General features: G+C 46.1%; 55 protein-coding genes (2 of these 55 cut by a window edge). 34 read left to right on the forward strand and 21 right to left on the reverse strand.

All coding sequences use genetic code 11. The features are described from left to right. Positions 1–1,126, forward strand: the 3' end of a protein-coding gene (locus OM978_RS15525) for an EAL domain-containing protein (RefSeq protein ID WP_319633877.1). It extends 3,296 nt beyond the left edge of the window; the window shows 1,126 of its 4,422 coding nt (coding positions 3,297–4,422); the start codon falls outside the window, past its left edge; the stop codon is at positions 1,124–1,126. A 70-nt stretch (positions 1,127–1,196) separates the two neighbouring features. Here the strand turns inward: OM978_RS15525 and OM978_RS15540 are convergent, their stop codons facing one another. The 4 genes from OM978_RS15540 to OM978_RS15555 form a co-directional block, all read right to left on the reverse strand. Then, on the reverse strand, positions 1,197–1,643 hold the full coding sequence (locus OM978_RS15540) for a hypothetical protein (protein ID WP_264343183.1): 447 nt from the start codon (positions 1,641–1,643) through the stop codon (positions 1,197–1,199). Between the two features lie 196 nt (positions 1,644–1,839). Further along, positions 1,840–2,130 (reverse strand): hypothetical protein, encoded by a 291-nt coding sequence (locus OM978_RS15545; RefSeq protein ID WP_264343184.1) that lies wholly within the window; start codon positions 2,128–2,130, stop codon positions 1,840–1,842. A 52-nt stretch (positions 2,131–2,182) separates the two neighbouring features. After that, complete coding sequence (locus OM978_RS15550; protein WP_264343185.1) at positions 2,183–2,878, reverse strand: hypothetical protein; 696 nt, start codon at positions 2,876–2,878, stop codon at positions 2,183–2,185. Positions 2,879–3,036: 158 nt separating this feature from the next. Next, on the reverse strand, positions 3,037–3,456 hold the full coding sequence (locus OM978_RS15555) for an immunity 41 family protein (RefSeq protein WP_264343186.1): 420 nt from the start codon (positions 3,454–3,456) through the stop codon (positions 3,037–3,039). Positions 3,457–3,805: 349 nt separating this feature from the next. On the opposite strand from OM978_RS15555, the gene OM978_RS15560 reads away from it, so the two are divergent. The 7 genes from OM978_RS15560 (at position 3,806) to OM978_RS15590 (ending at position 10,729) form a co-directional block, all read left to right on the forward strand. Next, positions 3,806–4,657 (forward strand): DMT family transporter, encoded by an 852-nt coding sequence (locus OM978_RS15560; protein WP_264343188.1) that lies wholly within the window; start codon positions 3,806–3,808, stop codon positions 4,655–4,657. A gap of 75 nt (positions 4,658–4,732) precedes the next feature. Continuing rightward, the gene (locus OM978_RS15565; protein ID WP_264343189.1) at positions 4,733–5,167 is read left to right on the forward strand and encodes a hypothetical protein; all 435 of its coding nucleotides are present in this window, start codon (positions 4,733–4,735) and stop codon (positions 5,165–5,167) included. Positions 5,168–5,441: 274 nt separating this feature from the next. Further along, a complete protein-coding gene (locus OM978_RS15570) occupies positions 5,442–5,960 on the forward strand; it encodes a Rid family hydrolase (protein ID WP_264343190.1) in 519 nt (172 codons plus the stop codon). A gap of 175 nt (positions 5,961–6,135) precedes the next feature. Next, positions 6,136–7,410: an efflux RND transporter periplasmic adaptor subunit gene (locus OM978_RS15575; RefSeq protein ID WP_264343191.1), complete on the forward strand. Its 1,275-nt coding sequence runs from the start codon at positions 6,136–6,138 to the stop codon at positions 7,408–7,410. A gap of 48 nt (positions 7,411–7,458) precedes the next feature. Further along, positions 7,459–8,163, forward strand: coding sequence for an ABC transporter ATP-binding protein (locus OM978_RS15580; protein WP_264343192.1), 705 nt, complete (start codon positions 7,459–7,461; stop codon positions 8,161–8,163). A 9-nt stretch (positions 8,164–8,172) separates the two neighbouring features. Beyond that, a complete protein-coding gene (locus OM978_RS15585; RefSeq protein ID WP_264343193.1) occupies positions 8,173–9,483 on the forward strand; it encodes an ABC transporter permease in 1,311 nt (436 codons plus the stop codon). Positions 9,484–9,493: 10 nt separating this feature from the next. Continuing rightward, complete coding sequence (locus OM978_RS15590) at positions 9,494–10,729, forward strand: ABC transporter permease (RefSeq protein ID WP_264343194.1); 1,236 nt, start codon at positions 9,494–9,496, stop codon at positions 10,727–10,729. A gap of 123 nt (positions 10,730–10,852) precedes the next feature. On the opposite strand, the gene OM978_RS15595 is transcribed toward OM978_RS15590, so the two are convergent. From OM978_RS15595 to leuE, 3 genes are all read right to left on the reverse strand, one after another. Continuing rightward, positions 10,853–11,470 carry a hypothetical protein gene (locus OM978_RS15595; RefSeq protein ID WP_264343195.1) on the reverse strand — a complete coding sequence of 206 codons (618 nt, stop codon included), beginning with the start codon at positions 11,468–11,470 and terminating at the stop codon, positions 10,853–10,855. A 618-nt stretch (positions 11,471–12,088) separates the two neighbouring features. Next, a complete protein-coding gene (locus tag OM978_RS15600; protein ID WP_264343196.1) occupies positions 12,089–13,126 on the reverse strand; it encodes an IS110 family transposase in 1,038 nt (345 codons plus the stop codon). A gap of 144 nt (positions 13,127–13,270) precedes the next feature. Then, a complete protein-coding gene (gene leuE / locus OM978_RS15605) occupies positions 13,271–13,918 on the reverse strand; it encodes a leucine efflux protein LeuE (RefSeq protein WP_264343197.1) in 648 nt (215 codons plus the stop codon). A gap of 304 nt (positions 13,919–14,222) precedes the next feature. Between leuE and miaB the strand changes: the two genes are divergently transcribed. From miaB to lnt, 5 genes are all read left to right on the forward strand, one after another. Then, positions 14,223–15,650: a tRNA (N6-isopentenyl adenosine(37)-C2)-methylthiotransferase MiaB gene (miaB, locus tag OM978_RS15610; RefSeq protein WP_233011172.1), complete on the forward strand. Its 1,428-nt coding sequence runs from the start codon at positions 14,223–14,225 to the stop codon at positions 15,648–15,650. A 66-nt stretch (positions 15,651–15,716) separates the two neighbouring features. Continuing rightward, positions 15,717–16,769, forward strand: a complete 1,053-nt coding sequence (locus tag OM978_RS15615; protein ID WP_264343200.1) for a PhoH family protein — start codon at positions 15,717–15,719, stop codon at positions 16,767–16,769. 3 nt (positions 16,770–16,772) lie between these two features. Beyond that, the gene (ybeY, locus tag OM978_RS15620; protein WP_264343201.1) at positions 16,773–17,234 is read left to right on the forward strand and encodes an rRNA maturation RNase YbeY; all 462 of its coding nucleotides are present in this window, start codon (positions 16,773–16,775) and stop codon (positions 17,232–17,234) included. Positions 17,235–17,351: 117 nt separating this feature from the next. Continuing rightward, a complete protein-coding gene (locus tag OM978_RS15625) occupies positions 17,352–18,230 on the forward strand; it encodes an HlyC/CorC family transporter (protein ID WP_127026567.1) in 879 nt (292 codons plus the stop codon). A gap of 3 nt (positions 18,231–18,233) precedes the next feature. Further along, positions 18,234–19,763 (forward strand): apolipoprotein N-acyltransferase, encoded by a 1,530-nt coding sequence (gene lnt, locus OM978_RS15630; protein WP_264343202.1) that lies wholly within the window; start codon positions 18,234–18,236, stop codon positions 19,761–19,763. Positions 19,764–19,819: 56 nt separating this feature from the next. On the opposite strand, the gene OM978_RS15635 is transcribed toward lnt, so the two are convergent. Beyond that, positions 19,820–21,535, reverse strand: a complete 1,716-nt coding sequence (locus OM978_RS15635) for an alkaline phosphatase D family protein (protein WP_264343203.1) — start codon at positions 21,533–21,535, stop codon at positions 19,820–19,822. A gap of 252 nt (positions 21,536–21,787) precedes the next feature. Here OM978_RS15635 and OM978_RS15640 point away from each other — a divergent pair, with 252 nt between their 5' ends. From OM978_RS15640 to OM978_RS15650, 3 genes are all read left to right on the forward strand, one after another. Continuing rightward, positions 21,788–23,275: a methyl-accepting chemotaxis protein gene (locus OM978_RS15640; protein ID WP_264343205.1), complete on the forward strand. Its 1,488-nt coding sequence runs from the start codon at positions 21,788–21,790 to the stop codon at positions 23,273–23,275. Between the two features lie 47 nt (positions 23,276–23,322). Next, positions 23,323–23,805, forward strand: coding sequence for a DUF6436 domain-containing protein (locus tag OM978_RS15645; RefSeq protein WP_264343207.1), 483 nt, complete (start codon positions 23,323–23,325; stop codon positions 23,803–23,805). Between the two features lie 230 nt (positions 23,806–24,035). Next, positions 24,036–26,954 (forward strand): putative Ig domain-containing protein, encoded by a 2,919-nt coding sequence (locus OM978_RS15650; protein ID WP_264343208.1) that lies wholly within the window; start codon positions 24,036–24,038, stop codon positions 26,952–26,954. Positions 26,955–27,027: 73 nt separating this feature from the next. Here the strand turns inward: OM978_RS15650 and OM978_RS15655 are convergent, their stop codons facing one another. From OM978_RS15655 to OM978_RS15665, 3 genes are read right to left on the reverse strand one after another with little or no spacing between them, the layout of a single operon-like run. Further along, on the reverse strand, positions 27,028–27,414 hold the full coding sequence (locus OM978_RS15655) for a DoxX family protein (RefSeq protein WP_264343209.1): 387 nt from the start codon (positions 27,412–27,414) through the stop codon (positions 27,028–27,030). 13 nt (positions 27,415–27,427) lie between these two features. Continuing rightward, entirely contained in the window at positions 27,428–27,841 is a 414-nt protein-coding gene (locus tag OM978_RS15660; protein WP_264343210.1) for an ACT domain-containing protein, read from the reverse strand. A gap of 3 nt (positions 27,842–27,844) precedes the next feature. Next, a complete protein-coding gene (locus OM978_RS15665) occupies positions 27,845–29,686 on the reverse strand; it encodes a glycoside hydrolase family 3 protein (RefSeq protein WP_264343211.1) in 1,842 nt (613 codons plus the stop codon). A gap of 218 nt (positions 29,687–29,904) precedes the next feature. On the opposite strand from OM978_RS15665, the gene OM978_RS15670 reads away from it, so the two are divergent. Beyond that, entirely contained in the window at positions 29,905–30,396 is a 492-nt protein-coding gene (locus OM978_RS15670) for a hypothetical protein (protein WP_264343213.1), read from the forward strand. Positions 30,397–30,420: 24 nt separating this feature from the next. Here the strand turns inward: OM978_RS15670 and OM978_RS15675 are convergent, their stop codons facing one another. Then, positions 30,421–31,062 (reverse strand): DUF2959 domain-containing protein, encoded by a 642-nt coding sequence (locus tag OM978_RS15675; protein WP_264343214.1) that lies wholly within the window; start codon positions 31,060–31,062, stop codon positions 30,421–30,423. A 341-nt stretch (positions 31,063–31,403) separates the two neighbouring features. Here OM978_RS15675 and OM978_RS15680 point away from each other — a divergent pair, with 341 nt between their 5' ends. Both OM978_RS15680 and OM978_RS15685 read left to right on the forward strand, forming a co-directional pair. Beyond that, positions 31,404–32,321 carry an EF-hand domain-containing protein gene (locus OM978_RS15680; RefSeq protein ID WP_264343215.1) on the forward strand — a complete coding sequence of 306 codons (918 nt, stop codon included), beginning with the start codon at positions 31,404–31,406 and terminating at the stop codon, positions 32,319–32,321. Between the two features lie 166 nt (positions 32,322–32,487). Further along, complete coding sequence (locus tag OM978_RS15685; protein ID WP_264343216.1) at positions 32,488–32,763, forward strand: hypothetical protein; 276 nt, start codon at positions 32,488–32,490, stop codon at positions 32,761–32,763. A gap of 16 nt (positions 32,764–32,779) precedes the next feature. Here OM978_RS15685 and yjjG read toward each other — a convergent pair whose 3' ends face one another. The 3 genes from yjjG to OM978_RS15700 form a co-directional block, all read right to left on the reverse strand. Next, complete coding sequence (yjjG, locus tag OM978_RS15690) at positions 32,780–33,463, reverse strand: pyrimidine 5'-nucleotidase (RefSeq protein WP_264343218.1); 684 nt, start codon at positions 33,461–33,463, stop codon at positions 32,780–32,782. Between the two features lie 75 nt (positions 33,464–33,538). Beyond that, positions 33,539–35,929, reverse strand: coding sequence for a Lon protease family protein (locus OM978_RS15695; RefSeq protein WP_264343220.1), 2,391 nt, complete (start codon positions 35,927–35,929; stop codon positions 33,539–33,541). A 75-nt stretch (positions 35,930–36,004) separates the two neighbouring features. After that, positions 36,005–36,460, reverse strand: a complete 456-nt coding sequence (locus OM978_RS15700; protein WP_264343221.1) for a zinc ribbon-containing protein — start codon at positions 36,458–36,460, stop codon at positions 36,005–36,007. Between the two features lie 149 nt (positions 36,461–36,609). Between OM978_RS15700 and OM978_RS15705 the strand changes: the two genes are divergently transcribed. Beyond that, entirely contained in the window at positions 36,610–37,767 is a 1,158-nt protein-coding gene (locus OM978_RS15705) for a serine hydrolase domain-containing protein (RefSeq protein WP_264343223.1), read from the forward strand. 104 nt (positions 37,768–37,871) lie between these two features. On the opposite strand, the gene OM978_RS15710 is transcribed toward OM978_RS15705, so the two are convergent. Further along, entirely contained in the window at positions 37,872–38,411 is a 540-nt protein-coding gene (locus OM978_RS15710; protein WP_264343224.1) for a LysE family translocator, read from the reverse strand. 207 nt (positions 38,412–38,618) lie between these two features. On the opposite strand from OM978_RS15710, the gene leuS reads away from it, so the two are divergent. From leuS to OM978_RS15785, 14 genes are all read left to right on the forward strand, one after another. Continuing rightward, complete coding sequence (gene leuS / locus OM978_RS15715) at positions 38,619–41,207, forward strand: leucine--tRNA ligase (RefSeq protein WP_264343226.1); 2,589 nt, start codon at positions 38,619–38,621, stop codon at positions 41,205–41,207. A 1-nt stretch (position 41,208) separates the two neighbouring features. Beyond that, entirely contained in the window at positions 41,209–41,694 is a 486-nt protein-coding gene (lptE, locus tag OM978_RS15720) for an LPS assembly lipoprotein LptE (RefSeq protein ID WP_264343228.1), read from the forward strand. Continuing rightward, a complete protein-coding gene (holA, locus tag OM978_RS15725) occupies positions 41,694–42,746 on the forward strand; it encodes a DNA polymerase III subunit delta (RefSeq protein WP_264343229.1) in 1,053 nt (350 codons plus the stop codon). The genes lptE and holA overlap by 1 nt, the downstream gene beginning before the upstream one ends. Continuing rightward, complete coding sequence (nadD, locus tag OM978_RS15730; RefSeq protein ID WP_264343230.1) at positions 42,727–43,389, forward strand: nicotinate-nucleotide adenylyltransferase; 663 nt, start codon at positions 42,727–42,729, stop codon at positions 43,387–43,389. The genes holA and nadD overlap by 20 nt, the downstream gene beginning before the upstream one ends. A 52-nt stretch (positions 43,390–43,441) precedes the next feature. Continuing rightward, entirely contained in the window at positions 43,442–43,762 is a 321-nt protein-coding gene (rsfS, locus tag OM978_RS15735; protein WP_127686933.1) for a ribosome silencing factor, read from the forward strand. 4 nt (positions 43,763–43,766) lie between these two features. Next, positions 43,767–44,237, forward strand: a complete 471-nt coding sequence (rlmH, locus tag OM978_RS15740; protein ID WP_008900365.1) for a 23S rRNA (pseudouridine(1915)-N(3))-methyltransferase RlmH — start codon at positions 43,767–43,769, stop codon at positions 44,235–44,237. Positions 44,238–44,384: 147 nt separating this feature from the next. After that, the gene (gene mrdA / locus OM978_RS15745; protein WP_264343232.1) at positions 44,385–46,259 is read left to right on the forward strand and encodes a penicillin-binding protein 2; all 1,875 of its coding nucleotides are present in this window, start codon (positions 44,385–44,387) and stop codon (positions 46,257–46,259) included. Positions 46,260–46,567: 308 nt separating this feature from the next. Beyond that, positions 46,568–47,683, forward strand: a complete 1,116-nt coding sequence (gene rodA, locus OM978_RS15750) for a rod shape-determining protein RodA (RefSeq protein ID WP_264343233.1) — start codon at positions 46,568–46,570, stop codon at positions 47,681–47,683. Between the two features lie 9 nt (positions 47,684–47,692). Continuing rightward, positions 47,693–48,694 (forward strand): septal ring lytic transglycosylase RlpA family protein, encoded by a 1,002-nt coding sequence (locus OM978_RS21465; RefSeq protein WP_319633878.1) that lies wholly within the window; start codon positions 47,693–47,695, stop codon positions 48,692–48,694. 57 nt (positions 48,695–48,751) lie between these two features. Beyond that, positions 48,752–49,924 carry a D-alanyl-D-alanine carboxypeptidase family protein gene (locus tag OM978_RS15765; protein ID WP_264343234.1) on the forward strand — a complete coding sequence of 391 codons (1,173 nt, stop codon included), beginning with the start codon at positions 48,752–48,754 and terminating at the stop codon, positions 49,922–49,924. Between the two features lie 210 nt (positions 49,925–50,134). Continuing rightward, entirely contained in the window at positions 50,135–50,416 is a 282-nt protein-coding gene (gene ybeD / locus OM978_RS15770; protein WP_008900370.1) for a DUF493 family protein YbeD, read from the forward strand. A gap of 140 nt (positions 50,417–50,556) precedes the next feature. Continuing rightward, a complete protein-coding gene (lipB, locus tag OM978_RS15775; protein ID WP_413691237.1) occupies positions 50,557–51,141 on the forward strand; it encodes a lipoyl(octanoyl) transferase LipB in 585 nt (194 codons plus the stop codon). Position 51,142: 1 nt separating this feature from the next. After that, positions 51,143–52,111 (forward strand): lipoyl synthase, encoded by a 969-nt coding sequence (lipA, locus tag OM978_RS15780; RefSeq protein WP_413690725.1) that lies wholly within the window; start codon positions 51,143–51,145, stop codon positions 52,109–52,111. Positions 52,112–52,207: 96 nt separating this feature from the next. Beyond that, complete coding sequence (locus OM978_RS15785) at positions 52,208–52,561, forward strand: PilZ domain-containing protein (protein WP_233011127.1); 354 nt, start codon at positions 52,208–52,210, stop codon at positions 52,559–52,561. On the opposite strand, the gene OM978_RS15790 is transcribed toward OM978_RS15785, so the two are convergent. The 5 genes from OM978_RS15790 to truB form a co-directional block, all read right to left on the reverse strand. Further along, positions 52,542–53,792: a hypothetical protein gene (locus tag OM978_RS15790; RefSeq protein WP_264343236.1), complete on the reverse strand. Its 1,251-nt coding sequence runs from the start codon at positions 53,790–53,792 to the stop codon at positions 52,542–52,544. The genes OM978_RS15785 and OM978_RS15790 overlap by 20 nt on opposite strands. Further along, a complete protein-coding gene (gene nlpI, locus OM978_RS15795; RefSeq protein ID WP_264343237.1) occupies positions 53,767–54,684 on the reverse strand; it encodes a lipoprotein NlpI in 918 nt (305 codons plus the stop codon). The genes OM978_RS15790 and nlpI overlap by 26 nt, the downstream gene beginning before the upstream one ends. Then, complete coding sequence (pnp, locus tag OM978_RS15800) at positions 54,665–56,797, reverse strand: polyribonucleotide nucleotidyltransferase (protein ID WP_264343238.1); 2,133 nt, start codon at positions 56,795–56,797, stop codon at positions 54,665–54,667. Before pnp ends, nlpI begins: the two co-directional genes overlap by 20 nt. 480 nt (positions 56,798–57,277) lie before the next feature. Beyond that, the gene (gene rpsO, locus OM978_RS15805) at positions 57,278–57,547 is read right to left on the reverse strand and encodes a 30S ribosomal protein S15 (protein WP_008900377.1); all 270 of its coding nucleotides are present in this window, start codon (positions 57,545–57,547) and stop codon (positions 57,278–57,280) included. Between the two features lie 100 nt (positions 57,548–57,647). Further along, positions 57,648–57,671: the 3' portion of a tRNA pseudouridine(55) synthase TruB gene (gene truB / locus OM978_RS15810; RefSeq protein WP_264343239.1), read on the reverse strand. Its footprint extends 918 nt past the window's final position; only the last 24 of its 942 coding nucleotides appear in the window; its start codon lies off the right edge, out of view; it ends in the stop codon at positions 57,648–57,650.

The following is a 57,671-nucleotide window of genomic DNA, read 5'->3' on the forward strand; positions in this document are numbered from 1 at the left end:
TGTTGGCGATCAATTACTGCAGGAAGTTGCCAGACGTTTGCGTACCACTTTAAGAGAAACAGACACTATAGCGCGCCTGGGCGGTGATGAATTTGTCGTGCTGCTGGAAAGCTATAAAAACGATGACAACATCAGCCATGTTGCACGCAAAATGCTGCAGTCTATTGGTGAACCTATGCAGTTGGGAATTCATACCGTCAGCGTATCACCCAGTATTGGTATCGCAGTTTATCCGGACGATGCGACAGACGCTAATTCGTTATTGAAACATGCTGACGTGGCCATGTATCACGCCAAAGATTTGGGCCGTAATAACTTCCAGTTTTTTATTGCTGAAATGAACGAAAAAGCCCATATGCAGCTGGCCAAAGAAACTCAGTTGCGCCAGGCCTTTAAAGATGGCGAATTTATTAACTACTACCAGCCTATTGTCGATTGTCGCAGTCAGTCGGTGATAGGTGTTGAAGTCTTAATGCGTTGGATCCACAAAGGCAGCTTCATTCCACCGACTGAATTTATTCCTATGGCAGAAGATTTACGTCTGATTATTCCTATGACGTTATCTTTGCTGGAACGGGCACTCGTTGATTTACAGCAATGGCGTCAGGCTGGATTAGATTTGTATTTGTCGGTGAACTTGTCCACCAGTCATTTAGAACAGCTTTCTTTGGCAGAACATACTGAAAAGCTGTTGGCGAAATATCAGTTGCCTCCTTCTTGCCTGCGTTTTGAGGTGACTGAAAGTGCTCTGATGCGGGATCACGAAAAAGCCATTACCACTATGCTGGCACTGAACCAACTGGGAATTCAGCTGGCTTTGGATGACTTTGGTACAGGGTATTCATCATTAAAATATTTAAAAGAATTACCTATAGATGCCATCAAAATTGACCGCAGTTTCGTCAAAGACATCGGCATAGATCCAGACGATGAAACTATTATCGAAGCAATTCTGTCGATGGCAGGCAGCTTAGGTATGAGTTGTGTCGCTGAAGGCGTAGAAACCGAACAACAACTGGCATTTTTCAGCAGCCGCCAGTGTTATCTGATCCAGGGTTATTTGTTTGCCAAACCAATGCCAGCTATTGAGCTGATTAACTGGCTGCATAGTGAACATTTGAATTAAGTGGTTGTGCATAACATTGACCTGAATGGCTAGCTACTCATTATGAGTTCAGCGCGGCAGGCAATAATGTTTAAGGTGTTTTTATGCACGTTTTTTTTAAAAGCCAACGTACCGGAACTCTCACTAACGCAAATGTTAAAAACCAAATCAGCACTAATCCCAAGCCAGCAGCATAAAATCCTGAGTCATGCAAAACTTTATCGTTTTCTTTTAACTCTATGATCAAACCATTAGATTTTAAGTACCTTGCAATTAATGGCTTACCTGCCATTTCAGCTATAAAATCGTCGCAAGAATTATATTTCTTCAAGGTATAATATTGTTCATTATCCAAGCGAAAATAACCTTGATAATTTGACCATTTTTCATCTTTTTTGCAGGTTAGAACACTCCCTGCCAGATCGACCTTACCGATATTTGAATCACTTCTGCTGTTTATAAACCATCCAATAAAAAGCAGAGCCAGTACCGTCGATATAAAAAAATCAACCTTAAATAAATGGCTAGCTTTAAGCATTATTGCGTCTCATCAATGGCATGGTCTTAAATTTGGGGGAAAGGTCAACCTGAAGATTCCATTTTGACATTGATGCAATCCTTTCCAACCTAACTATTTGCTAATGGGCTGCCGCAGCGCAGCGTAGGCAGTTCAGTGGAGGCCACGTTGTTTGTGGCCGGAACGGAATTCAGCAACTTGTTAGAAGTTTCTACCACTACCAGCCCTCCAAATGTGTGCCAAGTTCCCTACCTCTGACAGCTTCATCTTTGCTCAAGAAGGCTTCGAGAGCTTCCGGCTTTCTTAAACTAAGCCTATGAAATAACACGTTCGTCAGAAAGTATATAAGCCACAGAAAAACAAGAAAAAATGCAAACAAGCCCACTTTTTCGCTCAATTGAAGATCTTTGTCAAAGTAGAGCATTGGCACACCGATAATTGAGACAAGCCAAGTCATATGAATGAAAGAAACTCTAGCAGCAAGCAGCAATACTTTCGTTGAGTACATCGTGTTCCTCTGATCTTCAGTAGGTCTTCTAACGTCCCTCTCGACGGATTTGTTAGACCGATTTGACGTAGGAGCGTAATGCATCGGCTATGTTTCTTCGGTTCATGTAATGGTAATAGCCATCGGAATCAACAAGCTCGTAGTCCATGGCACCACACCAGTTGTTGATTCTTCCATACCCTGGAGCGCGTGGAATGACGCCATCTTTTCCCGGAGCACAGTGTTTCGCTAAGTTCATGCGGAACAACTCAACCATTCTGTAGATAGGCTCTAGCCCATCCCATGTTTTGTTGATCCTTTCCCGATACTCCTCGGAGTCTCGATACGTTTCGAGCTGCCTGCGTCTTACATCTATTGTGAGGTTTCCAAGTTCGTCATCAGGCAGGTCATTTAACTTTGGCTCTATGCCGCCATTAACGAACAGCTTGTTGAATTGGAATTTTCTGTCTCGCCACATTCGAAGTACTTCGTACAGGTTGTACACCCACATTTGAGAGAGAGCTGACACGGCAAGAGCGGACTCCATTGGAGTTTTTTCTATTTCGAAGTATTCACGAAGCAAAGCGTACTCATGCTCAGTGATGATGGAGTCCACAATGCCAACATTCATTGCTTGCATGCCAAGCCACAAGTCATCTTCAAAAAACGGAAGTTTCTTCATCCCCATCGTAACTATGCTGAAATCCAGTTCGTTCCAGCTCTGATATGGAATTTCGTCTCGCTCCGATTGGTTGTCAATGTCCTCCATGTTCTCTGTGTCCTTTGTGGGCGAAGTTGCTCGCTTGAAGAGTGTGTGCAAGAGTCGACGAAGTCGAGCAATTAGCATAGGTCTAACGCCGCAAGCAGCGGCGAGCGATAGCGAGTCCAGCACCGAAGGTGCGTTGCTGCCTTGCCTTGTTAAGTGCATTATCTGCTAGGGTCAAAATAGTCGAAGCTATCATTCGGAATCATTTCACCTTTAAAAAAGCCTTCAAAAACTAGCTGCACTCTTTCTCTGCGGTCAAATACCTGGTCAGAATCCAAGTCTTTAATGGCGAAGAAGTCATTTTTGTTGTGGTGTGCTTCAAATGTCATCATTAGATAGCTAAAGATTCTAGCTATCGGCCAAGCAATCTCTCTAGGTATGCAATCATCGTCGCCATGTTTTATTGCAAGGTCGTAGATCGCGTTATCTAGTTTCCTGTATTCATCATCCCATATGTGAGACTCATGAAGTTTTGATATGAAAGATTGCTCATCAAATAACTCGCTTGATGCCCAATTCCTAAACAGATCTTCGATAATGTAATCTCCTGAGCACTTAACATTTGTATATTGTGCCGGCACACTTTACCTGGTTATACCAGATCACAAGCCAGCGTTAACGAATTGATGAAGATTGATTAATCAAAACCAACCTCTACAAGCTAGGGCCAAAAGCGTGCTGGCACATTATTACTTTTCTCTGGCCTGTTATTTTTTTTCCGCCCAACGCTAAGTGCCTAAATTAGAGCGTTTTTCCTTCTTCAGCAACAAATAAATGTGCCTGTTGACTTGTTCAAAGCGTGCCTGTTTTATGGTTATAGCAAATTACACTGTGTATTCGCCTCTATCTGCAAGCAACACCCTGCACAGCTTTGCAACATCAATATCTTCGGGTATATACTGCGCGCCTCTTCGATTGATGTGATTTCCGATGCAACCCAATCTGCTGAAAGGCGCATTATTGCTTTTATTGGCTGAAGCTTGTTTTGCCGGTATAGGCGCTTTGGTTAAACTGACCAGCGATAGTGCCAGTCATGCGCAGGTGGTATTTTTCCGCAACTTTTTTGCCTTACTGGTCATGCTGCCCTGGCTTTGGGTGCAGGGCAAACAACTGCTCTATACAAAGCGCTGGTATCTGCATTTAAGCCGCTCCATTACCGGCATTATTTCGATGTACTGTTTCTTTTATGTCATCAGCCAACTGCCTTTAGCGCAAGCCATGGTAGTGCTGTTGATGTCGCCTTTTATAGTGCCACTCATAGCTAAATTCTGGCTAAAAGAAACGGCCAGCCGCCTGACCTTGTTCAGCATAGCGCTGGGCTTTGGTGGTGTATTGCTGGCTTTGCCTATTGCCACAGGCGGTGGTGCTTTTTACCTGTTTTTAATAGCACTGCTGTCAGCCGTGTTAGTGGCGGTCACCAAAACCACCATTCGGTATATGTCCGACACTGAACCTGCGGCACGTATCGTCTTTTATTTTTCCTTACTGACCGCCATTATCTCCTTTGTTCCTGTGCCTTTTTACTGGCAGGAATTACCAGTTATTGCCTGGTGGGCTTTTGGGTTTATGGGCGTATTAGCAGCTATAGGCCAGATGGCGATGACCAAAGCTTATGCTTTAGCTCCCGCTTCTGATATTGGCATCTGGACCTACAGCTCTGTGATTTTTGCCGGCCTCTTTGGTTATTTATTCTGGTCTGAACCTGTCACCATGAGCTGGTTTGCTGGTGTGGCTATTATCTTTTACGCTGGGTATATCAGTACCAGACAACGTTTATGGTAAACATTTTTTTGACAAATAGAACAAAAAACGGAACAATCAGGACTAAAATAAAAACCAAAAAATATGGATATTTGCATGATACCTAAGGTTTTGTTGCTTGGAATAATGCTGTTTTTTTCGGCTCTTGCGTTAGCAATGACTGATACTGAAGGTTCAGATAGTCATAACAGCCCCCATGCTCAACAATTAAAGCCCGTTTTATCGACAAACCTCGCGCAGACACCGCGATTTCTTATGGTTGTTAAAACTATGGCTCCTGACAGCCCCATATCTGTTTGTTTTATAAAAAACTCTGGCTGCTTTGAGCTCAAGGGCTATGTCCATAAAAATGAAAATAGCGCTAACCTGTCACTGAATCATCAATACGGCATGGACACTCATGTTCAACTGGAAAGCTTTCTGCAAAAATATTTTGTCACAGATAAGCACATGTCATGCCGTACAAGCCAAACAGGATGTGATACAGACACCGATACTTGCTCTATTGCAATGAAATGCGAAAAGCCGTAGATGCTTGTGTTTCATTTTGAAATCGGGCCCTTAGCGGGCCTTTTCTTTATTTAGTTAGTTCTGTTGTTCTTCCCCAAAAATTTATTTTTATTCCGTTCAAACCTTTTTTCATCCTGCTATGTTCGTCCTATATTCGTCAGGGTCATCACATTAGACCTGACACCATTTTTGCTGCTTTGTTGTCCCGCATCTGCCGCCATTTATCCCAAACCAAAAACAAGTTCTTCGAAATCCCCCTCAGACTGAACGTAGTTTTCACTCTATGAGGTGTTTTATGTCCGTTATAAAAACCACCCTGCTTAGCCTAGCGCTGTTAAGTACTGCTTTAATGGCTCAGTCTGGCGAAGAAGCTATCCCTACTGTGGATGGTTATGTCTATATCGACAGCGCCAAAACAAAAAAAGCTTATGAGGAATGGCATTATTCACCAGCGCGCAGCTCCGGCGATTTAGTGTTTTTCTCCGGTGTGATTGTCGGTGCTCCGGTTGAGGGCGTCACACCTGAATTGTTTAAAAAGAATTTACGTCGGGCCTTTGGCAACCTGAATACGTTGTTGAAACAAGCAGGCCTTGGGCCTGAACATGTGGTGAAAATGAATAGCTACCACCTGTTCAGAAGTCCGTTGTTTAAAGGCACGAAAGAAGAACATATAGCGGCGGTCATGGCGGTAAAAGACGAGTTTTTTAAAGCCCCTTACCCGGCATGGACAGCTGTGGGCGCCGCAGAATTATTTGCCGATCGGGGTTTAGTCGAAATCGAAATTATTGCACGTAAACCAGCTGCCAAGCCTTAAAACAGCTGAAATCAACTTTAGTTTTTTCTAGAAAACTGCGAGTCGGGCGACCATAAAGGTCGCCGCTACAAATTTATTTTAATTCCGTTCAAACCTTTTTTCATCCTGCTACGACTCATTGGTAATAGCGGCATTTTTTGATGCCTTTCCAAAGACGCAAAGTGCAGGAAAAACCATGAAAATAGCGGATACCAGCAGCCAGGACGAGCGACTAGCACCAAAAAAAACCAATAAAAAAATCTGGGTAGCAGGCTCCGTCAGCCTGCTTCTGGTGTTGCTGTTATGGCAAATTATTCCGGCAGCGCGCAGCTGGTCACAATCGGACATGTCGGTATCTTTGTCACGTGTGCGTTTGGATATCGTCAAAACAGCAGATTTTACCCGTGATATTTCGGCTCAGGGCCAAGTGGTCGCTGCAGTCAGTCCTAAGCTCTATGCAACAGCGGAAGGCACCATCAGCTTGCTGCTTGATGCCGGTACTGAAGTCAAACAAGGCGATGTGCTGGCCATTATCGACAGCCCTGAGTTAAACAACAGATTACAGCAAGAGCAAGCCACCTTTTACAGCTTAGAAACCAGCCATAACCGTCAAAAAATCTTAGCGAAAAAGCAGCAACTGACTGACAAAAAAGCCGTGGATATAGCTCAGATGACGCTCACCACAGCGGACAGAGAAAAACGCCGTGCCGACCAGGGTTTTGAAAAAGGCGTGATCAGTAAATTAGAACTGGAAAAAGCGCAGGACGATTTAGAAACCGCCAAAGTACAGCATCAGCACGCCGTTGAAGATGCCCGCCTGAATAAAGAAAACCTCGATTTTGAAGTGCAAAGTTTAGCCCAGCAGTTGGACCGTCAACGTTTGCTGGTGGAAGACTTCCAGCGTCAGGTCAATGGCCTGCAGGTGCGTTCTCCGGTGAATGGCTTACTGGGTAATCTGGCGGTAGAAAACAAAACCTATATCACTAAAAACCAGCTGATTTTATCTGTGGTGGATTTAAGTCAGTTTGAAGTGGAAATCGCTGTGCCTGAAAGTTATGCCAACGACTTAACCATTGGCCTTCCGGTCGAAGTCACAGCTGAGCAGAAGCTGTATATGGGCAAACTGGTGACTATTTCCCCTGAAGTGTTCGAAAACCAGGTGAAAGGCCGGGTACGTTTTACCAAAGAAGCGCCTCCTGCCCTGCGTCAAAACCAACGCTTAAGCAGCCGTATTTTGCTGGAACACCGTGAAGGCGTGATGCAGGTAGCCCGTGGTCAGTTTCTTGACAGCAGTAATGGCAAATTTGCCTACAAAGTCAGTAATGGCATGGCCATCAAAACCCCGATTGAACTGGGAGCCCGCAGTCTGAACTCAGTCGAAATTCTGGCAGGGCTGCAACCAGGCGATCAAATCATTACCTCTGGCACCGATATATTCGACGGCGCCAGCACAGTACAACTTAACCAATAAATAAACCAACACAATCAACCGAATTTATAACCAGGGCGGGAAAGTTTTATGTTAACTATGAATAAAATCAGTAAATCTTTTATCACGGACGATGTGGCCACTCATGCACTGCGTGATATTCAGCTGCATGTTAACGAAGGCGACTTTGTCAGTGTGACTGGCCCTTCAGGCTCAGGCAAAACTACCTTTTTAAATATTGCCGGTTTGCTGGAAACCAGCACCAGCGGCGAATACCTGCTGGACGGAGAAGACATAGCCAAATTGAACGACAGCGGCCGTTCACGCATGCGTAATCAGAAAATAGGTTTTATTTTCCAGAGCTTTAACCTTATTCCTGATTTAAACCTGTTCGACAACGTAGATGTACCTTTGCGTTACCGTGGTCTGAACACAGCTGAGCGCAGAAAACGTATTGAACACCACCTGGATCAGGTGGGTTTAGCCTCCCGTATGAAACACCTGCCAAGTCAATTGTCCGGTGGTCAGCAGCAACGTGTGGCAATAGCCAGAGCTTTGGCGACTTCACCACGCTTTTTACTAGCGGATGAACCCACAGGTAACCTTGACAGCCAGATGGCACAAAGTGTGATGAGTCTGCTCGAAGATATCAATAAAGCCGGCACCACCATTTTAATGGTTACGCACGATCCAAGCCTTGCAGCCCGTGCCAAACGCCAAATTTATATCAAAGATGGCCACGTCAGCGAGCTGACCAGCAAAAACTCTAACCTGCATGTGGTTGGCGAAGCTTAAGGAGCTGCTATGTTTTCTTATTATCTGAAGCTGGCGTATTTAAGCTGCAAACGTACCTGGGGCATGACGCTGTTGATGGTCTGCGCCATAGGTTTAGGTATTGGTGCGTCTATGACTACCATTACAGTGAACTACCTGATGTCGGCCAACCCTATCCCACAGAAAAGTGAGCAGCTGTTTTTTGTGCAGATGGATAGCTGGGAGCCAAATAACCCTTACAACGACGACGGTGATGCGCCAGAGCAATTAACTTACCGCGACGCCACTTACTTATGGCAAGCCCAAAAAGCCAAACGTCAGAGTATTCAAAGCGGTATGGCTGCTGTGATTGAACCTGCCGACAAAGAAGTTTTGCCTTTTATGGTGCAGGGCCGTGCCAACAGTGCCGATTTTTTCCCTATGTTTGATGTGCCTTTTTTATATGGCAGCGGCTGGGACCATCAGGCTGATCTGAAAAAAGAACGGGTGATTGTCATTAATGCCGAACTGAATGAACGCCTGTTTGGTGGCAAAGATTCAACAGGCCAGACAGTACGTATGGCGGGTGAAGATTACAAAATTACTGGTGTTATGGACCGCTGGAACCCAAAACCGCGGTTTTACGATATCAGCACCGGCTCTTTTAACGACGTGGAAGAGGTCTTTGTGCCTTTTAGTTTAATTACCGAACAGAAATTCAGCCGTTCCGGTAATACCAACTGCTGGAAACCAACAGAATCAGGCTTTCAGGCTTTCTTAGACTCTGAATGTATCTGGGTGCAACTCTGGGTGGAATTACCCACAGCTCAGGATAAAGAAGCCTACTTCAGCTTTATGAATGCGTACGCCAAAGAGCAGCACCAATATGGCCGTTTTGCCCGTACTGACAACAACAAATTACGTGATGTGATGCAGTGGCTGGAATATGCCGAAGTGGTATCAGACGACGCCAGCATGATGATGGCGATGTCGCTGATGTTTCTGCTGGTGTGTTTACTGAATACCGTAGGTTTATTGCTGGCGAAGTTTTTAGGTAAAGCTTCAGAAATTGGCGTACGTCAGGCTTTAGGCGCCAGCCGTAACGATTTGTTTATCCAGCATTTAATCGAATCAGGCTGTATAGGGTTAGCAGGTGGCTTATTGGGTCTGATCCTAGCCTTACTTGGGCTTGAAGCCATCAAAGTGATGTATGGCGACTGGATCCGCGATTTAGCTCAGCTGGATTTCACCTTGGTCGCTATGGCGATAGGACTGGCGGTGCTCAGTGCTTTATTAGCCGGTTTATATCCCACATGGCGTGCCTGTCAGGTGCAGCCGTCCGTTCAGCTGAAAAGCCAATAAGGAGTTTGCCATGTTAGAACTACTAGCCCGATTGGAACTGGGCCCGATGTTCCGCGCTTTAATGCGCAATAAAATTGGTGCTTTGCTGATAGCCCTGCAAATCGCCCTGACCCTGACCATTATGGTAAACGCCATTTTTATGATGCAGGAACGTAGTCAGCAAATGGCCAGAGCCAGCGGTTTGGATGAAACCAATACCTTTTATCTGAGCAATACTGTCTTTGCGCAAAACTACAATCTGAAAACAGCGCTGCAGCAGGATTTACAACGAATCCGCCAGACACCAGGTGTGGTGGATGCCACTCAAATCAATGCTATCCCTTTAAGCGGCGGCGGCTGGTCTATGAGCCTGCAAACCAAACCGGGCGACGATATTGAAGGCACAGGCACCGCGGTTTATATGGTGGACGAACACGGTATCAATGCGCTGGGCGTAGAACTGATTGCTGGCGAGAATTTCCAGAACTCAGATATCGGCTGGCGTGAAGAAGGCAGCACGAAATGGCCACCTAAAACCATTATTAGTCAGGCTTTGGCTGAAACTATGTTTGAAGGTGACTGGAAAAAAGCCTTAGGTAAAACCCTCTACATCGACAATCATCAACCGGTGCAAATCATAGGGATAATGAAAACTCTGCAAGCACCATGGAACGGCTGGAATGGCGTAGAACGTAGCATGCTGGTACCGCAACAACTGGACAGCAAAGGCAGCCGCTTTTTTATCCGCACCGAGCCTGGTCGTCGTGACGAGTTAATGCCACTAATTGAAAAAATGCTGGCTGAAAGTGACAGAGGCCGCATTATCCGCAATGTTACCAGCATGGAACAAACCCGTGACGAAAGTTATCAGGAGCATCAGGCGACTAACACTATTCTGCTGACCGTCATTATTGTGCTGACGCTTATCACAGGCTTTGGCATTGTTGGCCTGGCTATGTTCAGCATTAACAGACGCACCCGCCAAATCGGCACCCGCCGCGCTTTAGGTGCTAGCCAGTGGCAAGTGATGCGCTACTTTATGCTGGAAAACCTGCTGATAAGCGTTGCTGGCGTAATACTAGGTGCAGCAGGAGCCGTAGGTTTAAATATCTGGCTGGTGGCGACTTTTGAGATGAGCCCGTTAAGCCCGGTCTTGCTGGTAATAGGTGTAGTGGCCTTGCTGATAGTTGGCCAGCTAGCCGTCAGTTATCCAGCCTTAGTCGCCTCGAAAATTTCGCCGGCAACGGCAACAAGAGGACGAGCTTAAAAGTTTTGTAACAACTCCCTGGTAAGTCAAAAGTGACCAACCTTTCCCTCAGCTTTTTTGTCCTTCGGCTGAGGGATTTTTGTTTTTAGCTTTTACTGCCAAAAGATTTGCGTTTACAAGATCTTATTGATATTTCGATGCAATGTCTTTTTGAGATATTTGGCCAGATTGATAGCTTTTTATATCTTCAATCAATCGCAATACGTTGGCACGATTGAGTGCTGTATTACCAGCGCAAATTTCCCCAACTAATGCACTCGAGGAACAAGAAGAAACTAACAGATAATGAGACTGTTCATTCCCTGAGTGAAAAGAAAGTTTATAGTAGGAGTCAAAATCTGAAATTTCAGTACCATAGCGTATTTTGGCTATGTCTTTACTAAAAGCATCTCCATCAGTCTTAGCTCTACTTTCCCACTCCAAGTATTTACTTGTGGCACTCAGAAACTCATTTATCTTTGTAGATTCAATATTAAAACCCAATACATTTTTGGTAACTCCCACATGCTGATTGTAGTTACTACCGTAACCATCGGCTCGATAAACCAATGACTCAGCATATTCACCTTTAGGGTAAGTCATCAAAAAACCAAATGTGCCTTTTTCGATAAATTGTCCTGACACATTATTAAATTCACTTAAAGATACTTTTGTCGGAAATCTTGTTTCCTTGAACTCAGGAACCTTTACCGAAACACAGGATGATAGAGTCACCAACATTACGAAGATCGAAAATCTCATAAACAATTCACTCCTTTAAATTTAAGATTCACTATAAGCGGAAATATTCTGAAAGCGGAAATATTCTGACCGTCAAGGCAAGCATGCTAGTGTGCATTTACTGTAAACACAGCTATAAAATAATGATTTGCAAACGATTTCGCCGTTGGCGAGATACTTTGCTTTTGCTTCGCCAAAAGAAAGTATCCAAAGTTAGAAAGTGCAGGACGCACTTTCTAACAGCCGAAGGCTGACCCGCAGGGTGAATTACATGGATGTAATTCATAAAAGGCGACCCCAGGTCGCAGCGAAAGCCCGGCCCAAAATTGTGCGTCCAAGGCGACTCGGCAACTCGTTCGTCGCTACCGCTCCTCGCTCAAACACTCCCCGTCTTAAAACCTTGGCCACCCAATTTTGTCCGGCTCGCGCCCTTATATGGACTCCCCTGAACTATCAACAGATTCTTTTCACTGGTATAGATGCGTTCTTATATACGGGCTTTATTGAGGAGCTACCTCTGCCCTTTAATGTATTCGCACCATCATGCCTTTCCTAATGGTCGGTTTTTTCAACCCTTGGGCGCGTCAGGCTCTTGATGGTCGGTCTTACCTGTGTTTAAGCATCTGTAGATAGAACTTGTTACACCGTTTGTAACGACGGTTTGTAATCTTCGCCACGGCTGAGCATCGCCCAAGCAGTGCGGATTGTTTTATTGGCAAGCGCCACTGCCGCAATTCGCTTTCCTCTGCGTTGCATTAGCGCTTTTAACCAGTTCTCTTTTGCGTTTTTTGGCTCCCGCTTTTCCAGATAGCTCAGAACAGAGATTGCCCCCATAATAAGCAGTGATCGTAATCGCTTATGACCACCGGCTTGACTGATAGAGCCTATTTTTTGCTTACCGCCACTGCTGTGCTGAACGGGGGTTAAACCCAAACAGGCGGCGGCATCCCGGCCATTTTTGAAACTAGCCCCATTTCCTATTGCCAGTTTTAAACCCAAGGCTCCTATCGGTCCCACACCTTCAAGCTCAATCAATGAGCGACTTTGTGCATCCTGCATGGTCAGCTGCGTTTGGTGGGATGTGAGTTGCGCGAGCTCTGTCTCAATAGTCAGAAATAATGACCACATTTGAGCCAGGCTTTGACGAAAACAGTCAGGTACACCGTTTTCTCCATCTTCGAGCAGATTGGGAATGGCTCGTTTGAGTGCCACATCACTTTTAGCTATCACCAGACCAAACTCGTGTAATAAACCACGAAGCTGATTACTCATCGCTGTTTTGTGAGCGACCAGCAACTGGCGCATTTTTTCAATACTTTGCAAACCTTGCTCTTCTGTCGTCAAAATTCTTGCAGGTTTTAAATGGGGCTGCCTGGCCGCAGTGGCGATAGCCAGCGCGTCATTAGCATCCGTCTTATGACCTTGACGAAATGCTTTGACCCGACGTGCAGGTAACGCTTTTACTTCATGACCAAGGGATTGAGCGTACCGACACCAGTAATGACTTCCGCCACAAGCCTCCATCACCACCAAAGCTTTAGATTCTTTATGCAGTAACTCTTTTAATTTCTCGCGACTCACAGTTTTGTTGTAAGCCAATGAACCATAACCTGTTGTTTTTACAACCTGGAAGACTTGTTTTGCAAGGTCGATAGCGAGCACGGTATAGTTTTGCATGTATGGACTCTCTTTTGGTTAGTGTGACAACTTCACCATAATTCCTCTCGGGGAGGGGAGTCCATACATCTAATGGGGGCCCATTCGGCATCAAGTCAAATTGCTGTAGAGGTCTTTTAACTACAGTAGGCATTGTTCAAAGCTTTACGCCAAAGCCAATCTCACTGCAAAGCCGGTAAATAACAGGCCTAACACTAAATTCCCTGCTTGCCCTGCTTTGGGTTGGCCTTTGAAGAAACTGGCTATGGCTGCGCCTGCGTAGACTAAAGTCGTCAGGTAGATCAAGCTGATAACTTCCAGTACCAAGGCAAGCACCAGATAAGGCACCCAGTTTGGGGTGAAGCTGGAGTCGATAAACTGGATAAAAAATGACAGGAAAAACAAAATGGCTTTTGGGTTAGTCAGGCTTAATAACAAGGACTTACGGAATACTGAAGCGCAGCTGGCTGCGGCGACTACCGCTGGGCCCTCGGCACCTTCGCTTGCTTTAGATTGACGTAAACTCAGTAAAATTTGCACGCCAATAAATAGTAAATAGGCCGCGCCTAAGTAACGTATCCAGCGGAACAACTCTGGTGAGGCTAATAGCACAGACGCCAGACCAAGGTAAGACAACAAAATCAAAGTTGCATCACCCAATAGCACAGCGGCAAGTGCACACCATGCGTGCTTTGGTCCCTGCACTATGCTGGTTTTCAGCACAAACAGACTATTTGGTCCTGGCATCAATATAATCACTACCACACCGGCCAAAAAGGTCCAAAACTGAATTACACCAAAACTTTCCATCATTATCCTCTGAGCTTTATCTTTACTGTCTCTGTGCTGTTGTTTATCTATAAATATTATCAGGCTAGCGGCTTATAAAAGTCACTGCAATTTAGCGGGGAAACTGATAAAACGCAGCGAAAATGAGTCACTGCAAGCAACTTCGCCTCAGACTATGCTGTAAAAGTTACCTTGCCGATTTTTTAAGTTCGATTTAAAAGGTCACAAATCCTCTCCCAGCCGATCCACTGCTGGCACTTCAAGCCCTACTAGGATAAAATGCGCGTCCTTTTTCTTGGCGTTAACTTTTTTACGGGCTACAACACAAATGGGCAAAAAGCTGCACATTAAGACCTGGGGCTGCCAGATGAACGAATACGATTCATCCAAAATGGCAGACCTGCTGGATGCAACTCATGGCTACACTCTGACTGAAGATGCTGCTGAAGCGGACGTGATCCTGCTGAACACCTGCTCTATTCGTGAGAAGGCTCAGGAGAAAGTATTCCATCAGTTAGGTCGCTGGCGTCCGCTGAAAAAGAAAAACCCGGATTTGATTATTGCGGTTGGTGGTTGTGTGGCGTCTCAGGAAGGCAAAGCCATCCGTGAGCGTGCGCCTTATGTCGATATCGTATTTGGACCTCAAACTCTGCACCGTTTGCCTGAAATGATTAACTCAGTGCATGGCAACCGATCTCCAGTGGTTGACGTGTCCTTCCCGGAAATCGAGAAGTTTGACCGTATGCCAGAGCCAAAAGCAGATGGCCCAACGGCTTTCGTATCTATTATGGAAGGCTGTTCTAAGTACTGTACCTTCTGCGTAGTGCCATACACCCGGGGTGAAGAAGTCAGCCGTCCACTGGATGACGTCTTACTGGAAATTGCCCAGCTGGCTGAACAAGGTGTACGAGAAGTGAACCTGCTGGGGCAGAACGTGAACGCCTACCGTGGTGAAACTTTTGATGGCGAAATCTGCCATTTCTCTGAGTTATTGCGTTTAGTAGCGGCCATTGATGGTATCGACCGTATTCGTTACACCACATCGCACCCTGTTGAATTTACAGATGATATTATCGAAGTGTATCGTGATGTGCCTGAGCTGGTGGATCACCTGCATTTACCTGTGCAATCTGGTTCAGACCGTATTCTGGCGCTGATGAAACGTAACCATACAGCGATAGAATACAAGTCGAAAATTCGTGCGCTGAAAAAAGTACGACCGAATTTATGTATGTCGTCTGACTTTATTATCGGCTTCCCTGGTGAAACCGCAGAAGACTTCGAAGCCACTATGGATCTGATCAAAGCGATGAACTTTGATATGAGCTTCAGCTTTGTCTACAGCGCCCGTCCTGGTACTCCTGCGGCCGATTTACCGGACGATGTATCGGAAGATGAGAAAAAACAACGTCTGTATGTGCTGCAAGACCGTATTAACCAGCAGTCATTACAAATTGCCCGTGCTATGCTCGGCACTGAACAACGTATTCTGGTGGAAGGCCCGTCGAAAAAAGACATTATGGAGCTGACCGGACGTACGGAAAACAACCGTGTGGTGAACTTTGAAGGCTCACCAGACATGATTGGCCAGTTTGTAGATATTTTAGTGACTGATGTCTTTACCAACTCATTAAAAGGTAAAGTGATCCGCACTGAAAAAGATATGGATTTACGTCGTGAAGTATCGCCACAACAAATTCTGGCGGCTAAAGCGGCAAAAACAGACGAATTGGGAGTAGCAACTTTTACTCCTTAATTAAAACAGCATGCTGAGGCCAACAAACAATCAGCCTCAGCATGCGATTTGATATGAGACAAAGCATTGGATACGCCAATAACCAGCTTAGAATTTTCTCTCTCCCCTTTTGAACCTCAGCGTCTGGCTTTTTTATGGGGCCCCTTTGACGATAACTTACGTCAGATTGAACGCCGTTACCGCGTGCAGGTGTCCTACCGCGATAACCAGCTGCGTTTAGTCGGCTTAACTGACCAGCTTGAACCGGTAAAACACATTATCGAAACTCTGTATGGCGAAACCGCCAATGCCCAGGGCAAAGCCGTGCCTTTAAGCCCGGAGCAAGTGCATATGGTGATCCAGCAACAGCAGCAGGACCCCACAGAGCAGCAGTTTGACGAAGAACAGGTCAGCATTAAAACCAAAAAAGGTGCAGTCAAAGGCCGCAACGCCAATCAAAGTGCGTATGTGCGCAATATTCAGCGTCACGACGTGACTTTTGGTATTGGCCCTGCCGGTACAGGCAAAACCTATTTGGCTGTGGCTTGTGCTGTCGACTCGCTGGAAAAAGGCGAAGTGCGCCGTATAGTGCTCACCCGCCCAGCGGTGGAAGCTGGCGAAAAATTGGGCTTTTTACCTGGTGATTTAGCGCAGAAAGTCGACCCTTACTTACGGCCTTTGTACGACGCTTTATTTGAAATGTTAGGTTTTGAAAAAGTAGAAAAGTACTTAGAGCGTGGAGTGATTGAAATTGCACCGCTGGCTTATATGCGTGGCCGTACTTTAAGCGATGCTTTTATTATTCTGGATGAAAGCCAAAACACCACTGTCGAACAAATGAAGATGTTCCTGACCCGTATTGGCTTTAACGCCAAAGCCGTGATCACAGGGGATATCACCCAGGTGGACTTACCACGAGGCCAGTACTCGGGTTTAAAACATGCGATGGATGTATTGTCCGAAGTGCCTGAGCTGAGTTTTAACTTCTTTAAAGCCAAAGATGTGGTACGTCACCCTGTGGTGCAAAAAATTGTTATGGCGTACGAAGCTTTTGAAGAGAAAAAGCAACAAGCGCTGGAAGCGGAAAAACAAGCTGCAAAGCAGGCCGCCCAAGCTGCAGCCAACACGAGTAAAGACTAAAACATGAGCATTACCCTGGATTTACAGCTGGCAAGCGAAGCGCAAAACCTGCCTACAGAAGCGCAATTTCAGCAGTGGCTGGAAGCCGCTATTCTGCCGTTTCAGGAGATAGCAGAAGTCACAGTGCGAATTGTCGACGAAGAAGAAAGTCAGCAATTAAACTTTGATTATCGTGAAAAAGATAAACCGACCAACGTGCTGAGCTTCCCTTTTGAGCTGCCACCAGGTGTGGAAGAATTGCCATTATTAGGTGATTTAGTCATTTGTGCCCAGGTGGTTGCCGCAGAAGCGCAAGAGCAAGGCAAAGAATTACATCATCACTGGGCTCATATGGTGGTGCACGGTTGCTTGCATTTATTGGGCTTTGACCATATAAATGACGAAGACGCCGAGCAAATGGAAGCAGAAGAAATTCTGATTTTGCAGCAATTGGGTATAAAGAACCCTTATATTTTAGAAGATTAACTGGTATTTTAATTCTTTGCGTACCTGAAGCTGCAGCTTTACTGACATTGATGTCTCGCTGCAACTTACATGACTTTGGGTATTTTCTTTTTCATTATTTGGAGCTTAAGTTCACTCATGGGTGACGACCATTCCCACTCTAGTCGGGGTTCTGCCGCAAAATCGTGGCTGGATAAAATAGCAGCGATTTTTACTGCAGAACCACAAGATTTATCTGATCTGGTTGAAGTGATCAATGAAGCGGCCATGCGCAAGCTGATTGATAACGACACTCAAAGTATGTTGCAAGGTGTTTTGGACGTATCCAAAATGCGCGCCCGCGACATTATGGTGCCCCGCTCTCAGATGGCCACCATAAACATTGACCAGAGCCTCGAACAAATGATGCCGCTGCTGCTGGAGAACAACCACAGCCGTTATCCTGTGGTCAATGAAGACAAAGACCATATCGAAGGCATACTGCTGGTTAAAGATTTACTGCAGCACACCCTACAAGGCAACACCGAATGGAGCTTGCGCGATTTATTACGCCCTGCTGTCATTATCCCTGAAAGTAAAAGAGTGGATGCCTTATTAAAAGAATTCCGCCAGAAACGTTACCATATGGCCATAGTGGTCGATGAATACGGTGGCGTGTCAGGCCTTATTACCATTGAAGATATCCTTGAACAAATTGTCGGCGAAATCGAAGACGAACACGACGATGAAGAAGATGTAGATATCAAAAAAATGGCCAGCCATGTCTATCAGGTCAGCGCTTTAACCCCTGTGGATGAGTTTAACGAAAGTTTCGGCACGACCTTCGATGAAGAAGAAGCCGGCACTATAGGCGGTATTGTGCTGCACGCTTTTGGTCATATGCCGGAAAAAGGCGAAACCATTGAACTGCAAAATCTGACCTTTAAAGTCAGCAAAGCCAATAACAGAAGGCTGGTGCAGTTGCAGGTTATTCGCGCTAAAACTGCCGCAGAAACTTCAGCGCTACAGAAGGACTAACTTTTGCTGTTGTCGAAAACCACCTGGTTTCCAGCCCTGCTTTTAGCAGGGCTGGGTGCATTAAATACCTTAGCTTTTGCCCCTTTTACTTACCATATGCTGCCGCTGCTTACTCTGTCAGTGCTGGCGTATTGCCTGCTGCAAGCGCAAAACCCAAAACAGGCTGCCATCATTGGTTATGCCTATGGCTTGGGCTGGTTTGGTGTGGGTATTAGCTGGGTGCATGTCAGTATCGCCACTTTTGGTGGTATGCCACTGATCGCCAGCCTGGCCATTATGGCTTTACTGATAGGTTATCTGGCGCTATTCCCTGCCCTTGCTATTTGGTTTAGCTGGCGTTTTCGTGGCAATTTCTGGTTTCCGCTGCTGTTGGCCTCAAGCTGGTTTATCGCTGAAAATATCCGCTCCTGGTTCTTAACCGGTTTCCCCTGGCTGTCTGTAGGTTACAGTCAGACCGATGGCTGGATGGCGCCCTGGGCACCAGTCATAGGCGAAACCGGCATCAGCTTTTTAATGTTGCTGATTGCAGGTTCCGTAGCTGTTGCTGCTCGTTCTAAACATTGGGTTTGGCCTGCAATAGCCGCCCTAGTCTTGATAGTTAGCCCAGCCCTGAGCACAATCAAAGGCTGGCAAGAGACCGGCGATCACGTCAAGGTTGCCTTAGTGCAAGGCAATATAGCGCAGGATTTACGCTGGGATCCGGAGCAAGAAGCCATCACTATGCGCAAGTATATGGAGCTGAGCCGCCCACATCTGAATGCCGACATTATGATTTGGCCTGAAGCCGCTATTCCACAATTAGAGCCTTTAGCTTTAGCTTATTTGTTTAATCTGGATATCCTGGCGGCAGAAAACAATACGGCCGTAGTGACAGGTATTCTGGATTACAAAGAAAACGGTGATGCCTATAACGGCATGATAGTTCTGGGTAAATCAGGCAAAGAAGCCACTGGCGGCGATTACAGATACAACACCAGCAACAGATACCAGAAACACCATTTATTGCCTGTTGGCGAATTTGTGCCTTTTCAGGACGTGCTGAAATATGTGGCACCGCTGTTTAATCTGCCAATGAGTTCATTCAGCCGGGGTGCCTGGCTGCAGCCTAATTTACAAGCCAATGGCTATTCGTTGCTGGCCGCTTTGTGTTTTGAAATTGCGTTTCCACGTCAGATGATTGCCAATTTCAACGACAACACTGACTTTCTGCTGACGGTCAGCAACGACGCCTGGTTTGGTGATTCGATTGGCCCACATCAGCATTTGGAAATAGCCCGGATGCGTGCTTTGGAGTTAGGTCGCCCCTTGTTGCGTGCAACCAATAACGGCATTACCGCCACAGTCACAGCAGATGGTAGAGAACAGGCGCGTTTACCTCAGTTTGAAGAAGGTGTATTAACGGCCGAAGTACCATTAGTGCAAGGCCGCACTTTGTACAGCCTTTGGAGCGACTGGCCTTTGCTTGCCATTAGCTTATTGTGTGTTGGACTGTTAAGTTTCAGACGTTACCAGTTGGCAAAACAAGCGAAGTAAAGCAAGTCCAATAAACAAAGCCACCTTGCGGTGGCTTTGTTGTCTTTAAAGGCAACCTAAAGCTTATAGCTTTGCTGGTGCCCTAACTTGGTTTGATACTGCTTTTTCGTTATGTCATCGACAAAAAACCACTGTGCATCCATTTGCTCTTTGCTAAAAGCCACCAGCAAATAACCACGCTGATGCAAATTACAGTACTCCAGCTCGTTGATCAGTTGCGGTAATACATCAGCTAAATGCTCTACCTGAGCGGTATTCAGCTTCAGATAGGTTTCAATACCAGGGGAGCTGACTGAAGGTGTAGCCAATTCTATGCCCACTTTATTACCTTGTTGATCATGTAAAGTCGAAGCCCAGGCGTTATGGGTATCACCCGCCAGCACCACCAGTTGTTTGTTCTGCTGCTGCGCTGTTTTATAAACCAGCTCACGCTCGTACGGATAACCATCCCATGCATCCAGGTTATAGGCGATGACGGACTCTAAACGTTGTTTATCTTTTGTGCTCAGGCTGCTATCACCTTGAACTGCGCGCTGCTTTAAGGCTGATAATTCGGCAATATGCGCCACCAGTTCCGGGCCAGGTTTAGAAAAAGCAGATAATAGCTCAGACGGAAACATCATCTTTGCCATCAACACCTGCTGCCCCAACACCTGATATTGAGCTTTAGAGCGCATCAACTGAGTTTGCAACCATTGCTGTTGTTTTTGCCCAAGCAAAGTACGGTTTGGATTGGTTAAATCGCCGACAAAACGCTGAGTATCAAAGGCTCCGGTTTTTTCATCTGTGTAGTGCTTGTATTCCAGTTGCAGGTTACGACCTTCAATACGAGTGTCGAGCATATGCAAGTCAACTAAATCACCAAAGGCAAAACTGCGGCTTAAGCTTTGCTGCTGCCCTGACTGCTGCTTGCCAAACACCAGGGGCCGTATTGGCATCCACTCGTAATATGCCTGCAGCGCGTTGAGTTTACGCACCTGATAATCGCCTTCATTCGGCTGATGGTTTTCGGCACCATCTGTCCAGGCGTCATTGGTTATTTCATGATCATCCCAAACACAAATAAAACTATGGCTGGCATGAGCCTGCTGTAAATCTTTATCGCTACGGTACAAGGCATAACGTTTGCGATAATCCTGTAGGCTCACCATTTCAGCCTGATTGTCTGCAGCCAAAGCCCGGCCTAATTCAACAGAGCGCTCTGTGGCATAACCGCCTTGCTCGTATTCATAAATGTAATCACCTAAATGCAGTACAGCATCAAGCTGTTGCTGAGCAACCTGTTGATACACATGGAAATAACCGGCCGGATAATTGGAGCATGACAACACAGCAAAACGGACTTGTGACACCGAACCTGCTGGCAAAGTTTTACCATGTCCGATTGCGGATGCCGTATTGCTGTCGCTAAAACGATAGTAATAACTACGGCCAGGCTGTAGACCTGTTAAATCAACTTTGCAGCAATAATCAGCTTGCTGGCGCGCCAGACAAAGCTGCTGATGTTTTACTGCAGAAAAATCAGCGGTTTCACTGACTTCCAGCAACAATTGCACTGAATCTGGTTGTTGTGCCGGAGTGACTTTAGTCCACAAAATCAGGCTATCAGTTAAAGGATCACCACAGGCAACACCATGTAAAAACTGGATAGGGCTGCTGTTTTTCGCAGTTTTGACTGTACTGCTGCAGCCAAACACACTGGTACTTAACCAGGCGGCTCCGGTAAAAAAAGCGCTGTTTTTAAGAAAATCGCGTCTGCTAACGTTGGCCATAGTTCCTCCAAAAAGAAACCATTCTCTCTGGCCTTGATGATTTTTTGATGACGAAAAACTGCAATGGACTACACTTCGTCTATCCAGAACAGGTATTCAACTCAGCTTGTGATCCAAAGCAATAAAACCACGTATCAGTGCGCCTGACTTTAGAAAAGTATTTTTCTTAAATTCCAAACATCAATTCAAGTGCAGGACGCAGTTGTAGTAGCAAAACCGGTAAGCTTAGCTTGCGGTCCACAAGAGGTCTTTATGCACATTTATCCATTCCGCCAACAAGCTTTTCGTATAATGAACAGCATCAACCTGGTCTTAATGCTATTGGCGTTAGCTTTGGCCAGCTGGCATCAAAGCTGGGGAGCAGCCTTGTTGATTGGCTTGCCAGCCTTGATTGTGCCTTTTGTATTGTACAAAACTTTAAGAGATCACCGCTTGTCGCGTATCGCTTTTGGTGTGTCTTTTATGTTGTTTTGCGCCTTGCATATTCATCAGTCCAACGGAATGACTGAACTGCACTTTGGCATTTTTGTGCTGCTCGCCGTGCTAAGTGCTTTTCGTGACTGGCTGGTGATTGCAGTGGCCGCAGGCACTATTGCTGTGCATCATTTGTTATTTGCTTACCTGCAAACCCAGCACAGCGCTGTATTTTTAGTGCCAGCTCAGGACGCAACCTTCAGCAACGTCGTGGTACATGCCGCTTATGTAGTGGTGGAATCTGCAGTGCTTATTATCATCACCTTAAATTCGTATAAAGAAGCTATGGTGGGTTTAGCTTTTTCAGAGACCACTAAAGAGTTAGTTGCAGATCCTGCCCATATTAATTTAACAGTACGCTGCCCTGATATTCGCTCCCGCCTGGTACAACAATTTAATCAGGCACTGGATGGCATTCAGCACACTGTGCAAACCATTAACCAGTCTGTGGCTTTGCTACATAGCGAAAGTGCGCATTTGTCTGACGATGGCCAGCAACTGGTGTCAGGCATGAATGAGCAAAACACTCAGGTCAAACGTATAGCCGCAGCGTCTGAAGAAATGGCACAAAGCATTCAGGCGTTGGGTGAACTGGCAGCAGCAGTATTGAGTGCAGCAAAACAAGCGGAGCTAAGTTCAGTGTCTGGTAAAGAGTCTGTGGATCAAACCATAGCGGCCATCTCCACTTTGGCGGTGACCTTGCAGGACGCCGGACAAAAAGTGGATAGCATGGCGTTATCCAGCAAAGAGATCACCTCTGTACTTGAAGTGATTAAAAGTATTGCTGAACAAACCAATCTGCTGGCATTAAATGCAGCCATCGAAGCAGCCAGGGCTGGTGAACAAGGCCGGGGCTTTGCGGTAGTGGCTGATGAAGTTCGTACTTTAGCTGGCCGTACCCAGCAATCCACAGAGCAAATTCAGCGCATGATCCAAACCTTAACTGAAGCCAGCCAAAGCTCAGTGAAATCAGTACAACACTGTTTAAGCCAGGTCGACCATACCGTCAGTTTGGCAAAACGCAGTGATGAGCTGCTCAATACCATTGCAGGTGAAGCTCAATCTGTAGCTCGCTCTGCAGATATTATGGCGGGGTCTTTAGAGCAACAACGCCATGCCAGTGCTGAAATGGCACAAGGCGCACAGTATCTGAATGACAGTGCCGCCGCTCAGATGCAGCGTAGCGAAAAGGTAAAACAAAGCACAACCCAGATTGAACAGGTAGCCAACCAACTGGCGATTGAAGCCAACAGATTCAGCAGTTGAATCAACGACAAATGACCAGGCGAGTGAAAGCCGCTATAGTTTTGCTTATGCTTTGGATTGCAGGCAGTGCAGCAGCTTTTTATTGGTTTTTTTTAGGTCATTATGGTGTATTCGATCAGCAAGCTGTGTGGCAGCAACAGCCGCTTTTACCTGCGCAAGTACAACACAAACTAAAACAACAACTGGTGCCAGACGCTGTTTGGCAAGCTGTGCTAATCACAGATGCAAACTGCAGCTGCAGCTCTTTTGCCAAAGAGCATCTGCTGCGTATGCAGCAACGTCAGCCTGATTTAATGGTAAAAGAGCTGGAATTGGATGACGCCAAAGCACTGGGGCTGAATGTCATAGCCGCACCGTTATTACTGCTGTTTCAACATCAACAACTGCTTTACGCCGGGCCATTAGCAACAGATTTGATGTGCAGCGATAATGCCAGTCTGCTGGACGGTATTGTTAGCGGCACCACTCAATTACCCGGCTTTTGGTTGAATGGTGAAAGTACGGCCTGCCGATGCCTAACAACCCATTAATTTATTTGAGCGCGCCATCAGCCAGGAAACAACTTTACCTACAAAACAAACAAAACATTGTTGCAAATAGGTAAAATGATACGAAACCAGGGAAAAACCAAATAAAAAAGGAAAATAAGAAACAAAAACGTAAAATTAAATAAGCGGCTAATTGATTTGATTCAGTACTCAGCTGTATGATTTCAACGTCTTAACCTTCATTATTTAACTTACTACAAGGAAGTGTATAAATGTTACGTCTCACATCAGTGGCATGTGCTGTTGCTATTGTTTTATCAAGCCCTTTAGCTGCTTTTGAAATTCCGTTTTATCAACAAATCCCAGTTACCTCAATGCAAGTTGAAAGTCCGCAAGCATTAACGATTACGGAAGAAGCGACTGAACGTGAAGGTTTTTTACATCTGGCGGAAAACCTGACTTCAGCTGCGGATCTGACAGTTGCATACAGCCAGCATGGGCTTTCTTTGATCAGACAAACGGGAGACCAGTTTACACTGCTGAAAGAATACAGTCTTCAAGACTTAAACATAAGCAGTTTGCAGGACATAAACCTTAGTGCTGATGGTGCTACCTTATTTGCCTTTCAATACAATCAAGTAGTTGCTTACTCAGTAGCAACCGATGGCACACTGACAAAAGTAGCGTCAAAAAGTAGTTATTATTATGACCAGTATCGCATGGACGCAAACAGCAACTACATAGAAACTGACTATGGCTCTCCAGATTTGAATGTGTATGTTCATAGCTTCGATAAAGCAACCAATAGTTTCATCACCTTATCAACAACAACTCTATCCGGTAGTCCAAGATTTGCCTTCTATGATGAAACAAAAGCGCTATTAGTTGTTGGTTATTACGACTACAACCTGTCAGCTGATTTAGTGAGAACTTATAAAGCGGATTCGTCAGGACAACTGAGTCTGGTTTCTGAAATATCGGTCAATCAGGTTCCCTACCAGCAAAATGTGGTTTATGCAAAAGACTCGGGTAACCTTTTATTGATGGGATATTCCACCACCCAATTACATGTAGCCAATGACGGCACTTTGCAGCAAATAACCGCCAACGATTCTTTACTGCCTGCTAGCTACCACCAGAGCGCCATATTTTCCGGCAATACACTTTATGTTAATTACGGCAACAGCATACAAGCGCTGAGCTTCAGTGGCACGGACATTACTTCTGTAGATACCCTTACAGATGTATCCATCAAATCTGTAACGGCATTAAACGGCAGCTTTGCCAGCTTGCAAGAAAACAGTCTGAGTTTTTATCCACAAGGACTGAATAGTTCAGAAAAAATAACGCTTAAACGTGGTCAACAAAGTATGTCTTTACTGCCATTAGATATGAGCGTTGGCGATAGTATCATGTTGGGTGACAATTACTTTTTCAGGGCTACAACAGAAATAGCTGAATTATATAAAAAAGAAGCCGATGGTAAAATTAAATCATTGCAGTTCTTTGAAAATAACGAATTCTATCCGACAACAAATTACGCGTACCCACCTAGTGTCCATAAAAACGGCGAATCAACAGTTCTGGCCGTGCGTAACTCTAAAGTCCGTTTCTTTGCCTTTGATCAAAGCAGCGAAACTCTGACCCAAACGGCAGAAGTCGAATTAAACAGCAAGCTAAGTAGTATAAATCAACTTACTGACGTTGATTATGCTGAAGTCTTTGGCTCGTATTTGCTGATCAAAGCGCACAATAAGCTGCATCTGTTTGAACTTGGCGATAACACCTTAACTTATTTTGATACCGCTGCTGCGGGAGTTAATGAATTCACAGCATTACCCGATTTGGCATATACCGTTGAAATGAATGGTAGCTTGGTGGTGAACAACACCAATACAGGTACGGTGCAAGAATTAAGTGTCGTCAATAAAAAGTTGAAGCAACGTGACTTATTCGCTACGCCGCAACCGGGTTATGGCCTCACTCAATTAAAATATGTTTCTGGTCAGTTGCACATGCATATCAATTCAACTGTGTACGTCTATAAAGAAATGGATAGCCAGTTCAGATTGTTGTCACTTAATAACCTGCCTAATCAAAGCATTTATTATCTGGACGACAGGATGGTATTGATCCCTGAAAGCCAATACAGAGTAAAAATTGCCAAGCTGGATTTAGAGTCAGGCATTACTGAAGAACAGCAAACCATTGATTTTGATGGGTTTTCAAACTTACGCGATGCCTTTATGCTGGGCCAACATCTTTATCTGGAAGATAATACCAATCAACTTGCGCTAAAACGTTACTTGGTAAACAGAGCTCCGGATTTGACTGAAATCCCTGTCCCTATACAGTTGAACCAAGGTGTCGCTTACAGCACTGAATTAACAGCGCTGATCCAGGACGCGGACGCCAACGACACGCTGACCTTCTCTTTGGTCAATGCTGTCACAGGTATTACAGTGACTGAGCAAGGGACTCTGAATTACGATGGCAGCCCTTTATCTACAGGTGAAATTATCATCAGAGCGACAGATGATAAAGGTCTGTATTCCGACATTACCCTGTCATTTGAGCACAATAAAGCACCGTCGCTGGCTCAAGCCTGGGTTGCACCAGTGTTCAATCAGAACAAAGCTTTTGTACTGGATTTAAATGAATTCTTTGCTGACCCTGAAGGTTCGGTATTAACTTATGAAATCACGTCAACGGCAGACCTGACGGTATCCGCTAAGGGCATTGTCAGTGGCACTATAACAACAGGACAAGCTCACCAGTTAACTGTACTGGTAAAAGACAGCAAAGGAGCAACCAGCTCTCATACTCTGGATTTAACTGTGAATGCTGCGCCTGTATTAACAGGTTCTGCCAATCTGACGCTGTCTACTGATGAAACAGTGTCTATTAATCTGGCAACTTTGTTCAATGATGCAGAGGGACAGGCGATGAGTTTCAGCGCAAGCAATTTGCCTGCGGGTTTAACTTTATCTGGCAGCACTATTGCGGGTAAAGTTGCTAATGCAGGTAAGTTCAGTACATTGATCACAGCCACTGACAGTGCTGGCGCTTCGTCGCAAGCGACTTTAAACTTTGAGGCCACTCAGCCTAAAGGTTCAAGTGGTAGCTTTGGCTGGTATTCAGTCTTTGCTTTCATCGCATTAGCTCTGAGTCGTCGTTTCAGAAAAGCTTAATAACTTTATAAAATCAAAGGGCTTCAGCAGAGAACTTTGCTGAAGCCCTTTTTTATCTCCAGAGGATGCTAAATTAGCGCCTCGATGGCCAATGATGCACTGCAACAGAGAGCAACAGCAAAATCAGCAAAGCACTGAATTCAGCGCCGTTACGGCCAGGTCCTACGACAAACCAGCCGACTTTGGCGTGCAGAATGGCGATACCAGTCGCATAAATACCGACATAACCCAGACAAACCAAAGTGACATAACGGTTTAATGCCAAAAATAACGTGCCTATGATTTCAAAAGCTGTGATCGCAACCGCTATTAATACGCCCATAGGCCAGCCGTGATTATCTAACCACTGACCAAAGGGTTCAACACCTCCGGTTAAGGCTCTGTGCCAGCCATGCGCGCCTATCAATCCGGCTAACGCCAGTCTTAATGTGCCCCAGCCAAAAATTTGTTGTAATGACATTCACTATCCCTTTCTACGTCTTGTTTTGTTTACTTTGTTGTAATTGCTCTAATGCCAACAGAGCAGCCTCTGCCTGATGCACAGGCACAAGCAGATGATCATGGTAAGCACCGGCAAATACGTTACAGCTTAAACCTCTATCTGCTAAAGCTGTGGCAAAAGCTGCTGTTAAACCCACAGCTTCTAAATCTGAATGTACTGTCAGACTGATCCAACGCGCTCTGAATAAAATATCCAGTTGATAGTCTTCCGCCTGTTGTTCTGTCAGAACCAAAGTCAGGCCTTCTTTTTCTTTAAAAGTAGCCAGAGGCAAAGGCCCGTGCCAGCTCTTATTCAAAGGCCAAACGCAATAAACATAAGTCTGTGGTTGCAACTCTGGCTGCATAGTACTGATTAACTGATCCAGTGCTTTGATAGCAGCTGTCATTTCTTATCTCCTTTGAGCAGAGCCGTCTTCAGCTGTTAAAGACACAGGCAGCTGACCTGGGGCTTGAGTTTTTCCAAGTAAAAAGGCGATCACCGCATCATAAGCCGGGCCTGAAAATGGTCGCAGCGCTGTTTGAGGTTTCTGGTTATAGCTGTAGGTTGCCAGTCGTAAGTCTGCACTATCAGCAAAATCTGTCAGCTCATAAGGGGTGCGCAGCGATACCATCACCGTCTTTTTGCCTTGAACTTTAGCCTGTTGCAACAACTGAACTAACAACTGTTTTTGTTCTGCCACAGTGAGTTTCATGGTGGGCAAAGCCTGTAAGTCCGCCAATACACCCAATTCAGCAGCACTTTGGGCTGGCGAAATCAGCGACCCCAGCACCAAATCAGCCTGCTTAATGTGCTGCAACGCCAGATTTTGCTCTAAAGAGGTTAAATCGCTGCATGTGACTGACTGTGGCTTAACGCCCCATAAACCCAATGCCTGTAACCAGCTTTGGCATTTGGTTTGATCAGGGGCAATCAGGTGCAGCTTTAAAGCGGCTAAATTAAGCGGTAACTGTAATTTATTAGTGCCAACCAAAGTCAGGCTGGCTTCTGCAAGTTGTTGCTCCAGTTGCAAATCATCGGCTAAACGTTCGCTGTCCGGTAATACAAGCGCATGCTGTTCGGTCGAAAGCTGTTGACGTAAGCTGGTGATACGTTGGGCCGACTCTGCGACTTCATCGCCATTAAGCTTACCTTGTTGTACTGCCGCTACAACCTGATCAATCAGCACAGCCAACGCCTTAATATCAGCCGGAGTTTTCATCTCATAAGGCATCAACGCTATATCAGCACCAGCAGCAAAGGTTTGGATCACAGCTTCAGCAGGAGTAAAAAACTGGCTGATACCGGCCATATTCAGCGCATCGGTAATAATAATACCGTCAAAACCCATATCTTCCCGTAATAAGTCGGTCAGAATAGCGCGGGATAAAGTAGCGGGTTTGATCACTGCTTCGCCGGATTTAGTAGTCAAGCTGCTGTTATCCAGCGCCGGATACTGAATATGAGCCGTCATCACCATAGCGGGTTGATGCTGCTGAATTAGCTGCCGGAATGGATACAAGTCAACAGCTTCCACTGTGGCCCTATCATGTTCCACCAAAGGCAAACCAGTGTGACTATCAACATGAGTATCACCATGGCCAGGGAAATGTTTAATGGTGCCTAACACGCCCGCAGCCTGCATGGCACTTAGCATAGCACCTCCAGCCTGCGCTACTGCAGCAGCATTATCACCAAAAGAGCGGGCGTTGATCACAGGGTTGGCCGGATTGTTGTTTACATCCAGACTAGGAGCGAAGTTTAAGTTAATACCAAGCGATCTTAATTGCTGCGCTATAGCTTTACCGACATCCGCTGCATAACGATTGCCTGACGATGCCAAAGTGGCACCTATGGCCATATTGCCGGCAAAGGCAGGAAACTCCAGGGTTGGCAGGCGAGCCACACGGCCCCCTTCCTGGTCAATACCAATCAGCAAAGGCAACCCATCACTGCTGGCTTGCTGCAAATCAGCAGTTAAACGACGGATTTGGTTTTTATCTTTTAAGTTATTGGCAAATAAAATCACGCCGCCTAAATGCAGCTGTGTTATGGCGTCAGCAAATTCTTTGGGTAATTCAGTTAAGTCGGTTTTGCATTCAGCTGAGGAGCCTTCAGCACAAAAGTGTCGCAGGTCAATCATCAGTTTTTGTCCAATCTGACGGCGTAATTCCTGCTGATCTACTGATTTTTGTCCCATACAACCTCCTGCACCTAACGTCATTACAGCCAGCAGCAGTGCATATTGTTTCATCTTGTCACCACATCCTGAGTTTATGACGCCACTATATCAGGCAGGAGGATCAGGGCAAAGGCTCAGCTTTTAATACAAACTTCAGTAAAGTCAGTCAGATTGCCGCAAAACAGCCATTTCGCAGCAGAAAAAACAGATAAAAGTTTGCATAGGCCATAGCTTAGGCAGTTATAATCCCCCCAGTCTTTTGTTGTTTAGCCGTATCCGGACAGGTTGTTATGTATAAGCCCACACCATTGTTAAGCTATTTCTGGGGTTTGTTTAGTGGTTTGATTGTCTCCGCTTTTTTGTTTAATTCCCTGACTCAAACTGAAGTGAAGCCAGAAAAAACAACTGTCCAAACGGAACAAAAACAAAGTACAGCCAGCCCGGTTCGTGCTGCAGACGCTCCTGTTTTGACTTTAGCGGCCAGAGCCGAGTTATTACTGAAGTACTACACCATCAGAGATGGTGCAGAAGAAACTAACTTAGCGCCTTTATTGCAAAAAAATGGTCATCTGGAGATTTTTAAGCAGATGTTGCAGCAAAGCACAGCAGATGTCAGCGACCTGATCCAATCGACTCAATCTTTTACTGCGGCACAATTTTACGCTTCGCTAGTGCGTATTAAACAAAAAGATGAAGAGCAGCAAGCCAAAGCTCAGCTGGAATTATTAAAACCAGCTCAGGTCACAGCGCCAGTCAAAACACAACAAGCGCCGAACAACTGATCGGCGTTTTTTTAATAAGCGCAGTTATTCCGCCTGCATCTGCGCAATAAACTTATTCGAATCTGCTATCGCCTTGTTCATTTCACTGATCAAGCTGCTGACATCCTGCTGTAAACCGGCAAAATCAGTCTGAATAGAACCAATGGCTTTGGCGTTTAAGTTATGCTTTAAAAACAGTACATTGTCGTGCATGATTTTAAGCACAGGCTGCATTTTCTTTTCAGCGGAACGCATCTTTTTCAGCAGTACATCAAACTGCTTTTCTGTAGTCACCAGCTTTTGTTTGCTTTGAGCTTTTAAACTGGCGTTCTGGTATTGCTCCAGCTCATCCCGCCATTCATTAAACAACGCATCAGCTACTGATTCTACTTTGTTAATACGGCTGCTAACCAGTTCAGCCGCTTTGACGCTTTGCTGATACTCTGCATCCAGCTCTTCGTATTTAACCTGCAAATCACCGCCATGAAACTTCAGCAACTGACTGAGTTCGTCCAATGCATCTTTAAACTGTTGCTGCCCTTCAACCTGCGCATCACGGGCATCTTTTACCCGGTCAACCAGGATTTCACGTTTCTCCACACCAAACTTTTCCATAGTGGCGTAGTAAGCTTGCTGGCAACCGCTCAGACACAGGCTAAGCAGCAGTAATACTGAGATTTGACGCATCCGTTACTCCATTATTTCGCAGCCACATCAGTGCCTGTCGTGCTATTAAATTTTATACTAAAGAACTGATAGTACAGAGCTTAACTGCAAAATGCACCCTGACTTGCCTGGCTGACAACTGGCAGGCAAAACTCTGCCACCAGCTCACCACTTGGCAAATAACCGGCACGTTTAAAACCTACTTTAGACATTTTTCTGAGAAATTGCGTTTATTTACAAACCTTAACCAACTTTTCCTTACCCAACTTTACCCAACATACACAGATCTAAACCTGTTTTGGTCGGTCCTTTGCAACCATATTTGGGCGATCAATTCCGATCGCGTCAAATGGAGAGCATGAATGAGCATTCAATTCTCTACCCAAAGTGCATACAGCACGGGGTATGCCACAAGGCCGCAACTCAGTAAGGAACAACTGACTGAAGCTGCGGGTAATTTGTTCGGTAAATTAGACAGTCAAAATAAAGGCTATTTAGAGCAAAGTGACTTTTCGGGCCTGTTGAGCGGTCTGCAAAACGACGAAGCCAGCACAAAAAGTGAGGAGTTGTTTAGCTCACTGGATTCAGACAAGGATGGCCAACTGACCAGTTCTGAGTTCAGTGATAATTTCAGCAACTTACTGTACAGCGCTCAGGGCACTATGGGTCCGATGGGGTCCAGACCAGCTCCACCCCAGGATAGCGGCAAATCAAAAGACGAGCTGACCGCTTTGCTGGAAGAGCTGGAACAGGACGATGAAAAGTCCACTGAAGGTCTGCAATCCTTGTTGGACAACTTTGATACTGCCGACGCGGACGGTGATGGCAAAGTGACGATGCAGGAGGTCATGGCTTACAGGCAAAGTACTGAACAGAACTCTGATACAGCCTCAACTCAGAGTATGCCTCCACCGCCTCCTGGTGCTATGGACGGTCCTAAACAAGATAGTGGAATAACAGCTGAAGAGCTTACAGCCCTGCTGGAATCGTCTGGCGAAACGGACTCAGATATGGCTGCCAATATACAGTCACTGATCGATAACTTTGACAGTGCCGACAGCGATGGTGATGGCAAAGTGACGATGCAGGAAGCTAAAAGTTTCAGAGAAAGCCAGCAGACTGAGTCGTCGTCTTTAGCCAGCAAGGTCAGCACGGGTTCAGACCAGAGCGAAAGTATCAGCAAGTTACTGAGTCGCACTATGCAACAGCTGATGGACACTTATGGTGGCATGGCCAAAGCAAATTATCCGTCTGGCTCAGCAGTAAATATTAGGGCCTGAAAAGAAGCAGCGGATAAAAGAGTATAAAATTCAGGAGTTTCGGGGCGTCCGGCAGGGATGCTGCCCCCATTTATAAAATAAATCAAAAAAAATTGTCACAGTTTTAGTGGTCATAGTGTCTTTGTAATAACGCAAGTTACTGCAACAAAAAACAAAGGATTTAACTATGAAATCAACAACTGTTTCTGCTTCTACCCAGTTCCATATAGCCGCCACTATCAGTGCTGCCGTTGCTTTTAATATGGTCTGTAGTTACAGCTCTGGCTGGTTTATGCCACTGGTCTGTTATCTGCTGGCGATGGCGGCTTTATTTAGTTTGATCCAGCGCTTTGGCCCATTAAGCAAAGCGCAAAAAACCGGCTTATGGCTGGTACAACTGGCGGCAACACCAGCATTCGTTGCCGCGTTATGGTTCAGCGGTAAACTGAATTCTATGTTCTAAGCACTCACTGTTTTACTTAGAGAAAAGCGCTTAATGCCGCTTCCAGCTCTGTTAAAGACTGTACTTCCAGATCTGCCGTGATACCTGCTGGTAAAGTTGCACTAAAGCGATTAAGCCAGCAGGTATAAAAACCGGCTTGTTTACCCCCACCAATATCAGCTATTGGGTTATCGCCCACCATCAGCACGCTGGCCGGATCAGGCAAACCCATTAGCTCTTTGGCATGTGTAAATATCTGTGGATGAGGTTTAGCAGCCCCTACCTGCTCAGAAATCACCAGAATATCAAAGTGATTGTGTAAGCCAGTGCGCTCTAAACGGATTTGCTGTAAGTCGGTAAAGCCGTTAGTGATAATGCCTAATTTGGCTTTACCTTGCAGAGCATTGAGTAAACTGACAGCACCAGGCAAAGGTGTACAGACCTCTGCCATGGCTTGTAAAAAGCCGGCATTAAGCACTGAAGGCGCAACATTCAGCTGTTCGCCCCAATAGCTAAAACGCTGTTCCTGCAACTGTTTTGCACCGATTTCGCCGCTTTGGTATTGCAGCCAGAGTGGCTGATTGAGTGCCTGATAGACGTCGTACTGCTCAAGCGTAAAATCCACACCATAACCTTTAAACATCAGCTGTAAGCCAGCGTAGGCATCAAAATGAAACAAGGTTTCGTCGGCGTCGAATAAAATCCAGTTAAAAGCTTTCACGTTCTTTCTCTTCAAATGTGGAGTAGAGGAAACCTAAGATTTGCGGGTCAGAGCTGATAGCTCTGACCCGGGAGGTTAACTGTCAGATGAACCGTTGACTATCTCGGCTATCTCTTCCAAACGGCGCAGCGCCAGGTAGTTGATAGTGCGTTTTGGATACTGGCCTTTGCTGTTACGCTCACCAGCCGGCATATCCATTAACAGTTCCAGCGCTTCATCTACACCTTTGACCACATAAATATGGAACTGGCCCTGCTCTACCGCTTTGATCACTTCGTCATTCAGCACCAGATTCAACTGGTTGCTGGCAGGAATAATACAACCTTGTTTACCTGTTAAACCACGAGACTCACACAGGCGGAAGAAACCTTCAATTTTTTCGTTGACGCCACCAATGGCCTGCACCTGACCATGCTGGTTAATAGAACCAGTCACCGCCAGACTTTGAGTAATAGGAATATCGGCTATGCCTGAAATCAGCGCACAGACCTCAGCCAGCGATGCGCTATCACCATCTATTAAGCCGTAGGATTGTTCCATCGCTATATTGGCCGATAAGGTCAGCGGGAAATGCTGGGCGTATTTAGCACCTAAGTAACCTGTCAGAAGCATCACACCTTTGGAGTGAATGGATTTACCCAGTTCTACTTCACGCTCAATATCAACCACACCAGTGGAACCAGCGAAGACTGTAGTACTGATACGGGCTGGCGTACCAAAAGCAGTATCACCAATTTCAAGCACTGTTAAACCGTTAATTTTGCCAACAGCCCAGTCGTCTGTGTCTATTAAAATCTGGCCTTCCTGAATATCTTCCAAAAAGGATTCACTGATACGGCCTGTGCGGTATTGTTTGCCTTCCAGCGCCATTTGCACATGCTCTGCGCGCAGTTCAGACGAGTCATGCTGAGCAGCGTAAAAACAAGCTTCGCGCACCAGCTCCAGCACTTCAGCAAAACGGGCAGAGAGTTTGCGCTGATGTTCGGCCTGACGGAAACTGAAATTCAGCAACTGCTTTAAACCGCAGGCGGACAAGGTTTCCATATCCATTTGCTGAATTTGATCCTGAATTTGCAGCGACATATAACGCACTGTTTGCTCGTTAAACGGCAAATAATGCTCAAAGTCAGCTAAAACACGGAATAGTTCGTTAAATTCATCGTCCACGTCCTGCACCAGATAATACAAATCCCGGGATCCAAGCAGCACTATTTTTACACTGAGTGGTATCGCCTTAGGAGTAATAATGGTGGAGTTGGTGACTGCATGATCGCTTAGCGTATCAATCAGTATCTCACCGGTTTTCAGCGCCAGTTTCAGCGCATCCCACAGGCTTGGCTGTGACAATAAACGATCGGCATCGAGCACCAGATAACCGCCATTGGCTTTATGCAAAGCACCAGGGCGGATCATGCGGTAATTGGTATACAAGGAGCCTTGCATTGAGCTGTATTCAACCCGGCCAAATAAATTGCCGTAGCTTGGATTCGGCTCAAAAATGATAGGAGCGCCGTCCATCAATTCGTGATGCATCAGCACATTAGGCACAAAGTCGCCGACAAAGATGCTACGGATATCCAGCTCTTCCAGCTTATCGCTTTCGGCTTCTTCAGGCAGCAGTTCCAGCATGGCTTTGACTAAAGCGGGTTTCATTTCACGCAGATAACGTAATACACCCAGCTCACCTGAATAGTCGTGTTCCAACTGCTTCAGCAATGGCTTAATGGCTTGTTCAATAGTCTCACGACGCAGCGCCCGCAGGTTTTCCGACAGTTCACGTTTCCACTGCGGTAATTCCAGCAACTGCTCGTTCAAAATGGTTTCAAGCTCTGAGACTAGATCGTAGAAAAACTGGCGTTTTTCTTCCGATAAATTAGCAAATTCATTGTCATCCAACGCCTTGCCATCTACCACTGGCGAAAAGCTGACTGCACCATTTTCTTCGTACAGCACCACTTGCTGCTCTAAGGCTTTGCGTTCCACTAACTCTATAGCGGCTTCGTATTTATCATCAAATTCCTGATGAATGGCTTTTTTCTTACGTTGATAACCCGGGTTATCAAAAGCTGCCGGGAAAGTATCGAGTAGCTCATCAATTAAGGCTTCGACCTTTTTCACCAACACTTTGCCTTCACCTGGCACTAAACGTAAGGTGCCCGGAATACGCTCATCGTCAAAGTTATTGATATAACACCAGTCGTCCGGCGTGGCTTTTTCGCTGGCGGCTTGCTGCAGAATGTCCTGCACTAAGGTGTAGCGGCCTAAAGCTGGCTCGCCCATCACATAGAGGTTATAACCCGGCATATCCATGCCGATAGCAAAATTTAATGCCGCCTTTGCTCTGTCCTGGCCAATAAAAGTGCTGGATAAACCTGTGACATCCAGCGCTTGCTGGATCAGGTTTTTATCAAGTTGTGGGCCTAAATGTTCGGCGGTTAAAGCATATTTATGGCTGTTGTGCGTCATGCAACCTGCTCAGTGTTGAAAGATGAAAACTACAATTTCCGTCATCTTAACAAATCATTGAATAAAATGAAGGTTTTAAACAGGTAATCCATGACGGCTAAAGTGCGTGCCCCCACAATAAACACAGACGCTTAATTCAGCCGGATGATAAAAGGCCTGCTGTTGCTGACACTGCTGGCATTGATACAGCCCCATACCCACTTCTTCACCTTGTAGATACGTACCCTGATGTTCCAAATCCTGCATCAGTTCCTGCCATTCAATCTGGGTTTTGTCGGTAATAAGTGAAAGTTCATACCATAGAGTTTCAGGCCAAAGGGATGGCGCTTGCTCTGCTTCTGTGGCCTGACGTTTAAAGGTTTCGATAAAAAGCTGAGTTTCATAAGCCGTCAGCTCTTTACCTGCTTTGACATAAGCTTTGACTGTGTCGGCAAAGTCCACCAGATTATCCAGTTGCTGCTGCCGCCCCTCTTTGAACATAGTGGCTAACTCATTGAGCCAATTCTGATATTTATCTTTAAATTCGGACATAAGACCTCCTTACTGCTTTTCTTCAGTATAGTCGGCTAAAAACGAACAACTGAGTTTTAAACCTGTAGCCCGGCTTTTTAGTCGCAAGGCTATTGCGGCTTTTTGCTCTGAAGCTCAGTCTGCAGACAGAACTATAAAAGGGGTTGTTGATGAAACTTTATTTTGCGTTTACCGCTTTTGCTTTGTTATTCGGTGCTGCTAATGCGGCAGAGTACTTTCCACCTGCAGGTCAATGGCAACAAAAACCAGCCGCCGAATTAAAAGTGGATGCTGTCTTGCTGCAACAAGCTGTGGATTACGCCATAAAATCCGAAAACAAAGCAGACCCGGATCAGGCCATTAATCAGGCAACCACTTTTGGTGCCAAAGAGCCTTATGATCAGATTATTGGCCCGATGAAAACCCGCGCTCCTGCCAATGGCATCATTATTTACAAAGGCACAGTGATAGCACAGTGGGGTGATACACAGGCTGTAGATATGACCCACAGCATCACCAAAACTTTTTTAACCACTGTGACAGGCCTGGCGTTGCAACAAAGCTTAATTCATAACCTGCAGGATAAAGTAGATAGCTACATGCCACATGGTGTGGATTTATATCAGGGTGACCACAACAGTCAAATTCGCTGGGATCACCTGCTGCGTCAAACCAGTGACTGGCAAGGTACCTTATGGGGTAAACCCGACTGGGCCGACCGACCTGAAGGCAAAACACCGGCAGACTGGCCAAAACGGCCGTTACGCACTCCTGGTAGCCATTACAAATACAATGATGTACGGGTCAACCTGCTGGCGTTATCCACCTTGTATGTCTGGCGTAAACCTTTACCCCAAGTGCTGAATGAACAGATCATGACACCTATTGGCGCTTCGTCCACCTGGCGCTGGTATGGCTACGACAATAGCTGGATTGAGCTGGATGGCCAGAAAATGCAGTCCGTATCAGGTGGCGGTCATTGGGGCGGCGGTATGTTTATTAATGCCTGGGATTTAGCCCGTTTTGGTTATCTATTTTTACGGGATGGTCAATGGCAGGACAAGCAACTGATCAGCAAAGAATGGATCCGGCTTGCCAGTACAGGCGGCTCAGCCAATGCTGAATATGGCTTTGCCAACTGGTTTTTAAACCCAGGCCGTAAAGCTCTGCCGAACGCTCCTGAAACAGCTGTTACTTTTCAGGGAGCAGGCCGCAATATTATTTACATAGATAAAGAAAACGATCTGCTGATGGTCGCACGCTGGATAGGCAATGGCGATGAGCTGAATCAACTGGTGAGTAAGGTTTTAGCTGCGTTACCCAATTAAACTCTGAAGCTAGCGCTGGTCTGCCAGCGCTAGCTTCACGCCCAAAGCGACAAATAAAGCACCAATACTCTTATTCAGCCAATGTGCAACCAGCGGGCTTACTTTCATTTTTTTCCGGCAAGGCCAGCACTGACAGCTAAAAACACACACCAGAGCATGCCATTCAGATTAAAAATAAAACCCAGAATGACAAAAGCTAAAGCTTTGTTGGCCGCATCCACAGCAATAAACTGCGGTACAAAAGCTAAGAAAAACAGCGCCACTTTCGGATTCAGCACATTAGTGACAAAGCCCTGCAGGAAAATACTACGAAAGGAAGCAGCTGAAACCTGTTGTGCAACAACGCCATGTTCAGGACGTTTTGCCAACAACATTTTCACCCCGAGATAAACTAAATAGGCAGCACCAGCCAGCTTCACCAGCGTAAAGGCCGTTGCAGAAGTAGCCAGCAAAGCGGAGACCCCCAAAGCAGCGGCAAAAATATGTACACAAACACCAGTGCCAATACCTGCAACTGCGACCAAACCAGCACGCCAGCCCTGACTGGCACTGCGGCTGACAATCAGCACTGTATCCGGTCCTGGTGAAATATTCAGCAGCAAGCCAGAAATGATAAACAACATCAGATTTTCAATACCAAACACAAGCTATTCCTTGATGAAACCCGCATCTTCAATTCACCACTTTATGCAGCAGGAGTAACGCAGACAAGAGCACCTGAACAAAATAAAACAAAGCAAGGATTGTCCCTTGTTGCAGTTGTTGCCGACCCCTCGCTTGCGGTATGCTAGCGGCAATTTTTCCCGCCGGTTTCATCGGTCTGGTTTTGACTTCACGTTGGAAGGTTTTTAATGCACGAACAATATAACCCGCAGTTGATTGAACAGCAGCTGCAAAAGGAATGGGAACAAACAAACGCTTTTAAAGTAGTAGAAGATACTTCGAAAGAAAAATACTACTGTCTCTCCATGTTCCCCTACCCAAGTGGCCGTTTACATATGGGCCACGTGCGTAACTACACCATAGGTGATGTGATCAGCCGCTTCCAGCGTATGCAGGGCAAAAACGTGATGCAACCTATGGGTTGGGATGCTTTTGGTTTACCGGCAGAAAACGCTGCTATTGCCAATAAAACAGCACCAGCCAAATGGACTTACGCCAATATCGACTATATGAAAGGCCAGCTGAAACGCTTAGGTTTTGGTTACGACTGGGACCGCGAAGTCGCGACCTGTAAGCCTGAATACTACAAGTGGGAACAATGGTTTTTCACCAAGCTGTTTGAAAAAGGCTTAGTCTTCAAAAAAATGGCAACGGTCAACTGGGACCCTGTGGATCAGTGCGTTTTAGCCAACGAGCAAGTGATTGACGGCCGTGGCTGGCGTTCAGGTGCCCTGGTAGAGCAGCGCGAACTGGCACAGTGGTTTATTAAAATCACTGACTACGCTGAAGAGTTGTTACAAGACTTAGACCAGTTAGACGACTGGCCTGAGCAAGTAAAAACCATGCAGAAAAACTGGATCGGCCGCTCAGAAGGTGTGGAGATCGAGTTTAAAGTGGCAAATTCAGAGCAGACGATGTCGGTCTACACCACTCGCCCTGATACTTTATACGGCGTCACTTACGTAGCCGTTGCCGCTCAGCATCCATTAGCCCAGCAAGCTGCCGTCAATAATCCTGAATTACAGGCCTTTATTGACGACTGCAAAGGCGGCAAAATGGCCGAAGCCGATATGGCGACCATGGAGAAAAAAGGCGCACCAACAGGTTTGTTCGCTATTCACCCTTTAACAGGCGAACAAGTACCGGTGTGGGTTGCTAACTTTGTACTGATGCATTACGGCTCAGGCGCAGTGATGGCCGTACCTGGTCACGATCAACGCGATTATGAATTTGCCACTAAATACGGTCTGGCGATTAAACAAGTAGTTCAGCCAGAAGCTGGCAGTGCTGCAGTGTGCGATTTAAGCACTGCTGCCTTTACTGAAAAAGGTGTGCTGGTTAATTCAGCCGAATTTAACGGTTTAGATTTTGCCACAGCTTTTAAAGCTATTTCCGACAAATTAGCCGCTATGGGCATTGGTCAAGTCAAAGTGAATTACCGTTTACGTGACTGGGGTGTATCCCGTCAACGTTATTGGGGTTCACCTATTCCAATGCTGACGCTGGAAGATGGTACGCAAGTGCCAGTACCAGAAGATATGCTGCCGGTACGTCTACCTGAAGATGTGGTAATGAATGGCGTAACCTCGCCTATCAAAGCAGATCCAGAGTGGGCAAAGACCACTTACAACGGTCAGGCCGCTTTCCATGAAACCGATACCTTCGACACCTTTATGGAATCGAGCTGGTACTATGCCCGTTACTGCAGCCCGGATCATGACAAAGCCATGCTGGACCCGGCCAAAGCCAACTACTGGCTGCCGGTCGATCAATACATTGGTGGTATTGAACACGCTATTCTGCATTTATTGTATGCCCGTTTCTTCCACAAACTGTTACGTGACGTAGGTTTAGTCCAATGCGACGAGCCGTTTAAGCGTTTATTGTGCCAGGGCATGGTATTGGCTGAAACCTTCTACCGTGAAACTGAAAACGGCGGTAAAGAGTGGTTCTCGCCTGCTGATGTGGCGACAGAACGTGATGATAAAGGCCGTATTACAGCATCTGTTTTAAAAGCAGATGGCAAGCCAGTGTTGTCCGCTGGCATGAGCAAAATGTCCAAATCGAAAAACAACGGTATTGACCCGCAATTGGTAATAGACCAGTACGGCGCCGATACAGTGCGTTTATTTATGATGTTTACCGCGCCACCAGAACAAACTCTGGAATGGCAGGATTCAGCGGTAGAAGGCGCAAACCGTTTCTTGCGCCGGATCTGGACTTTAGCAGCTGAACATAAAGATTTATTCACTACAGCTGTGACAGCTGTTGAGTTAAATTCCGATCAAAAAGCTTTGCGCCGCGATATTCATAAAACCATCGCCAAAGTGTCGGACGATATAGGCCGTCGTAACGTATTCAACACTGCTATTGCTGCCATTATGGAGCTGGCGAACAAGGTGCAAAGAGCTCCTGTGGATACAGACGCTGACAAACAAGTGAAACGTGAAGGGATCCAGACCTTAATTCAGTTACTGAACCCAATCACTCCTCACTTGTCGCAGTACCTGTGGAAAGAGTTAGGTTTTACTACGTCACTGGAACAAAGCCCATGGCCAGTCGCTGATGCAGCTGCTATGGTGGAAGATGAAAAACTGGTGGTGGTACAAATTAACGGTAAAGTCCGCGCTAAAGTGACTGTCTCAGCTGATGCGACTGAACAACAGGTGCTGGAACTTGCTCATGCTGAAGAAAACGTTCAGCGTTTCCTTGAAGGCGTCACTATTCGTAAAGTGATTTATGTTCCAGGTAAACTGCTGAGTCTGGCCGTAGGATAAAATGAAAAAACACTCCGTATGGACAGGGCTGCTGCTTGCAAGCAGCCTGCTTCTGACCAGCTGCGGCTTCCATTTGCGTGGCAGCCTGCCGCTGGAGCGTTATCCGGCTATTTTTGTTGATGCAAAAAAGCATTCTGAACTGGCAAGCTTGTTATCGCAGCAACTCACCAGCAATGAAGTAAAATTGCTGACCGAACTGGATCCCAAAGCACCAGCCCTGATGTTGCAGCAGGATAGTCTGGAACGCCGGACTTTATCTTTATTCCCCAATGGTCAGGTGGCGGAATACGAGCTGATTTATCGGGTGAAGTATCAGTTACTGCTGCCGGGTCAGGATATTCAGGAGTTTCAGTTTGAACTGACCCGTGACTATCAGGACGATCCAAACCTTGCGCTTGCCAAAGCCAAAGAGCTGGATTTGTTATTGCAGGAACTGAGAAATCAGGCCGCCAGCCGCATAATCCGCCAGTTAAACCGGATCCGCTAATGCTGAAACTGTATAGCAATCAGCTTGCTGCACAGTTACAAAAAAACCTGGCACCTGTGTATCTGGTGTTTGGTGAAGAGCCGCTGCAAAAGCAGGAAAGCATTGATTTAATTCGAGCTGCTGCAAAAAAGCACGGCTTTGATGAACGGCAAAGTTACAGCTGGGACAATAGTTTCAGCTGGAACGACTTTCTGATGGAATTAAATAACTTATCTTTATTTTCGCCCCGTCGTGTGTTTGAGCTGGAACTACCGGCGAAGTTGCCGACAGGCGCAAGCGACTTATTAAAACAACTGCCTTCTTTAGTGCATCCGGATTTAATTCTGGTGTTACATGCCGCCAAAAATGCCAATGATTATGCAAAATCCGCCTGGTTTAAAACTTTAGCGGAACAAGCAGTACAAGTGCAGTTTTATCCGCTGGACGATCAGCAATTTCAGCGTTGGTTACAGCAACGTGCCTCTGCACTTAAGCTGCATTTAACCCCAGATGCCATTACCTTAATGCAGCATCACTGTGCCGGTAATTTATTGGCAGCAGCACAGGAACTGGAAAAACTGGGGTTAAGTCTGGTCAGTGGTTCTGTCGATGCTGAACTTCTGGAACAGCATTTAGCCGACCAGTCGCACTTTTCAGTGTTTCAATTGGTAGATGCTTTGCTGTCAGGTCAAGGTAACGAAGCTTTGCACCGGCTTGACCGTTTATTACAGCAGGACACAGAGCCTGTGATTATTGCCTGGCAGTTGCAAAAAGAAGTCACTACGTTGATGCAAATGCATTTGGCACAACAGCAAGGTAAACCGCTGGCAGATTTTTTCAAAAAGAATGCGATTTGGCCTAAACGCCAGCCTATGTATCAGACCGCTGTGTCGCGTTTACCTGCCAAATGGCTGGGTTATGTACAACAGGAACTGGCCGCCTTTGATCGCGCTTTTAAATCCGGCGCTTTAAGCTGCCCTGAACTGGCTTTGGCGCATTTAGTCAGTTTATTGGTCAGCCCTGTCTCCAAAGTATTTTCATTGCAGCAACGTTATGCCGACTTCACGCCCTGATCGTGCTTTTGCCGTATTTGGCGGCACTTTTGACCCCATACATCTGGCGCATGTAGCCTGCGCACAGTACGTGTTAACACATTGTGCTGTGCGTGAAGTGCAACTAATGCCCTGCCACCTTCCCGCTCATCGCGCCAGTCCGGGCGTTAGTGCAAAACACAGAGCTGCGATGGTACAAATCGCAATTGAGCATATTCAGGGTGTGTCTCTTCAGCCACTGGAGCTGAATAAACATAGCCCTTCGTACACTGTCGATAGTTTGCGTTTACTGCGTGAACAGTATCCACGTGGCGGCTTGTTATTCGTGATGGGTATGGATTCATTGGCTTATTTTAAACAATGGCATCAGTGGCAGAGCATTTTGCAGCTGGCGCATCTGGTGGTCTGTCAAAGACCCGGCAGTACAGCCGAAGATGGTGATTGTCCGGTGCTGCTGCAGCAATTCGGCACAAACTCTCTGCAAGATCTGCATTTACTGGACTCTGGTAAAATTATGCTGCTGGATAACCCTCCTTTAGATCTGAGCGCAACCCGGGTTCGGGCCTTACTGGAAAAAAACCAGCAAAGCAGCGAACTAAATCAGCTGATACCAGCCGAAGTGCTGCAGTATATAAAAACAGAAAGGCTGTACAGCGGCATATAAGATCAAAACAAAAAGTGTTAACATGTCGCGTTTTTAGATCCCGGAGTTAAAAGTGCAAGCACAAGAGTTATTAGCCTTCGTCCTCGACAAGCTGGACGACATGAAAGCCAAGGATATCGTCAGTCTGGATGTCAGAGAAAAATCCAATGTGACAGATTCCATGGTGATCTGCTCAGGCACCTCAAACCGTCATACCCGTTCTATCGCCGATCATCTGGCCAAAGAAGCTAAAAAAGCTGGCATCAGTGTGTTAGGTATTGAAGGTTCTGGTTCAGGTGAATGGGTACTGATTGATTTGGGTGAAGTCATTGCCCATGTTATGCAGGAAGAAAGCCGCAGTTTTTACCAGTTAGAGAAACTCTGGAGCGTTTAACGGCATGAAGTTAATGCTGATTGCAGTCGGCACCAAAATGCCTGATTGGGTCACTACGGCTTATGAAGAATATGCCCGTCGTTTTCCGCGTGATTTACCACTGGACTTGATTGAAATTCCGGCTGGTAAACGCGGGAAAAATGCGGACATTAAACGTATTCTGGAAACCGAAGGCGAAAAAATGCTGGCCGCTGTGCCCAAAGGCGCCCGCATTATTACGCTGGAGGTGGAAGGTGCCAACTGGAGTAGTCCACAACTGGCACAAAAACTGACCCAATGGCAAATGGATGGTCGTGATGTCTGTTTATTGGTGGGCGGTCCTGAAGGCCTAGCTCCAGCTTGCATAGCTGCGAGTGAAGGCAAATGGTCGTTATCAGCTCTGACCATGCCACACCCTATGGTTCGGGTGGTATTGGCAGAAAGCTTGTACCGCGCCTGGAGCATTAGTACGAATCACCCTTACCATCGCGAATGACCATGATGAAGCAGCTCCCATCCATTCAAACAGGCGCCACACAAAACCAGCTATTTCATCAAAAGGCCTGGTTTGATTTTGCTAAGGCACTGATTTGTGGGAGTATCAACACCACCCCGCTCTCTCTTTATGTAACCGCGAATAACCATGATTAAAAAACGCCCGTCCATTCAGGATCCAGCAGCCGAAAGCCAGATGTTTAATCAAAGGGCTTTGTTTGGTTTTGCCGTAGTACTGATTTGTTTTTGTGTGGTGGTATTTAATCAATACAAGTTACAGGTGGTAATGCACGAGCACTATATGACCCGTGCAGATGGTAACCGCATTAAACTTATTCCACAGCCGCCAAATCGCGGCTTGATTTATGACCGCAACGGCATTTTATTAGCGGAAAACCGCCCTATTCATTCAGTTGAACTTATTCCAGAACAAGTAAAAAACATTCCTGAAACTCTGGCTGAGATTGCCCGCCTGATTGAAATTACACCAGAGCGCCAGCAGGAATTTTTAAAAGAAGTGAAGTACCACAGACGTTTTGTCAGCATAGCCGTTAAAGAGCATCTGACCGAGCAGGAAGTGGCTATTATTGCGGTGAATCAACACAGACTAACTGGCGTTACTTTAGAAGCGCGTTTAACCCGGCATTATCCTTTTGGCGAGTTGTTCACTCATGCTTTAGGTTATATCGGCAAGATTAATGCTAAAGAACTGGCAAAGCTGGAGGAAGAAGGCGTCAGCGCTAATTATGCGGCCAGCCGGGATATAGGCAAAATTGGTCTTGAGCGTTTTTACGAAAGCCAGTTGCATGGCCAGGTGGGTTTTGAGCAGGTGGAAGTGAATAACAGAGGCAGGGTGATCCGTATTCTGGACTCTAAACCTGCCACTTCAGGCGATGATTTAATCTTGTCTATCGATATGAGCCTGCAGTTAAAAGCTCAGGAGCTGATTGGCGAAAACCGTGGCGCTATAGTAGCCATGGACCCACGTGATGGTGCTGTTTTAGCCTTTTACAGTAATCCAAGCTATGACCCGAATTTATTTGTACACGGCATCAGCGGTAAAAACTACCGTGAACTGCTGAATTCCCCTGACCGTCCACTGGTAAACCGTGTCACTCAGGGGGTGTATCCACCGGCTTCTACTATTAAGCCTCATATGGCTGTACTGGGACTAGAAAACGGCACTGTGACAGAACAAACCCGTATAGCGGATCCTGGCTTTTATAAATTACCTAATTACAGTCGGGCTTATCGCGACCACATTAAATGGGGTCATGGCTGGGTTGATGTCTACACTGCAATTACTAAAAGCTGTGACACTTATTTTTATGATTTAGCAGTGAAACTCGGTATAGATCGAATTTATGACTACATGAAAAAGTTTGGCTTTGGCTCCCGCACAGGCATAGATGTGATGGAAGAGAGCGCAGGTCTGATGCCATCTAAAGAATGGAAAAGAGCCAGACACAAACAAAGCTGGTATCCAGGCGATACGGTGTCCTTGGGTATAGGCCAAAGTTACTGGAGCGTAACTCCTATGCAACTTGCGTTGTCAACTGCGATTCTGGTGAACGATGGTCAACGACCTACACCGCATATGGGTCGTTACTTCCGCAGCCAGGGCCAGGACACTAGTCTGATAGCACCGTTGCAAACCGCGATGGAAGTGAAAGATCACAATAACTGGCGTATTGCCAAAGAAGCTATGCGCCAGACCGTTATGGTTCAGGGTGGTACAGGTTTTAATGCCTTTAAAGGCATCAGTTACAGCGCTGCTGGTAAATCAGGTACAGCTCAGGTCATTAATATGGCTGCCAACCAAAAGTACAATGCAAATGCTATTAAAGAAATCCACCGGGATAATGCGATGTTTATCGCTTACGCTCCGGCAGAAAACCCAAGCATTCTGGTGACTGTAGCTTTAGAAAACGCCGGTGGCGGTGGTGCCAACGCTGGTCCTATAGCCCGTAAAATGATGGACCACTACTTTACCCGTCAAAGTGCTGCGGGAGCACAACCATGAGCTTACAAAAAGATCTGAACTACAAGGCTGCAGAACCCAAAAGCCATCTTGATGGACCTCTCTTTATGTTTACCCGTCAAAGCGCTGCGGGAGCACAACCATGAGCTTACAAAAAGATCTGAACTACAAGGCTGCAGAACCCAAAAGCCATCTTGATGGACCTCTCTTTATGTTTACCCGTCAAAGCGCTGCGGGAGCACAACCATGAGCTTACAAAAAGATCTGAACTACAAGGCTGCAGAACCCAAAAGCCATCTTGATGGACCTCTCTTTATGTTTACCCGTCAAAGTGCGGCAGGAGCTCAACCATGACCTTGCTAAAAGATCCGAGCCATAAAGGTTTTTTGGCTAAATTACATTTGGACGGTCCATTGTTTGCTGGCCTGCTGGCCTTGTGCTGCACAGGTCTTTTTGTACTCTACAGTGCAAGCGGTCAGCATTGGGACATGATGGCTGCACACAGCACCCGTTTACTTATTGCCTTTGGTGCCATGTTATTACTGGCTCAGGTGAAACCTCAGACCTTTAGCTTTTGGGCCGTACCGTTGTTTTTAGCGGGTACAGCTATGCTGGTGATGGTGCTGGCATTTGGTCATATAGGCAAAGGCGCACAACGTTGGCTGGACTTAGGTTTTATGAAGTTTCAGCCTTCAGAAGTGATGAAACTGGCTGTGCCTATGGCTGTCGCCTGGTATGTATCTTCTCACCCTTTGCCATTGAAGTTTAAGCACTTGATTATTGGTTTTATCATGTGCGCCATCCCTACTGTGCTGATACAACAACAACCGGATTTAGGCACCTCAATTCTGATTTTTGTCGCCGGGGTTTTTGTGCTTTTTTTAGGTGGTATGAGCTGGCGAATTATTACCGCCATCGCCATGATTATTCCGGTAGCGTCTTATACGATGTGGTTGTTTTTTATGCACGACTACCAAAAGCGCCGGGTACTGACTTTTTTAAATCCTGAGAGTGACCCGCTTGGCTCGGGTTATCATATTATTCAGTCAAAAATTGCCATAGGTTCAGGTGGTTTTGAAGGTAAAGGCTGGATGCATGGCACCCAGTCACAGCTGGAGTTTTTACCTGAACGTCATACTGACTTTATATTTTCGGTGTTCAGTGAAGAGCTGGGCATGATAGGTGTGTTATTTTTGCTGGCCTTGTATGCCTTTATTATTGCCCGTGGTTTGATTATCGCCAGCCGTGCACAGGACAACTTCAGTAAACTGCTGGCAGGCAGCATTACTCTGACATTCTTTGTCTACGTGTTCGTTAACATTGGTATGGTATCAGGCTTGTTACCAGTGGTCGGCGTGCCTCTGCCTTTGATTAGCTACGGTGGGACATCCATGGTTACACTGATGGCTGGTTTTGGTATTCTAATGTCAATCAGCACCCATAAACGACTTTTAGCTCAGCAGTAGAAAGAATCAATGATAAAAAAAATAAGCGCTTTATGTTGTACTCTGATGCTGGCTTCCTGTTCACAAACACCAGAGCCAAAATCAGCAGCCACTGAAACCAGCCCTGGTTGGGAAGAGCCAAACAAAGGCCGTTACTCACAAGCAACAGACAGTCACCCGACTCGTCTGCCGACCTTGTTGGAGATGACCGATCCAGAACCCCGTGCAGAAGCCTTAAGCCGCGGTGGTAATAAACCTTATAATATTTATGGCGTGGACTATTCACCCCGTACCGACCTGATGGAATACAAAGAAAGTGGCATTGCCTCCTGGTATGGTCATAAGTTTCATGGTCATCTGACCTCCAATGGTGAAACTTATAATGTATTTGCCATGTCTGCTGCACATAAAACCTTGCCTTTACCGTCTTATGTCAGGGTCACCAACCTCGACAACGGTAAATCCGCCGTGGTACGGGTGAACGATCGTGGCCCTTTTCATAACGACAGAGTGATCGACTTATCTTATTCTGCCGCTTATAAAATTGGCATGATGGGCAAAGGTACAGCCCGTGTTCAGGTGGAACTGTTAGCCTCGCCAGCCATGACCAGTCAGGAAAGTTATGCCATGGGTTTAGGCAGCAGAGGTAATCAGTTTGAAGAAACGACCATAGCCTCTAACCCGGCAGGACCTAGACCAGGTAGTGTTGCAGCCCCTGTTGCAGCTGTGGCTTCTGCACCAGTACGCTCAGCTCCAGCGGCGGCAGTATCTGCCCCTGTATCCACTGCCAGCAAAGTGACAGGCTGTTTTATTCAACTGGTCGCCAGCAGTAACAGAGAAAAACTACAAAAGCTAGGTGCAGATCTGCAGCAGCAATGGTCAGTCTCTACACAAATTAATGATGGCAACGGAATTTTCCGGTTATTGGCAGGTCCAATGCCATCAGCGGCCGAAGCGAACAGCTGGCTGGAACGTTTTAAAAGTGCCGATTATCCGTCGGCTTATATTACAGATAAAAAAAGCTGTGGTTAAAACCACGGTTGATTTCGTTTAAGAATGAACACAGCTCAACAACATAAGAAAGGTCTCATGAATACGTACTCCAGAATTTTTATTGCTTGCTCCTTTGGTGTTGCCAGTTTTTTAGCAGCCGGACAAACAGCCCCACTAACCGCAGCGCAAATGACGCCGCAACCGCCCGAAGTGAATGCCAAAGGCTACATTCTGATTGATTACCATACAGGTGCAGTGCTGGCCGAAGGTAATGCGGATGAGCCACTGGCTCCTGCCAGTCTGACCAAAATGATGACCAGCTACATCATTGGTACAGAAATCAAAAACGGCACCATTAAGCCAACAGATCCTGTAACTATTACTGAGAACGCCTGGGCTAAACAGTATTCAGACTCTTCAAAAATGTTTATCGAAGTGGGTGAAACCATCAGCGTTGAAGAATTAAACCGTGGCATTATTATTCAATCAGGCAACGACGCTTGTGTGGCTATGGCCGAACATATAGCGGGCACTGAAGGCGCCTTTGTTGAACTGATGAACGCCCATGCCGTACGTTTAGGCATGGACAATACCAATTTTGCCAACGCCCATGGTTTGCCGGATGAAAGCCAGCGCACCACAGCTCGTGATATGTCGAAATTATCGGTTGCCCTTATTCGCGACACACCGGACGAATATAAAATTTACTCAGAAAAAGAGTATGTATTTAACGGCATCAAACAATACAACCGTAACGGCTTATTGTGGGATAAAAGCCTGAATGTAGATGGTATCAAAACAGGCCATACCTCAGAAGCGGGCTACAGCCTGATCACTTCTGCAACCAAAGACGATATGCGCTTAATCTCTGTGGTCATGGGCACAGACAGCGCAAAAATCCGTGAAGCAGAAAACAAAAAGTTATTGACCTATGGCTTTCGCTTTTTCGAAACGTTTTCTCCGTATAAAGCAGGTGAAAAGTTTGCTGAACAACGTGTATGGCAAGGCACTAAAGAAATCATCACGTTAGGTGTACTGGCAGAAACCCCTATTACCCTGCAACGTAATCAACGTAAAGATTTAAAAGCCGACTTTAAATTGAATCAGGAATTAATTGCCCCCATATCTAAGGGTCAGGTACTGGGTACTGTTTACCTAAAGTTAGGTGACAAAGATATCGCCGAATTTCCTTTAGTAGCTCTGGAAGATATCGAGCAAGCAGGTTTATTCAGCCGCTTAGTCGATATGGTGAAAATGCGCTTCCAGTAATGAAAAGTACAGCCTATATCCAAATTAATTGGAGTTGCAGCGCGACGGCAAGTCCTTGAGACCCCATGAGCATAGTAGTCCTATGTGATTGGGGCGAAAGTGCGAAGCCAACAAAGCAGCAGCTTCAAGTAAGAAGGATATAAAACAGTCCCGGCAAAGCTGGGACTTTTTGTTAAAATAGATCAAGATTATTTTTGTGAGCAGAACATCATGACAATTGAAGTAAAAGACACCCGCTTTGATGAATTCTTAGAGTTTCCATGCTCTGTGAACTTTAAAGTGTTGGGCGTCGCTGTGCCAGAACTGGTGGATCACATCGTGGTTGTGCTACAGGAACATGCCAAAGCCGACGACTACAATCCACAAATCCGTCCTAGCAGCAAAGGCAGTTATCACTCTGTGTCTGTGTCTGTGACTGTGACCAGCAAAGAACATATGGAACTGCTGTACACAGAACTTGGCCGTTTAGAACTGGTTCGCTATGTGATCTGACGAGTGACACTGCCCTTTTTAGTGGCAGTGCAGGTATAATGCCGGCACTTTCAACTGAACCGGAGTTCGTTGTGGTTGATTCTAAAGGCTTAGTGATACGGGATTTAGGGCGCAAGCCTTATGTTCAGGTATGGCAAGCCATGCAAAAATACACAGATGAGCGGACTGAACAAAGTCCTGATGAGCTGTGGTTTGTTGAACATGACCCGGTATTTACTCAGGGTCAGGCTGGTAAAGCAGAACATCTGCTGATGCCAGGTGATATACCTGTGGTGCAAGTAGACAGAGGCGGTCAGGTGACTTATCACGGTCCTGGTCAACTGGTCGCTTATGTGTTGCTGGATATCAAAAGACGTAAGCTGGGTGTGCGGGAGTTGGTGACCTTGATTGAACAGGTGATCATTCAAGCTTTGGCCCCTTATGGCATAGAAGCCTATGCCAAAGCAGATGCCCCTGGTGTTTATGTACAAGAACAAAAGGTCGCTTCGCTTGGATTGCGGGTGCGAAAAGGCTGTACCTTTCATGGTCTGGCTTTAAATGTGAATATGGATTTATCACCTTTTTCCAGGATCAATCCATGTGGTTATGCCGGCATGCAGATGATCCAAACCAAAGATATTGCAGGTCCACAACTAGTGGATGAAGCAAAGCAGGCTTTGCAGTCACAATTTGTTGCCCAATTGGCGGTCAGCCAGACTGAGCACAAAACAGGGTTAAGTGAGTAATATGACCATCAAAACAGCTCGTATGGAACCAGGCGTCAAGTTACGTGATGCCGAGAAAATGGCCCTGATCCCAGTCAAAGTATTGCCAACAGAACGTGACGAAATGTTACGTAAACCGGACTGGTTAAAAATCAAATTACCACGTAGCACAGACCGTATTGAACAAATCAAAGGCGCTATGCGTAAACATGGTTTGCATTCGGTGTGCGAAGAGGCCTCCTGCCCTAACCTGTCAGAATGTTTTAATCACGGCACAGCAACTTTTATGATTTTAGGTGCAATCTGCACCAGACGTTGCCCCTTCTGTGATGTAGCTCATGGCCGACCATTACCTCCAAGCGCAGAAGAGCCGGAAAAACTGGCATTGACCATCAAAGATATGGCGCTGAAATACGTGGTGATCACTTCTGTAGACCGCGATGATTTACGTGACGGCGGTGCCCAGCATTTTGCCGACTGTATCAGCTCTATCCGTCGTGAAAGTCCGGCTATTAAAATTGAAGTACTGGTACCGGATTTCCGTGGCCGTATGGATGCAGCACTGGACATTCTGACGCAAACGCCTCCAGACGTGTTTAACCACAACCTGGAGACAGCACCACGTCTATACAAGCTGGCGCGTCCGGGCGCTGACTATAAATGGTCGCTGGAACTGCTGCGTCGCTACAAAGAAGCACATCCTGAAGTGTCCACTAAATCTGGCCTGATGGTAGGTTTAGGTGAAACCACAGAAGAGATCATTGAAGTGATGCGCGACTTACGTGCACACAATGTCGATATGCTGACAGTGGGTCAATACCTGCAACCAAGCAAACACCATTTACCAGTCAAACGTTATGTTTCTCCGGATGAATTTGACGAAATAAAACGTATTGGTTATGAAATCGGCTTTAAACACGTCGCCTCAGGCCCGTTCGTCAGGTCTAGTTATCACGCCGACCGCCAAGCGGCAGGTGAAGAAGTCAGTTAATATAACTCCTTGTGCTGGCAGTTAAAATTAACGGCCAGCACTGTCTTTTCATGCTGATAACTACTATGCTCAACGCACTGAACTGAAGGATTTGGTATGGACAACAGACGTTTTAGTCGGGTGTTATTTTCTGGCCCTGTACAACTGAAAAATGCCGACACTGTATACACTGGCCAATTGCAGGATTTGTCACTCAAAGGTGCGTTATTGCAGTTAGATAAGGCGGCTGAGTTGCAATCAGGCCAACACTTCCAGCTGCAGTTTCAACTGAATGAGTCTGGTGTGGATTTGTTTATGGATGTAACTGTGGCGCATTTGAATGGCACTTGTGTAGGTGTGCGCTGCGATAAAATAGATATCGACTCCGCCAGTCATTTACGTCGTTTACTTGAGCTGAATTTAGGCGATGCCGACTTGTTAAGCCGTGAACTTACGGAGCTGTCGGAATAGTAGCAGCCTTTTGCACGGACTCTTGTGCATCCGGATAACCTTGTTTTGCAGCCTGTTCCATTAGTAATCGCCAACTCTGCCAGTCCTGCTGCTGTCTGGCTAAATAAGCATAAAAATACTGCACCGGCATAATCAATTCGGGCTGAGCTAAAACCTTCTGCATCAACTCGAAATACAAGGCTGGCACTTCCGCCACATGTGAACGCATAAAGCTTAAGTTGTTTACAGGTGCATAAGCCTGCACCCCCACGTTGTTACAACTATCAACCGGCATTAGCTGTACTTCATCAGGGTGCAATTGCCAATGCTGTAAAAATACGTCCAGCTGGTTTTTATTCGTTAGCAAGTTAGGCCGGATTTTATCACTATTACATTCAGTGGCTGCCACTTGTGCACTTAAGCTGTATTCATCGATAAAACCCAGAATATGCGCAAACTCGTGTCTGAATACTGCAAAAGAACTGCTTTCAGCAAGTTGCACTATGCCATTGTTGTAATTTGCATTGCCCTCGCCCGCTACCAGCAGTAACTGGCTAAAGCCACCCTCTGCAACATGGGACATTAATACCGGATACTGACACTGAATACGTTGCCCTGGCTGGTAACTACATTGTAAGTCAGTGCTATTAACGCGCTTTTCAGGCAAAAAACAGACAGATAACGAAGAAAGCTGCGGATCCTGCAGCCACTGCTGCTGCAACAGTTGCAACTGTCGACTACCGGCTCTGGACTGGACTACAGGTTGCAAAGTAAGGCTACAAGAGGAATTTGAGTGTATTGGAGATGGAACTGTGTTGTGCACATACTGCCAAAGGCCATAATCAGCAGCTAAATCAGCCTCTGCTGCGTTTAAGCTCTGCTGTTGCTGTAGGTGTTGCTCAAGATAACCAGCGGCCGCTAAAAAGCCATCCTGGCGCTGTTTCAGCGCAATTAAAGCAGCAAGCTCATTGGTGAGCCCGGCATCCACAGCTTTTTGATACCAGTTCAGTGCAGCTTGTAAGTCGCCTTGCTGTTCCCGCTTTTTCGCGAGTATTACTGCGGCAGCCCCATTGCCTTGCTGCGCTTCATCCATTAATTGCTGTTCAGGCAAATGCTCAAGTACTGGCTTACAGCCCACCAAGCAACAAAGCAAAAAAATAACCAAAGTGTTTTTTAAAGTAAAAAAGCCAGAAAACCGGCTTTTTTTATTGAGTTGCATCAGTCTGTTAATTAACAGGTGCAGTGCTTGCATCTAAACCACGCAGCCTGTTCATTTCTATGCGGGCATAACGGTGTTCAACAAACTCATACACATTAGTCGCCAGTACTTTTTTATAGTAATCCAGCGCCTTAGTTGGGTTCTGCTGTTGATGCCACTTGGCCAGGTAGAAATAAACTTCACATAAGCGTTCAGCCAGTTGCTGTGGATCGGAATTTACATTAGCTGCAGCATCCAGTAACTCTTGTTCTGAGATTTTCCCCAGATAAAAAGCCACTATATTGCTGGCCCAATGCGCTTGATCCAACTTAACCTGATTCAGAGCTAAACGCGCCTGAGCTTCAGGAACAGATAACTTGGCATCGGCAAAATACAACCACAATGAACGGTATGGATCTTCAGGTTTAGCCTGATAAAACTGTTCAAAATCACCAATAGCCAGATCAGTTTTACTGTCATACAGCAGAGCTATACCCCGGTTTAAATAGGCATAATCGTAGTCTGGCGCCAGCTCTAAAGCGGCATCAAACGACTCATAAGCTTCGGTGTAATTGCCCACTAAGGTATGGTGAATGCCAATAAAGTTATAAGCATCGGCCATATCAGGCTGTAAACGCAAGGCTCGCAGAAAATCAAAACGGGCTAATGAACGTAAACCGACACTGTCGTACATCACACCACGGTCGTAAAATAACCGGGCACGTTGTTCATCTGTGGTTTCGGCTTTGGTCAACAGCTCGGAAATTCGCGCTATAGCAATTTCAGTGCGATAAGAGGCAGGAACTGGTTCTGGTTCCAGTGGGTTTTCCACCAGTACAGCAACTTCAGTTGAAGGTTTCTGGGCGCAAGCGCCCAGAGCCAGCAGTGCTGCAAGCAGCACTGCACTTTTGGTCAGGTCAGAGACCTTACTGAGCTTCAACAGCATCAGCAGACTCAACAGCTGCAGGTTTGTCCTGAGCTTCTTTAATGCTTAAACGCACACGACCTTGCTTGTCCACTTCCATGACTTTAACAGCAACTTTCTGACCTATGACTAAATGGTCAGCTACATTGCTCACGCGCTCATCAGAGATTTGTGAAATGTGAACTAAACCGTCTTTGCCAGGCAGAACGTTGACGAAAGCACCGAAGTCAACAATACGTACTACTTCGCCCTGATACACTGCACCTACTTCGATTTCAGCTGTGATAGCTTCGATACGGTTGATGGCGATGTTCGCAGCTTGTGAGTTAGTCGCAGCAATTTTCACTGTACCGTCATCTTCGATTTCGATCGTAGTACCAGATTCTTCAGTGATCTGACGGATCACAGCACCACCTTTACCAATCACGTCACGGATTTTTTCCGGGTTGATTTTTAAAGTGTAGATACGTGGAGCATGTTCAGACAGCTCTTCACGGTGCGTGCTGATTGCCTGGTCCATCACGTTCAGAATGTGAATACGGGCAGCTTTAGCTTGCTTCAGAGCGATCTGCATGATCTCGCGAGTGATACCTTCGATTTTGATATCCATCTGCAGCGCAGTGATACCTTCAGTAGTACCAGCCACTTTAAAGTCCATGTCACCTAAGTGATCTTCATCACCTAAAATGTCAGACAGAACAACGAAATCATTACCTTCTTTCACCAGACCCATAGCGATACCAGCTACAGAAGCTTTGATTGGTACACCAGCATCCATCAGAGCTAATGAAGAACCACATACAGAAGCCATAGAGCTTGAACCGTTTGATTCAGTGATTTCAGAAACCATACGTACTGTGTACGGGAAGTCGTTGAAATCAGGCATTACTGCAGCTACACCACGTTTAGCTAAACGGCCGTGACCGATTTCGCGACGTTTTGGTGAGCCAACCATACCAGTTTCACCTACTGAGTACGGAGGGAAGTTGTAGTGGAACAGGAAGTTGTCGGTTTTTTCGCTCAGTAAGTCATCTACTGTTTGCGCGTCACGGGCAGTACCTAAAGTACAAGTGACTAAAGCCTGAGTTTCACCACGAGTGAACAGAGCTGAACCGTGTGTACGTGGTAATAAACCTGTCATTACACTTAAAGCACGGATCATTTCGTTATCACGACCATCAATACGTGGTTCGCCTTTGATGATACGGCTACGTACGATTTGGCTTTCCAGGTTGTGGAAAATTTCGTTGGCTTCAGTTTCGTTAAAGCCTTCGCCTTCCGCTAATTCAGCTTTGATTTTAGCGAACACTTCAGCTTTGATAGCGCCAATGGCTTCGTAACGTTTTGCTTTTTCAGTAATACGGTAAGCTTCGCCAACAGGAGCTGTTGCCAGTTCAGCAATTTTACTGGTCACTGTAGCGTTTTTCACCGGAGCAACCCAGTTCCATACTGGTTTTGCAGCTTCAGCAGCAAATTCATTGATAGCGTTGATCACAGTTTGCATTTGGTCGTGACCAAATACGACTGCACCTAACATCACTTCTTCTGACAATACGCCAGCTTCAGATTCAACCATCAATACAGCGTTTGCAGTACCTGCAACCACTAAATCCAGTTTGCTATCTTTTAATTCAGTTTCTGACGGGTTTAACACGTACTGGCTGTTTACATAACCAACACGAGCCGCGCCTAATGGACCACTGAACGGGATACCAGAGATAGCCAGTGCAGCAGAAGTAGCGATGATAGAGATAATGTCCGGCTGAATTTCAGGTTGTACTGAAACTACAGTGGCAATAACCTGAACTTCGTTGGTGAAGCCTTCAGGGAATAATGGACGGATTGGACGGTCGATTAAACGTGAAGTTAAAGTCTCGCCTTCTGACGGACGGCCTTCACGCTTGAAGAAACCACCAGGGATGCGGCCTGCCGCATAAGTTTTTTCCTGATAGTTCACAGTCAGAGGGAAAAAGTCCTGACCTGGTTTTGGTTGTTTTTTAGCGACCACTGTGACTAACACAGAGGTATCACCCATGCTTGCAAGTACAGCCGCGTCTGCTTGACGGGCGATAACGCCGGTTTCCAGAGTGATAGTGTGTTGGCCAAACTGGAATGATTTTACGATGGGGTTCACTGATTATTTCCTTTCTATTTTTCGCGTTTTTTCGCGGAGTCTTTTGGTCTGTTTTTCGCGGCACAGTATAGCCTGTTACAAGGCTGAAAAGATAGCTGGCACCAGAGTCGCAGGGTATAAAATTTAAGCATGTCCGGGCGGTAAGAACATCATGAAGGCATTAAGTTGCATTGATATGAATTTTTAACCTGCAAAAAGCACAAAATCACCTGGAGCGATTTTGAACATCGGAGCGAAGCGACGATGGCCCGGCAGGGTGAGCGCCATGGATGGCGGCGAATAAAAAAATCGTCTGGAACGATTTTTAACAGCTTCAGCTGGCCCAAAGGGCATTTTGCAGGATAGCACAATGTAAAAAATCGCCTGGAGCGATTTTGAACATTGGAGCGAAGCGACGATGGCCCGACAGGGTGAGCGCCATGGATGGCGGCGAATAAAAAAGCCAGTCTAAGACTGGCTTTTTCAGGCATAAGCTGCGAATTAACGACGCAGACCTAAACGCTCGATCAGAGTAGCGTAACGCTGACCGTCTTTGCCTTTTAAGTAATCTAATAACTTACGACGTTGGCTAACCATACGTAACAGGCCACGACGTGAGTGGTGGTCGTGCTTGTGGTCAGCAAAGTGCGGTTGTAACTTAGCAATAGTTGCAGTTAATAATGCAACTTGTACTTCTGGTGAACCAGTATCGCCTTGTTTAACAGCGAAATCTGCTAAGATTTGCGCTTTTTCAGCTGTAGTTAGTGACATAGAGCCTCCAATAGAGAGATATGTTGTGCCGGCCACTAATCCAGCAACAACGAAAATGAGCGCGCATTCTATGCGCTTTCTTAAAGTCTTACAAGCAAAATTATAGCGCTGGAGTTTGCCACGC

Origin of the sequence: Rheinheimera sp. MM224 (genome assembly GCF_947090785.1) — a bacterium.
Lineage (GTDB): Bacteria > Pseudomonadota > Gammaproteobacteria > Enterobacterales > Alteromonadaceae > Pararheinheimera.

What these genes read in the sequence shown, in the direction of transcription:
- OM978_RS15540 (WP_264343183.1), bottom strand. Translation starts at nt 1,643, where the DNA reads ATGCTTAAAGCTAGCCATTTATTTAAGGTTGATTTTTTTATATCGACG.
- OM978_RS15545 (WP_264343184.1), bottom strand. Translation starts at nt 2,130, where the DNA reads ATGTACTCAACGAAAGTATTGCTGCTTGCTGCTAGAGTTTCTTTCATT.
- OM978_RS15550 (WP_264343185.1), bottom strand. Translation starts at nt 2,878, where the DNA reads ATGGAGGACATTGACAACCAATCGGAGCGAGACGAAATTCCATATCAG.
- OM978_RS15560 (WP_264343188.1), top strand. Translation starts at nt 3,806, where the DNA reads ATGCAACCCAATCTGCTGAAAGGCGCATTATTGCTTTTATTGGCTGAA.
- OM978_RS15565 (WP_264343189.1), top strand. Translation starts at nt 4,733, where the DNA reads ATGATACCTAAGGTTTTGTTGCTTGGAATAATGCTGTTTTTTTCGGCT.
- OM978_RS15570 (WP_264343190.1), top strand. Translation starts at nt 5,442, where the DNA reads ATGTCCGTTATAAAAACCACCCTGCTTAGCCTAGCGCTGTTAAGTACT.
- OM978_RS15575 (WP_264343191.1), top strand. Translation starts at nt 6,136, where the DNA reads ATGAAAATAGCGGATACCAGCAGCCAGGACGAGCGACTAGCACCAAAA.
- OM978_RS15580 (WP_264343192.1), top strand. Translation starts at nt 7,459, where the DNA reads ATGTTAACTATGAATAAAATCAGTAAATCTTTTATCACGGACGATGTG.
- OM978_RS15585 (WP_264343193.1), top strand. Translation starts at nt 8,173, where the DNA reads ATGTTTTCTTATTATCTGAAGCTGGCGTATTTAAGCTGCAAACGTACC.
- OM978_RS15590 (WP_264343194.1), top strand. Translation starts at nt 9,494, where the DNA reads ATGTTAGAACTACTAGCCCGATTGGAACTGGGCCCGATGTTCCGCGCT.
- OM978_RS15595 (WP_264343195.1), bottom strand. Translation starts at nt 11,470, where the DNA reads ATGAGATTTTCGATCTTCGTAATGTTGGTGACTCTATCATCCTGTGTT.
- OM978_RS15600 (WP_264343196.1), bottom strand. Translation starts at nt 13,126, where the DNA reads ATGCAAAACTATACCGTGCTCGCTATCGACCTTGCAAAACAAGTCTTC.
- leuE (WP_264343197.1), bottom strand. Translation starts at nt 13,918, where the DNA reads ATGATGGAAAGTTTTGGTGTAATTCAGTTTTGGACCTTTTTGGCCGGT.
- miaB (WP_233011172.1), top strand. Translation starts at nt 14,223, where the DNA reads ATGGGCAAAAAGCTGCACATTAAGACCTGGGGCTGCCAGATGAACGAA.
- ybeY (WP_264343201.1), top strand. Translation starts at nt 16,773, where the DNA reads ATGAGCATTACCCTGGATTTACAGCTGGCAAGCGAAGCGCAAAACCTG.
- OM978_RS15625 (WP_127026567.1), top strand. Translation starts at nt 17,352, where the DNA reads ATGGGTGACGACCATTCCCACTCTAGTCGGGGTTCTGCCGCAAAATCG.
- OM978_RS15635 (WP_264343203.1), bottom strand. Translation starts at nt 21,535, where the DNA reads ATGGCCAACGTTAGCAGACGCGATTTTCTTAAAAACAGCGCTTTTTTT.
- OM978_RS15640 (WP_264343205.1), top strand. Translation starts at nt 21,788, where the DNA reads ATGCACATTTATCCATTCCGCCAACAAGCTTTTCGTATAATGAACAGC.
- OM978_RS15645 (WP_264343207.1), top strand. Translation starts at nt 23,323, where the DNA reads ATGCTTTGGATTGCAGGCAGTGCAGCAGCTTTTTATTGGTTTTTTTTA.
- OM978_RS15650 (WP_264343208.1), top strand. Translation starts at nt 24,036, where the DNA reads ATGTTACGTCTCACATCAGTGGCATGTGCTGTTGCTATTGTTTTATCA.
- OM978_RS15655 (WP_264343209.1), bottom strand. Translation starts at nt 27,414, where the DNA reads ATGTCATTACAACAAATTTTTGGCTGGGGCACATTAAGACTGGCGTTA.
- OM978_RS15660 (WP_264343210.1), bottom strand. Translation starts at nt 27,841, where the DNA reads ATGACAGCTGCTATCAAAGCACTGGATCAGTTAATCAGTACTATGCAG.
- OM978_RS15665 (WP_264343211.1), bottom strand. Translation starts at nt 29,686, where the DNA reads ATGAAACAATATGCACTGCTGCTGGCTGTAATGACGTTAGGTGCAGGA.
- OM978_RS15670 (WP_264343213.1), top strand. Translation starts at nt 29,905, where the DNA reads ATGTATAAGCCCACACCATTGTTAAGCTATTTCTGGGGTTTGTTTAGT.
- OM978_RS15675 (WP_264343214.1), bottom strand. Translation starts at nt 31,062, where the DNA reads ATGCGTCAAATCTCAGTATTACTGCTGCTTAGCCTGTGTCTGAGCGGT.
- OM978_RS15680 (WP_264343215.1), top strand. Translation starts at nt 31,404, where the DNA reads ATGAGCATTCAATTCTCTACCCAAAGTGCATACAGCACGGGGTATGCC.
- OM978_RS15685 (WP_264343216.1), top strand. Translation starts at nt 32,488, where the DNA reads ATGAAATCAACAACTGTTTCTGCTTCTACCCAGTTCCATATAGCCGCC.
- OM978_RS15695 (WP_264343220.1), bottom strand. Translation starts at nt 35,929, where the DNA reads ATGACGCACAACAGCCATAAATATGCTTTAACCGCCGAACATTTAGGC.
- OM978_RS15700 (WP_264343221.1), bottom strand. Translation starts at nt 36,460, where the DNA reads ATGTCCGAATTTAAAGATAAATATCAGAATTGGCTCAATGAGTTAGCC.
- OM978_RS15705 (WP_264343223.1), top strand. Translation starts at nt 36,610, where the DNA reads ATGAAACTTTATTTTGCGTTTACCGCTTTTGCTTTGTTATTCGGTGCT.
- leuS (WP_264343226.1), top strand. Translation starts at nt 38,619, where the DNA reads ATGCACGAACAATATAACCCGCAGTTGATTGAACAGCAGCTGCAAAAG.
- lptE (WP_264343228.1), top strand. Translation starts at nt 41,209, where the DNA reads ATGAAAAAACACTCCGTATGGACAGGGCTGCTGCTTGCAAGCAGCCTG.
- holA (WP_264343229.1), top strand. Translation starts at nt 41,694, where the DNA reads ATGCTGAAACTGTATAGCAATCAGCTTGCTGCACAGTTACAAAAAAAC.
- nadD (WP_264343230.1), top strand. Translation starts at nt 42,727, where the DNA reads ATGCCGACTTCACGCCCTGATCGTGCTTTTGCCGTATTTGGCGGCACT.
- rlmH (WP_008900365.1), top strand. Translation starts at nt 43,767, where the DNA reads ATGAAGTTAATGCTGATTGCAGTCGGCACCAAAATGCCTGATTGGGTC.
- mrdA (WP_264343232.1), top strand. Translation starts at nt 44,385, where the DNA reads ATGATTAAAAAACGCCCGTCCATTCAGGATCCAGCAGCCGAAAGCCAG.
- rodA (WP_264343233.1), top strand. Translation starts at nt 46,568, where the DNA reads ATGACCTTGCTAAAAGATCCGAGCCATAAAGGTTTTTTGGCTAAATTA.
- OM978_RS21465 (WP_319633878.1), top strand. Translation starts at nt 47,693, where the DNA reads ATGATAAAAAAAATAAGCGCTTTATGTTGTACTCTGATGCTGGCTTCC.
- OM978_RS15765 (WP_264343234.1), top strand. Translation starts at nt 48,752, where the DNA reads ATGAATACGTACTCCAGAATTTTTATTGCTTGCTCCTTTGGTGTTGCC.
- ybeD (WP_008900370.1), top strand. Translation starts at nt 50,135, where the DNA reads ATGACAATTGAAGTAAAAGACACCCGCTTTGATGAATTCTTAGAGTTT.
- lipB (WP_413691237.1), top strand. Translation starts at nt 50,557, where the DNA reads ATGCAAAAATACACAGATGAGCGGACTGAACAAAGTCCTGATGAGCTG.
- lipA (WP_413690725.1), top strand. Translation starts at nt 51,143, where the DNA reads ATGACCATCAAAACAGCTCGTATGGAACCAGGCGTCAAGTTACGTGAT.
- OM978_RS15785 (WP_233011127.1), top strand. Translation starts at nt 52,208, where the DNA reads ATGGACAACAGACGTTTTAGTCGGGTGTTATTTTCTGGCCCTGTACAA.
- OM978_RS15790 (WP_264343236.1), bottom strand. Translation starts at nt 53,792, where the DNA reads ATGCAAGCACTGCACCTGTTAATTAACAGACTGATGCAACTCAATAAA.
- nlpI (WP_264343237.1), bottom strand. Translation starts at nt 54,684, where the DNA reads ATGCTGTTGAAGCTCAGTAAGGTCTCTGACCTGACCAAAAGTGCAGTG.
- rpsO (WP_008900377.1), bottom strand. Translation starts at nt 57,547, where the DNA reads ATGTCACTAACTACAGCTGAAAAAGCGCAAATCTTAGCAGATTTCGCT.